Below are 52378 nucleotides of genomic sequence, written 5' to 3' on the forward strand. Positions count from 1 at the left end.
TGATCAGCGGGGCGAGATCCTTTCCCATCGACGCGCCGTAGACGACCCTACCGTCGACGACGGTGTACAAACAGTAGCCGCCCTCGCTGGCGTTCGTTTGCGGATACCGACAGGCCGCGATTCCCTCGTCGCTCGTGAATCCTCGCTGGTTCATCACGCGGGTAAACCGCTGTGCGGCGGAGTCGGTGAGCGTCACCGTGACGAACGACTGGTTGTTTTGTTGCTGTGCGGAGCTAATTCCGGCCATCGATTTCTGCGTGAGCACCGTCGTGTTCCCGTAGGAACCGTTCCCGGTCGGGTAGTGGGCGACGACGGTCACCTGACCGCGCTCGGTGACCAGTCGATTCATCTCGGACTGGTTCGCGTTCGGCATCTCGACTTGGATGAAGTGCTCGCCAGTCGCCGTCTCGACCTCTTGGACGCGCCCGCCGGCGAGTCCGGCCTTCGAAATCTTGTCGCTGAGGGTGCGAACGATCTCGGTGCGGGTCTGGGCCGTGACGCCGTCGCGGACGGTGCCGTACTCGATACCCGCGGCGTCGAGCGCCGATTTCAGTTCGCCCGTCGTCACATTGTCGGCGAACACCTCGACGGTCGTTCCCGACTGGCTCTGGCGAACCATCACGTCCTGCTGGTCGGCCCCGGAGATGTTTCCGGCGATGCGCTGCTGAATATCGGCGGTACCGGTGCCGTTCGTGACGTTCACGTTCTCCGCGGTGACGCCGTTGACCGGGGCGCGGATGCGCGTCCCGCCCGCCAGTTCGAGACCGTACTTCAGGTTGGTCGGCCCGTCGTTCGACACGAGCGTGGCGTTACCGCCGTCGCCGCCGCCCCCGACCGCGCCCTGCGGCGCGAACAGCGCGAAGGTGCTTCCGAGCAGGAGGAGGACGAGTAGAACGACGCGCCACTGTTCTCGGATGCTCATCGCGCCACCCCCTCGTACTTGTACCAGCGAAGGAGGCTCAGATTGAGCATATACGTGTTCATCAGGTCGGTCGCCAGTCCCATCACGAGCACCACGCCGATGGACGTGAGCAGGTCGATGCCGAAGACGAACGCCACGAGCGCCATCACCGACATCGCCGAGAGCGACGTGAGCGTCATCGTCACGCCGGTTCGCATCGCACGGTACGTGCTTTCGTAGAAGCCGCCCGACCGCCGCAGGACGTGGTTGTTGAGCAGGATGTCGGAGTCCACGCTGTAACCGATGAGCATCAGGAGCGCGGCCACCGTCCCAAGCGAGAGCGGGATGCCGAGGATGTTCATCAGCGCGAGCGGAATCACGATGTCGCTGAACGCGGAGAGGACGACGGCGATGGAGGGAACGAACGTCCGGAACATGAGGAAGACGAGGATGCTCATGCCCACGAACGCAGCGACGAGACCGTACAGTGCGAGTCGCTGGGATTCACCCCCGAAACTCGCCGAGGTGCTCTGCACCGAGAGCACCTCGTAGCCCGCCTGCTGTGCCTGCGATTGGAGCGCCTGCGTGTTCGTCTCCTGGAACGTTACGATGTAGACGTTGTCGGCCGACCGGGCGGGAGTGACAGAAACGTCGTCTGCGCCGAACGTTGCGTCGATCTGGTCCTGGGACGCGGTCGTCTGGATTCGCATCTCGGTTCCGCCCGTGAACTCGATGCCAGGGGTAACCGGTGTGCCCGTGGTGATCCACCAACCGGCGATGACGAGGAGGGCCAGCACGAGGACGGCGAGCGGAACCGCCGCGAGTTGCCTATTCGAGTACCGGGTGTAATCGACCTCCGGTACTTGGAACTCTACCATGGTCGACTGGTGCGGGACGACCCTGAATAAGCCTTCTTAATCACTGTGGCCGGACCTGTCACGCGAAAGGCGCGAGAACGCATTTACGCCTCGGGTCCCTACGCTATCACATGGCCACCAAAGAAGCCGTATCCGAGGGCGAATCGGCGGCCACCGTCGTCGTTTCGTTCCCCGAAGACCTGAGCAGCTGGGGACGCTTTCAAGTGAAGACGCGTCACTTCCAAGCGTACCTCAGGAAGACGAAGGGCCGCGTCCGCGAGGGCGACGTCTGGGAGGAGTTCCTCGACGTCGGTTGCTGCGGAAACACGTTGGACGTTCCCCTCTGCGTCGAACGCGTCGAGGGCGGCGACCGGATGGGGCCGGACACCGAAATCGTCTACGAAGTGCGCGAGGCCTGCGGTATCGAAGGCGGGTGGAAGGTTCAGAGCGCGGACGGACCGAACGAAGTCTAAAACTGCTCGTCCAGAAACGTCTCGACGCGCTCCCGCGTCGGTGCGGTGCGCGCCCCCGAGTCCATCGACGTCAGCGCGCCGCAGGCGTTGGCGAACTCCAAGGCGCGTTCGTAGTCCCTCGTGTCGAGAAAGGTAGCGATGAATCCCGCAGCAAAGGCGTCGCCCGCGCCCGTCGTGTCCACCGACTCGACGCCGAATCCGGGGTGGGTGTACGCGCCCTTCGTCGTATCGACGCGCGCACCGCTGCTCCCGTGTTTGATGACCACGACCCGCCCGTGCAGCTCCGACGACGGGTGTTCCAAGTCGCTGTCCAACAGCTTCGCGGCCTCGCGGTTGTTCAGGAAGACGATGTCGGAGTAGGCGAGCGCCTGCGAGAAATTCCGTTCCGCGAGGCGGCGACCGGGATCGAAACTGACCGTCAACCCTGCCTCGGTCGCGACGCGCGCGAGTTCCGCCGCGGTGTCCGGGCGCTGGCTGGTGAGATGGAGGTGATTCGCATGCCGGACGTACTCGGCGTCCACCTCGTCCGGTGCGACCGCCTCGTTCGCGCCTTCGTTTCCGAGCACCATCACTTCGCCCCGCTCGTCTACGATGAGATACTTCGTCGTCGTCTCGACGCCCTCGACTTCGAGGACGTGCGTGCAGTCCACCCCGGCGGCGTCCAGTTCTCGCCGGACGAGCACCCCCTGTTCGTCCGCGCCGACGCTTCCGACGAGTCCCGTCTGCACGTCCATGCGAGCGAGGGCGACGGCGGCATTCGCGGCGCTCCCGCCGCCGGAGCGTCGCTGGTACGTGATACGCGCCTCCCCGTCGGGGTCGGGCAGGGCGTCCACCCGAAGCGTCACGTCCCAGTTGATGTGTCCCGCGGTTACGACTCGAACCATCTCACTCTCCTGTAGCGGTGCGCGGACGGCATACCGTTCCGATAAGCGACCGGCGGTAAAAAGTCCTGACGACTCAGCCCGTGATGGCGAACAACAAGAGGTTGTGCGCGCCCGGACCGAGTCCGACGGCGGCGACGACGCCGAGCAACAGGTACCCCTCCGTCGGCTCCTCGGCGACGTAATCCGCGAACAGCAGGACGACAAACTCTGCGATGGCGAGTTTCACGAGTACGAACAGCCAGCCGACACCGATGACGTCCGCCGTGGGAAGCACCTCCGCGAATTCGAGGATGGCCCGCGAGATGGGCGTTCGCTCGGTCGCGTTGAGCATGTCGATTCCGATCGCGGTCGAGACGGAGTCAAGCGCGTGGCCGAATAGGGTGAGCACGCCCACCGCGCCCGTGATGACCGCCACGTCGGGGTAGAACCACTGCGTCGCTATCCACAGCGCGCCGGTGAGGAGGACGGCGACGACGAGTCCCACGAACGGCCAGAACAGGCGGAGACCGGCGTGCGTGAAACCGTACCAGAGCGCGGCGGCAACGACGAGCACCACGCCCGCGGTGCCCGCGCTGGCGAGCGCCCGGGGAGCCGGTGCTCGAAGGAGGTGGATGGCGACCAGCCAGACGACGCCGGCGACGACGAACGTCGTGAGATAGACGGAGGGAGTTCCGAACAGCGGGGCGACGCTTTCGGAAATCGCCCGAACTTGATAGAGCGCGTGGAGTCCGGCGCCAACGACCATCCACGGTGCGAACGCGACCACGGTTCGCTCCGAGACGGTCGGCTCGGCACGCCGGAGTAGCCAACCGACGAGACCCACCGCCAGCAAAAGCGGGAGAAGATAGGCCAACGGCGGGAGCGCGAACCCTTCCGGCAGTACCATACACCGACACGCGAACGGAGGTGTCGAAAGGTTTGCGGTCTGCGCTATGCGCGTACCGCCGGAGTTCGCGCTACTCCCGTCCGTGTACCATCCAAACCAACGGTTCCGGCTCCCCGTCCGGGTGGTCGACCGCTTCGTCCGCCACGTCGAACCCGCAGGACTCGTAGAAGGGAACCAACCCTTCGCGAGCCAACAGCGACGGCGAGACCTCCTGCAAGCGAGGATGCTCGCGGACAGCGGTCAGTAGTTCCCGACCCACCCCCGTCCCGCGACGGTCGGCCGCGACGATGACGTCGTACACCATCGCGTAATAGACGTAGTCGGTGAGAATTCGAGCGGTCGCGACCGGCTCACTCTCGTCCTGTTCGCGCCCCGCTCGGAGAAGGACGACCTCGTCCGTGCTTCGAAGCGCGCGGCGAACGTCGAACTCCTCGCGGTCGTCCCACCACTCGTACTCCCGATACAGTTCGAGCAACTCCTCGGCTGTCGCGCCGTAGTCGACGGTGGCCATACATCAACCTTCGGACAGAACGAGGAAGTACCTTCGGTCGGTCGGCTGTGCGCGACCCGGGAGAAACGCGGTGACGGGAGTTCGACCAGGCGATTCGAATCGCTTGGTTGGAACGCTCACGGTTCGGGTTCATCCCACGGCTCGCCGCCATGCTGGTCGCCGAACAGTTCGCGCATCAGGGTGACGATGCTCTCGGGCGGGAACTGGCCGCGCTCGGTGACGATGGCGTCGACGTATCGAGGCGGCGTCACGTCGAACGCCGGATTCTCGACGGTTACGTCGCCGATGCTCTCCTCCTCGTCCAAGGTGAGCACCTCGCGCTCATCGCGCATCTCTATCTCGACGGTGTGGCCGGTCATCGTGTCGGGGTGGAGTTTCAGGGTCTGAGCCGCGACCACGATGGGAACGCCGCGCTCGCGGGCGTTCACGGCCAATCCGGAGGTGCCGACCTTGTTGATGACCGACCCGTCGGCGGCGATTGAGTCCGCGCCGACGAGGACGTGGTCGGTCTCGTCGAGGTAGCGGCGGGCGGCGTTGTCCACGATGAGTGTGACGGGAACCCCCCAATCGCGGAGTTGACGAGCGGTGATGTGGCCCTGCTTTCGCGGGCGGGTCTCCTTCACGATGGCGTGAACCTCCTTGCCCTGTTCGAGGGCCTGCTCGACGCAGGATAACGCGTCCGTCGAGTGGCAGTGGGTCATGATGGTGTCGCCGTCGCGGAGCCGATTCGCGCCGATACGCCCGAGGTTGCCCTGCGCTTGGTCGAGTTCGCGGCGGAACTCCGCGGCGCTCTCCACGACGCTCTCGCGGAGTTCCTCGACGGTGTCGCCTCGCATCCCTCGGAGAACGTACCGCAGGGCGTTCGGGAGGCTGACCGCGGTCGGCCGCGTCTCGTGGAGTCGCCGGGCCGCGGTGCGAATCTCGACCCGGAAGGCCCCCGGCGAACCGGCGGTGCTCGACTCAGCCTGCTCGCCGAGCGCCGCCGCTGCGGTGTCCGCGATGGCCGCCGCGCCGCGGATCTCCATCTCGGCGATGTCGTCCGCGGCGTCGGTGACGGCGGGGTGGAGGTCGGGATGTTTCATGCTTCGGAATACGCGTCGTGTGGGTAAAAATCGTGTGTGGCCGTCGCGGGGTCGACGAGACGTCGGAAACGTTCGATCCGGCGCGGACGCTCGGTAAGGCGATGCGCGTCAATCGGCTTCGAAGCCGGGGAAATCCTACGTTCGTCGCGGTTACACGGTTGCCATGGATTTCGACGCCCAGATGGCGTACGCGGAGACGGTGATGCGCACCGCCAAACTCGTCGCGTTTCTCCTCGTCGGACTGGCGCTCGTTCTGCTGGTCGTGCCGCGTCGATAGCGGGGATTTTTACCCGGCGGCGACATCCGCCCCGCTATGAACGAATCGGAACTCGCCGGAAAGATCGACCACACGGTGCTGGGGCCGGAGACGACGCCGGAGGACGTGGAACGAGTGATGGACGAAGCCGCCGACTACGGCATGAACGCCTGCATCCCGCCGTGCTACGTTACGGAGGCGAGCGAGCACGCTTCCGACGCGACCCTCGCAACCGTGGTCGGGTTCCCGCACGGCCAGCACGCGACGAACGCGAAACACGACGAAGCGGTCGGCGCGTGGGACGAGGGCGCGGACGAACTGGATATGGTCATCAACGTCGGGCGGCTCAAAGCGGGCGAACACGACGCCGTGCGCGACGATATCGAGCTGGTGGTCGCCGCCGTTCCCATCCCCGTGAAGGTCATCATCGAGACCGCGCTGCTCACAGACGAGGAGAAACGCGACGCCTGCCGACTGGCGAAGGAGGCCGACGCGGCGTTCGTCAAGACGTCGACCGGGTTCGCCGACGGAGGCGCGACGGTCGAGGACGTGGAACTGATGGCCGAATACCTCCCCGTCAAGGCGAGCGGCGGTATTGGTGACTACGAGAAAGCGAAAGCGATGCTCGACGCCGGGGCCGAGCGAATCGGCGCGAGCAGCGGCGTAAAAATCGTGGAAGATTTCCGCGGGTAGGCGTCTTCGCGGTCGTCCGTTCGATTAGTCGTCGTCGCTCGGTTGCGGACTCGGCGTGCCTTGCTGGGCGCTCGTCATCCAGTTGTCGATGTGTTCGGCGACGTAGTCCCTGCCACCCCAGCCGAACGCGACGCCGACGCCGATGGCGATGGCCGCGGCGAATCCCCACGCGAGCGCTCGCGCGAAGACGTACAGGATGCCCACGTCGATGCCCATCGTGTCGAGACCGATGACGATGGCGGTGAAGTACAGGAACATCCGGGTTCCCGTGGCGAACCACTGGGTGTACGCGGTGTGGGTCGCCGCGCGGGTTCGCATGATCGCGTCGCCGATGAAGTCGGCAACGACGAACCCGAGGACGATAACCAGCAGTCCGGCAATCAGCGCCGGAAGGTACGAGACGGCGGTCGCAACCCACTGCGATAGCGTTGCGATTGCGAGCACGTTCGCCGCCGCGAGAATCGCCAGCGCGTAGACGAACCACGCGGCGAGTTTTCCGAACGCGCCCGATACCGCGCCCTCCGTTCCGCCCATCATCCGCCCGAGCGGGGTGTCGAGCACCATCCTGTCGAGTTGGATTCTATTCGCGATTCGGCGGACGACGGCCGCGACGGCGCGGCCGATGACCCAACCGATGAGCAGGATAATGATCGCACCCACCAGTCGCGGCAGGAGTGCGATGAACCCCGAGATTGGGTCTTGAACCCACTGCGGGAGGTTGCCTCCGATCTGTTGAAGTGGTACTTGCATGTGTGTCATTGTCTTATCTCCGTGTTTTCTCCGGGCCTGATCGAACTACCCGGGTCTTTCGAGGAATTGGACTACAGGTAGTTTGTTGTTGACCGCCTGAATCGAACCGCCACGGCGGTAACGAGAGATAAATACACACCAAAATAGTTCGGAGGTTTCTGGCCGCGTTCGGATTTAACGCTGCCGATGAACGGCGAAAAATTCGGTTTTCGCCGCCTACACTCCGCGTATTCCACGAACCGACACGAGTCGTTAAATCGAACGACCGAACTTAGGATGGCGGGTCTCAGGCCGCTTCGAGCGCGTATAACGTCGGCGATTCGGCGGTCGGTTCCGTGACCGCAAACAGCGTCCCGTTCGCGACGGCGAGCCCCCATCGAACGCGCGTCCCGAGGTCGTGTTTCCAGCGAACCGCGCCGAAGCGCCTGCCAGCGAAACCGGTTCCGCCGCCGGTTTCGCTGGCGTACACCACCCTGGCCACGTCACCGACGTAGAGCGTGTCTCCGGCGACGACTGGCGATTTGAGGCTGTTGTCCGCGATACCGAGCATCCACCGCGTCGTTCCCGAACCAGCGTCGATGGCGAACACGTCGGCGGTGTGGGTTCCGAAGACGCTGCCGTCCGCGACCGCGAGGTGGTGTTCGACCAAGCCCCCGCGTTCCGCTCGCCATCTAGTTCCGCCAGCCCCGACGTTCGTATCGAGGGAGAACACTTGACCCTTGAAACAGGGACGTAGAGGGATTCCTCGACGATGGTCGGCGCGGCACGGAGGATGCTCGGCAGTTTCCGTCGCCATTTCGGTCGTCCGGAGGACTTCAAGAGGGTGAACACCTCGCCCCAGTAGGTGACGACGTACATCGAGAAACTCTACGGGTCGATTGCCGGCGGAGCCGAGATTTCCCCTCGCACCGCGTCCGCCACCGCTCTTCGTTCCGGCGCAGGTCGAAACAGTGAATCCACCCCTCGTTCGTCCCCGCGAAAAGGTAATCGCCGTAATCGTCGAATCACGACGCGACGTGGGATTGACCTTTCGTCCGGAATCGTCGACGCTCCGTTCTCGTTTTCGCGGCGAGTTCGAGGACGGAGTCATCCGGGCCCACCGCGTAGATGTTTCCGTTTCTGACGGTCGGAGTCGCCCAGACGTTGCCGCTTTCTGGTGGCTCGTACTCCCACTGCTCTTTCCCGGTGTTCGCGTCCAAACAGACGAGGCGGTCGCTCGGTGAGAAAGATGCGGTTTCCGGCGACGACGGGCGTACCGAGCGTCATCCCGATTTCAGCATTCTACTTCACCGTCGCGTCGGAGCGCGGACCGCGCGCCTCCGGGTTGTACCCCGTGTTCGCGCCGTCGTGACCGAGGGTCGGCCAGTCGATTCGGTCACCCGCCGCGTCTGCGGCTTCGTCGTCGGAGGCGGACGTGGAGTTACAGCCAGCAGTGGCGGCGATTGCTGCGGTGCCGAGGGCGGCGAGGAATCTCCGCCGCGGGGCGTGAGAGAGCATCGTTCAGTGTTTCCTTGTTGGAAGGATATGTTTTCCGCACCGGCGGCGCAACCGTCGCCCTTTTTGCCGCGGAGCCGAAACTCTCGGCCGAATGGCCCGGTACCACATCGAGACGTACGGGTGTACCTCGAACCGCGGCGAGAGCCGTCAGATCGAATCCGCGCTCCGCGACGCGGGCCACTACCGCGTCGAGGCACCAGGGCAGGCGGACGTCGCCATCATGAACTCCTGCACCGTCGTCGAGAAGACGGAGCGCAACATGGTTCGCCGGGCCAAAGAACTCGAATCGGAGACGGCGGATCTCATCATCACGGGCTGCATGGCGCTCGCACAGGGCGAGGAGTTCCAGACGGAGGGCATCGACGCCCAGATTCTCCACTGGGACGACGTGCCCACGGCGGTCACGAACGGCGAGTGTCCCACGCCGGGGCCGGGCGTCGAACCCGTCTTGGACGGCGTGGTCGGCATCCTCCCCATCGCTCGCGGCTGTATGTCCGACTGCTCGTACTGTATCACGAAGCACGCGACGGGCAAGATAGAGTCGCCGTCGGTCGAGGAGAACGTTGAGAAGGCTCGTGCGCTCGTCCACGCCGGCGCGAAGGAACTTCGGATCACCGGACAGGACACGGGTGTCTACGGCTGGGACACGGGCGAGCGAAAGTTACACGTCCTGCTCGACCGCATCTGCAATGAGATAGAGGGCGAGTTCCGGGTTCGCGTCGGGATGGCGAACCCGAAGGGCGTTCACGGCATCTGCGAGGAACTCGCGGGGGTGTTCGCCGAAAACGACGAACTCTACAACTTCATCCACGCGCCGGTGCAGTCCGGGTCGAACGACGTGCTCGGCGACATGCGCAGACAGCATCAGGTGGCGGAGTTCGTGGAGGTCGTTGAGACGTTCGACGAACACCTCGACCACTGGACGCTCTCGACGGACTTCATCGTCGGCTTCCCGACCGAAACCGAGGACGACCACGAACAGAGCATGGCGCTCCTGCGCGAGGTACGCCCCGAGAAGATCAACGTCACCCGGTTCTCGAAGCGCCCCAACACGGACGCCGCGAAGATGAAGGGACTGAACGGCGCAATAAAGAAGGAACGCTCGAAGGCGATGTCCGAGTTGAAGATGGATATCGTCGGCGAGGCCTACGAGGAGTTAGTCGGAACCCGAAAGCGGGTGATGGCGGTAGAAGAGGGAACCGGCGACTCCGTGAAGTGCCGGGACGGGGCGTACCGGCAGATCATCGTCCGGAACGCCTCCGACCACGACATCGAACCCGGCGACTTCCTCGACGTGGAGGTAACGAACCACCAGACTGTGTACGCCTTCGGCGAACCAGTGTAGCGTCAGCAGAAAGCATTTATCCTCTCGTAGACCAGTTCCGCGCGAAGCCCTCCAGCAACCGACGCGCGTTCCTCGGCACCGTCAGCGCCGCTCTCGTCGGCGTCGCGAGCTGTCTCGACGACGCCTCGACCGGAGCGACCGACGAACCAACTTCTTCGACGCCCACCGAAACGACGTCGAAGACGACCGCGAGAACCACGGAGACCGCCTCGTTCACGCTTCCCAAGTCCTCCGTGAAGGAGGTGGGGTACCTACGCGTCGCCGTCGCTGACCCGACCGTCAGGAAAGCTGTCGCCTACCGGTCGGTTATGGGTTCGGGGGCGTACTCATGTCCGACGACCGCCAATTCGTCGTCGCAGCCGTCCAGAGTCGAACCGGGAAAGCCGCCGACGCGGAAGGCGAGCCGCGGTACGACGCCTTCGAACTCGTCGCCGACGGCGAGGTGTTCCCCGCCGTCGAAGTCGAAGACCGAACGGTGGGAGCCTACACCACGTCGCTCGCCGGGTGCGGTCAGATTCGGTACGACGCTCCCTCCGTGGGGGCTCACACGGTCGGCTGGATAACCTTCGAACCGACGTCGCCGCTCGCTGTGAGTGGAACCGCGATTCGGTGTCAGCACGACGCCGAAACCGCCGAGTGGTCGCTCTCCGACGAGCAAATCTCAAAGCTCGCTCGCCCGGCAGCCGAGTTCGAACTCCGGTCGTTCGAGGCGACGGTGGGAGAAGCGAGCGTCGATGTCTCCTTCGTCGCCGAAAACGTCTCCGAGGTGGAGGGTCGATTCCTCGCCGCAGTCTACTGGCCGACCGCGGGTATCGCGGACGACGACGAGTCGACCATCGTCGACCGCTCCGTCGCCGCGGGCGACCGTATCGAGTGGACGAAGACGTTCGATACGGAGTACGCCGCCGGAGCGGACGGCACGGTGACCGCCAGCGTCGAAGGCGTCATCTCCGGGGAGACGAAAGTCGACCTTGGCGCGTAGTCCGAGAGAGCTGCAGATCGAAAAAGCGAGTTACTTTGGAGGGCCGATTCGGGGCACCGATTCAGCGCGCTGGTTCGAACGTCGTTTCGGAGAGTCTATCGGGGATTATTCGACGATAATCGTTCCTTTCATTCCCATCGTCTCGTGGGGGACGCAGTAGTATTCGTACTCGCCGGGCACCTCGAAGGTGTACCTGTACTCGTAGCCCGCGTCGTAGGTTGCTCCGTCACCACCGGGCGAACTGGGACGGTTCGCCCTTTTCGGTTGACTTTCGACGGCGACGTTGTGGGTATTGGACATCCAGACGAACGTGACCTCGGTTCCTGCCGAAACTTCGAGCAGGTCGGGTGCGAACTCGAGACTGCCACCCGGCCCGACTTCTATCGGTAGGTCGTCCTTCGTCGCGGGTGGTGTTCCGTCGGTCGTCGTTTCGGTCGCCGTCCCGCTCGTCACCGCCGGCGAGACGGTCACCGTCCCGACCATCCCGGCGGCTTAGTGCGGTTGGCAGAAGTACTCGTACTCGCCGACTGTCTCGAAGGTGTGGGTATAGCGGTATCCCCTGTCGTAAACTTTGGACACGGGGGCCGGCGTCCCCTTCCAGTTCGCATCGTCGGGGTGGTCTTCGACCGCGACGTTGTGCGTGTCCGACTTCCACTCCCACCCGACGGTCTGGTCGGGGTGAACCGTGACGTTCTCGGGAGCGAACGTCAGGTTGCCTCCGTGGCCGACTGCTATCGTCACGTCCGCTTTCATCTCGTCGGCCGCCGTCTGCTCGCCTTTCGAGCCGACTTGGCCGCCCGCGAGACAGCGGCGAGGGACGCACCTACGAGCGTCGCGCCGGTCGCTTTCAGCATCGTCCGCCTATCGTGTTCGGGAGTCATGGGAACCCATATACGTGCCTACAACAGTCCGATGAAAAATACCGGTGCTCGATTCTCACCGCGTGAAAACGGCGCTCTCAGTTCTCGTCTCCGTCTCCGAGCGACGTATCGGCCAGTTTATCCGCCTCGTCGTCGGGCTTCCACTCCCCCAGTTCCTTCGGGTCGACGTGGACGAACACCTCGTCCACCTCGGGGATGTCGCGGATGGAGTCCATGATTCGGGTTTCGATGCCGTGGGCCTCGATTAGCGTTCGGTCGCCTTCGACCTCGACGTGTAAGCTCACGTCGATCTCCGGGCCGACGTAGTGGGCGATGACGTCGTGGACGCCCTCCACGTCAGGGTGGTCGAGCGCCCGCCGGACGATGTCGGCCCGGAGGTCTTCCGGTGGCGCGCGTCCGACGAGGTAGTCCACGTTGTCCTCGACGATCTCCCAGCCAGTGTAGAGGATGCCGAGCGAGACGACGCCCGCCGCGATGGGGTCGAGCGCCGGAAGGCCGAACCGAGCGCCGAGCACGCCGATCAGCGCCGCCCCCGCGGTGAGGATGTCGTTGCGGTTGTCCAGCGCCGTCGCCACCACCGCGGGCGAGCGAGCCTCCTCGCCGACCCGAAGGCAGTATCGGTAGAGCGCGTACTTGGCAACCCCCGTGCCGACGAGCACGGCGGCGGCGAGCCAGCCCGTCGTCACCGAGATATCGCCGGAGAGGAGGGAGGTCGTCGCGCGCCAGAGCACTAGCACACCCGCCGCGAATACGCCGAGCGCGACGAACAGCGACACGAACGGCTCAATGCGCTCGTGCCCGTGCGGGTGTTCGAAGTCCGGCGGTTGTGTCGTCAGGTAGAGACCGCCGAGGACGACGATGCTGTACACCGAGTCCGCGAGGCTGTTGACGGCCTCGGAGCCGACCGCGAGGCTACCGGTCTGGAGCCAGACGGCACCCTTGGCGAACGCCAGCAGGACGTTCGCCGCGAGGACGACGATGCCCGCGGAGCGGACGGCGCGAGACCGGTTCATCGACGAGAACGTTCGCACTCCAAAGAAAAGGGCGTATCGCTCCGGTCTCGGCTCAGCAACACTCAGGGTAGCAAGCGCCGCCCGCGCAGCAGGTGCTCGTACAGCAGCGAACGACGGGGACGGTGTCGGCGTCGGTAAAGTGGTCGGTTGGTCGGTCGACGTCGGTCGGTCGGTCGGCAGTACAAGGGTCGGACGTGCGTTCGAGCGCACAGCAGTCGTCGGACATCACACTCAGTCGTAGGCTCTCGCCGTGGATAAACGAGTCAGTTTCTCGACCCGAAGGTGGTGTCGACGCGGAAACTACCCGGGTACGTTTACCACCGTGGGACGCCAACCGGACGACGATGAGCGACGACTGGCAACGGACGTGGCACGCCGTCCGGAGCGCCTTCGGGTCGAAGTGGGCGTTCCACGTCGTGCGGGCGCTCTCGGAGCGGGAGCAGGGGTTCAACGACCTCCGGCGGTCGCTCGGCGGCGTCAGCGCGAAGACGCTCTCCGAACGACTTCGGGAGCTTCGGTGTCTGGGCTTCGTGGAGAAGGAGGTTCGCGCCACGTCGCCGCCGACGACGATGTATCGGCTCACCGACCACGGGGAGTCGCTGGCGACCGTTATGTACGACGTGGAGTCGCTGGTCGAAGTGGTCGAGTGCCCCGACGGGGACTGCCCCGTTCCCGCGGACACTGCGCCGGATTGCGCCCGCCCGCCCTCGGCTGAAACCGTGTCGGAATCGACCTGCGACTGTTAGTAGCGCACCGCGCCGTCGTCGGGGACGGTCGCGCCGTCCTGCTCGGCGAACGCTACGTACAGTCGCTCGTAGGTGTCGTCCAGCCCTTCGACGATGACCTTCGTGTCGGCTATGACGGGCATGAAGTTCGTGTCCCCCTCCCAGCGCGGGACGACGTGCGTGTGGAGGTGGGCGATGGAGCCGCCGCTTCCCTCGCCGATGTTCAGCCCGGCGTTGAACCCGTCCGGCGAGAGGGCGCTTTCGAGCGCGTCAAAGGTTCGTTGTTTGAGCCGGGCGTGGCCCAACAGCATCTTGTCGTTCAACTCGCGGAAATCGTCCGTGTGTTGGTCGGGGATGACCATGACGTGGCCGGGGTTGTAGGGGTAGTTGTTCAGCATGACGACGCTGTGGTCGTTGCGGGCGACGACGAGGTGTTCGCGGTCAGCACCGCGATGGGGGAGTTCGCAGAAGACGCACTCCACGTCGCCGTCCTTCTCCTCGCGTTCGACCCACTCGATGCGCCACGGCGCGAAGACCTGTTGCATGGGACAGTGTGAGTCGGGGGGACGCTTTACGTTTTCAGTCTTCGACGGGGTGAGATTCGCCCCGGTTCGATTCGTCCTCGTTTCGTCGACGCGGTGAGATGCGATGGAATCTCTCGAAAGGGCCGGGTTCGAACGAGCTTCGACACTGCGGAGTGATGTCTCAGAAAGCCCTCGGGCGCTACACTCGCGCCCTACGCTGCGCGCGAGGCGAGCGGTCGGGGGTTTTCGAGGATACCGTCACTGTGTCAGAACGTCCGGTGTCAGAATTTTAACGTCGAGAACGACTGAGGTTTCCGAAAAGACAACCGACCCGATTGGAAAACAGTCTCGAACTCGGCAGCGGCGGTTACAGCGATTTTAACGACTTCATAATCGTGATCAATCCGAACCTCAACGACGATAGCGACCGACACCGCCGCCCCGTTCCGACAGTCGCACAACAGTATCTTTTCAAACGCTGGCTTCGGACTGGGGGTAACGAATGTACATCATCATCGTCGGTGCGGGCGATATCGGCTCGCAACTCATCGGCATTGCGACGCAGAACAACAACGACGTGGTGGTCATCGAGAAGGACGCGGAGCGCGCCGAACGCGCCTCGATGGAGTTCGACTGTCTCGTCTTACACGACGATGCGACGATCATCGATACGCTGGAGGAGGCGGGCGCGAACCGGGCCGACGCGCTCATCAGCACGACCGACCAGGACGCGACGAACATCATGGTCTGTCTCCTCGGGCAAGAACTCGAAGTCCCGTCGCTGGTGTCGGTCGTCCACAACCCCGAGCACATGAACGTCTTCCGGCAGATCGGCGTGAACGTCATCGAGAATCCCCAGCGACTCATCGCAGAGTACCTCTACCGCGCCGTCAAGCGACCCTCCATCAAGGATTACATGAAGGTCGGCGACCAAGCGGAGGTGTTCGAAATCACGGTCGATTCCTACGCCCCGGTCGCCGGACTCACGCTGGCCGAGGCGGCGGACGAAGGGCTGTTCGACGACGGCATACTCGTGGTCGCGCTCGAACGCGACCACGAGGTCATCACCCCGCGCGGGAACACGAAGATAGCGGGCGGCGACCTCGTCACCGTCTTCTCCGAGACGGGCGCGACGCCGGAGGTGACGGATATCTTCGGTCACTACGAGGATCACGACTGATATGGTACGACGCAAGACGGTCGCGGGAGTTCCGGCGGACTTAGCCATCATCTTACGAGATATCGGCGCGCTCGTGTTGATGCAGGCCGCGCTGATGGGGTTCACCGTCCTCCTCGCGCTCACCTTCGGCGAGTTCTACGCGGCGCTCGCGTTTCTGCTCGCGGGAGTCGTCACGGCGACGGTCGGCAGCGTCACCCGCAAAACCTTCGAGAACGCGCCGAACCCGGTGATGAAACACGGGATGGTCATCGCCGCCGGGGGCTGGTTCGCCACCGCCATCTTCGGTGCGATACCGTTCTTCCTCGCCGCGCATCTGACCCCCGTTTCGGTGATGAACTCGTACGTTCCCGCGGGTGCGAGCTACAAGCCGATTCGCGTCGGCGGTGCGACGACGATGTCGAGTCTGGCGTACTTCCAGAACCCCCTGCACGCGCTGTTCGAGAGCATGTCCGGATGGACGGGAAGCGGACTGACGATGGCGGTACACGAACCGTCGCTACCCCGCGCCGTCCAGTGGTGGCGGTCGCTCATCCAGTGGGTCGGCGGAGTCGGCGTCATCGTCCTCACGACGGCCATCCTCGCACGCCCCGGAAGCGGGAGCTACGCGCTCTATCAAGCCGAGACGCGCGAGGAGCGAATCCACCCGAGCATCATCCACACGGTTCAGACGGTGTGGCGAATCTTCCTCCTCTACACCGTGCTCGCGATCGTCGCGCTGTTCGCCGCGATTCTGTGGAGCGAACCGCGGCTGAGCCTGTTCGAATCGTTCTGGCAGGCGCTCAATCACGCCATGACGGGGCTCTCAACGGGCGGATTCAGCGTCACGGACAACTCCATCGCGTCGTACGACTCCCCGCTCATCGAGGGCGTCCTCCTGCCCATCATGACCCTCGGCGCTATCGCGTTCCCCATCCACTACGTGATGCTCCGCGACCGCAACCCCGACGCGCTATTCTCCGACCTCCAGACGCGCTGGCTGTTCATCCTCTTGGCCGCGGGTGCGGTCGTCCTGTCGGTGCAGAACGTCGTCACGCTTCCCGAGGCGAACGGGGCGTTCACCGAGACGGGGTGGTTCGGCCTCCAGAACGTCCGGATTCCGCTGGCGTGGGCCGGATTCGAGAGCCTCGGCCCGTCGCCGCTCGCCGCCGACGCGACGCGGGACTCCGTCTTCCAGTTCGTCAGCGCGCTCACCTGCACGGGGTTCCAGTCGTCCGATATCGGCGCATGGAGTGCCGGCGGTAAGCTCATCGTCAGCGGGGCGATGGTGCTCGGCGGCGCGGCGGGGAGCACCGTCGGTGGTATCAAGATCATCCGCGGATACATGATCAGCAAGGGCATCCAGTGGGAGTTCTCCCGCGTCTTCCTCCCGTCGTCGGCGGTCGTCAACACCAAGATCGGGACTCGCGTACTCGACCGACATCAGATGTTCGAGGAGTTCAGCGAGGCGGCCATCGTGAGCATGCTCTGGATCATCCTGCTCATCACCGGAAGCGTCGTCCTCGTGAACGTCGCCCCCGGTTTCGGCTACGCCGACGCGCTGTTCGAGGTCGCCAGCGCGCAGGGCAACGTCGGCCTCTCGACCGGCATCACGGGGCCGACGATGTCGCCGGTCGCCGAGGGAATGCTCGTCCTGAACATGTGGGTCGGCCGTCTCGAAATCTTTCCCGTCCTCGTGTTTCTCCGCTCGGCGCTGTTCGGTCTCGAACCCTGACCACCTATATAACGTATTCGGCTGTTGTAGAGCGTTGCGCCATCATTAACGGTTCTCAGGCCACGATAAACGAAATGGGACACTCTCGTCGCCTCAAAGGGGTGAATCGCAAGACAGAGACCGAATAAACGGTTCGAACGCCCTCCAACAGAGAGGGGTTTTTATGCTATTGTCAGGGGAAGAAGGAACCGAGCAGGAAGTCACCATGGCAACAAAAAATCAGGGGTTCCAGGCAGTAGTCGAACTGTGTGATAACTGCGGTCGTGAGACCTCGCACGAGGTTTCGGTTCAGATTCGAACCGAGAGCAAAAAGAAGGAGAACGCCGAATTCTCGCGCGAACCGTACCGCGTCACGAAGTGCCAGACGTGCGGCGAGACGAACAGCCAGCGGATGAACAACGCCTGAGTATCCGGTATCTACGTTCGACTATTATTCGTTTTCCGTCTGCCGTTGTGGCGACACGTCGTTCCACCGCCGCCGGCCGAGAGCTGTCACCGGGAACTAGTTGACAGTTCAGAGTAATTACCGCGTGAATACTTCGCATCCGTCTTCCGTGACGATGACGGAGTGCTCTTTCTGGCTGACGAGGAAGCCGTCTTCCTCCTTCAGCACCGGATAGCCGTGGATCACGTTCTGCATCTTGAGGCGGCGAACCGCCATCTCGGGGCGGGAGACGTCCAACCATCGGGTGGCGAAGGGGAGGGTTCGGAACTCCTCGGTGATCTGGTCGAGCGCCTGTCGAGCACTGCGGTCACGAACCGACGTTTCGCGTTCGAGGGCGAAGATCTCCTCCTCGGCACCCTCGCCGACTTTGCCGCTTCCGTCGGTGGCGAACGGTTCGATAGCGACCACGTCACCGACTTGCAACTCGATACCTTGCGAAACAGCGCGGTTGGGGATGTTCGGTTCCGTGTGCTGTTCGTAGTGTTCGAGGCCGTGGCCGGAGAGGTTAACGACGGGATTGTAGCCGTACCCCTCGATGACGGACTCGATTTCGGCACCGATATCGCCGGTCTCGACGCCGGGGCCGACCACTTCGAGGGCGGCGTCGAGGGCCTCTGCGCTGGCTTCGGCGAGGTCGTCGTGACCCGAGAGGTCGACCGTGATGGCGGTGTCCGCGAGCCAGCCGTCGATCTGTACGCCAATGTCGAGGTTGACCATCTCCTCGCCGAACGTGCTATCGTCGTCGATGCTCGGCGTCGCGTGCGCCGCCTCCTCGTCGATGCTGATGTTCACCGGGAACGCCGGTTTTCCGCCGAGTTCGCGAATTCGATCTTCCGCGTATTCTGCGATTTCGAGGTGGCTCACGCCGACATCGACTCGGTCTGCGGTCTCTTCACGCACCTGTGCGAGTATCTCGCCGGCCTCCCGATGCTTCTCGTACTTCTCCGCCGAGAGGTCGACCTCCTGTTCGCTCATGGCACGTACTTTGCCCGAACGCCAGAAAGAGTTTGCGTTACATCGAACCCGTAGGCGGAGATTGACGCCGACGGCGAATCCGTGGTAACGCGAATGTAATTCGAGAAACACGTCATCGAACTCCCGAACGGTCGTCCCGGTTTATTGTCGTCAACGGGATATTGGATGTCTGCACATGCAGAGAGAAATCGGGGCCGTGCTCGCAACGACACTACTGGTGCTCGCCAGCCTCTCGCTGGGAGCACTGGGAAGTGCGGGGACAACGACAGACGAAGGGGTACACCTACAGAACGTCACGGTCGAACGACTCGAACTGGGGAACGTCACGGTCGAGAACGCGACCATCGAGACCATGGAGGTCGATCTGGTGCGGATAGAGGACCGAGACCGAACCTTCCGTAACGCGAGACTTCAGAACGTCTCGTTGGAACGGCTGTCGTTCGAAGGCGTCAGCGCGGAGAACATCGAGAGCGAAGAGCTGAGTAACGCGACGAATGGCGGGGAGAACGTTCCGTCGAACGTCTCCGTCAGCGACGTGACCATCGAACAGTTCTCGGTCGAGACGCTCGTCGTCGAGAATCTCACGATGGCCGAAGACGGAACGACCACGACGACGGAAGGAACCGCGGAGACGACCACCGCCGAAGAGACGACCCAAGCAGCGAACGAATCGGCGCAGTCGTTGGGGAGCGTCACCATCCGAACCGCCGACGTTCAGACGATGACCATCGAATCGCTGACGGTCGAGAGCATCTCGGTCGGTGGCGCAGAGACGACCGCCGAAGAAACCACGACCGCGGCGGAAAAGACCACGGCCAACGAGACGACGGCTAACGAAACGACCGCAGCGTCCATGGCGCTCCAAGACGAGATCGTCGTCGACAACATCTCAGTCGAGAACGTGACCGTCGATAGCGCGACGGTCGCCGTCGCCAACGCCGAAAACGCGGTCGCCGCGGAGTCGCAAGCAACGACCGCCGCCCAAGCGACGACCACCGCCGAAGGAACGACCGCGGGCCAAGAGACGACGGTCGAAGCGACCGAAACGACGACCGCGGCGTAGAACGCTCACAGCCGACCGTTTTTTCGGTACGCCGGACGGTCGCTACTCGCTCAGCGCGGTCTGCATCGCGTCGCTGTTGAACGCGCTTCCCGCGTTTCCGTCGCGGTCGAGAACGATGACGCCCGCGCTCGAACCGGTGAGTTCGGCGAATTCCGCCATTGCGCGATCGGCGGCCGCCTGCGCGTCGAGTCCGGATTCGAGGTGGCGGACCGCCCGCCGGGTGAGCGTCGCCTTGGCGATGTCCTCGCCGGCTCCGGTGGCGCTGGCCGCACCGGCTGGGGCGGCGTAGAAGCCGCTGCCGATTTGGGGTACGTCGCCGACTCGGCCCGCGAGCGCGAGCCATCGCCCGCCGGTCGAGGTGGCCGCCGCGAACCGTTCTCCATCGTACGCGACCGCGCCGACCGTGTCGGATCCGCCGAACTTCTCGCGGAGCCACGCGACGTGTACGCGCGGCGCCCCATTGGGGACGTCGAGGTCGTTCCATCGCTCGCGGCTGCGTTCCGTCCAGAGGTCGACGCCCGTCTCGACGCCGAAATCGGCTCCCAGTTCGACCGCGTGTTCGCCGCTGACGAGGACGTGCGGCGTCTCCTCCATCACGACTCGCGCCACACTGACCGCGTGTTCGACGCCGGGCATCGAGCAGGCCGCGCCCGCGTCCCGGTCGCTGGTCATCATTCCCGCGTCGGTTCGAATCTCACCGTCGCTCTGAACCGCACCGCCGACGCCCGCGTTGAATCGCGGCGACGATTCGAGGACGTGAACCGCCGCCTCGACCGCGTCGACGACGGTTTCTCGCTCCTCGCCCGCCGCAGCAGCCTCGTCCAACACCGCCTGTCGCGGTTCGGGTTCGTCCGGTGCGCTTCCCGCCCCGCCGTGTACGATGACCTTCATGTGCGGTGTTCTCGCGGCAGGTGTCTTAAGTTCCGACGAACCGGCATTCGACCGAAAGCGAAAATAGCTCGACAAAACGAATCGGGTATCGAACCATGACGATGTACGTGCGCGACGAGACGGCCGAGTGCCGAACCGTCGACGGTTGGGACGACGGTGTCGGCTGGATGGTCCATCCCGACGAGGAGGGCAAGCGGACGAGTCACGCGATTCGCGGCGAGAACGGCGGCATCTGGCTCGTCGACCCCTTGAATGCGCCGGGCGTAGACGACCTGCTCGCGGAACTCGGCGAGGTCGTCGGCGTGGCCGTGCTCTCGAACTGGCACGCCCGAGACGCGGGAGCCTTCGCCCGTCGTCACGGCGTCGCCGTCCACCTTCCGGAGTGGATGACCCGAATCGAAGAGCGCGTGGACGCCACAGTCGAACGGTATTCGGCGGAGATCGGCGACTCCGGCCTTCGAGTGCGAAGATGCCACCCGCTACCCGGTTGGCACGAAGCGATAGCATACCGCGAATCCGACGGGACGCTCTACGTGCCAGACGTTCTCGGAACCGCCCCCCTGTTCACCGTCGGCGATTAGCGAATCGGCGTTTATCTCCTCAGACGCCCGTTTCCGCCCCGGAACGCGTTCGTCGACTTCGACCCCGAACGAATCCTCGTCGGTCACGGTGAGGGCGTCTTCGAGGGAGCGGCGGCGGCACTCTCCGACGCCCTCGCGGGAGCGCGACGGCGATTTCCGCGCGGACTTCTCGAAAGCGGTGGCGCGCAACTACGCGCACTCGTGGGGGCGGTGACGAACTGACGAAGCGGGACGTATCGACCGTCGAAACGGAAAAGTATCGCCGAGAATGCGGTTCGAGTGGGTCGGACAGCTGCTAGTACCTCCTTCGAACCCGCGAACCGATTCAATTCTTAAAGGAAGTATAATGCTCATACGGGGGACAAACGGCAGGTATTATATCCAAGTCGAAACAGAGTTCGAACGTTCATGAGCTACGAGTTCGAGAAGGTAGACGTACCTGAGGACGGGGAACAAATCACGTACGACGAGGAGACGGGGAAGCTGAACGTGCCCGAAAATCCCATCGTTCCGATCGTCCACGGAGACGGCATCGGGACGGACGTCGGACCGGCGGCCCAGAAGGTGCTCGACGCCGCGGCGAAGGCGACGGGACGCGAGATAGATTGGATGCGCGTCTACGCGGGCGCCAGCGCACGCGAAAAGTACGACGAAAACCTGCCGGACGACACCGTCGAAGCCATCAAGAAGTTCAAGATCGCCATCAAGGGACCGCTCACGACGCCGGTCGGGGCCGGGTTCCGCAGTTTGAACGTCGCACTCCGCCAGAAACTCGACCTGTACGCGAACGTCCGCCCGACGTACCATCTCGATAACGTTCCGTCGCCGGTCAAACGTCCAGAAGCGATGGACATGGTCTTCTTCCGCGAAAACACGGAGGACGTGTACGCCGGTATCGAGTGGGAAGCCGGTACCGACGAGGTACAGCGGGTCAAGGAGTTCGTCGAAGAAGAGATGGGGGCCACGGGCGTCATCCACGACGGTCCCGTCGGTATCGGCGTCAAACCCATCTCGGAGTTCGGGTCGAAGCGCCTCGTCCGCGAAGCCATCGACTACGCCCTCGAAAACGACCGCGACTCGGTCACGCTGGTTCACAAGGGCAACATCATGAAGTTCACCGAGGGCGCGTTCCGCGACTGGGGCTACGAACTCGCCGAGGAGGAGTACGGCGACGTCACCATCACGGAAGACGAACTCTGGGACGAGTACGACGGCGAACAGCCCGAAGACAAACTTGTCGTCAAAGACCGCATCGCGGACAACATGCTCCAACAGATCCTCACCCGCACCGACGAGTACGAAGTCATCGCCACGATGAACCTGAACGGCGACTACATGTCCGACGCCGCGGGTGCCCAGATCGGCGGCCTTGGCATCGCACCGGGTGCGAACTTCGGCGACCACCGCTGTCTCGCCGAACCCGTCCACGGCTCCGCTCCGAAGTATGCGGGACAGGACAAAGTCAACCCGACCGCGATGATCCTCTCCGGTCGCCTCATGCTCGAGTACATGGGCTGGAAGGACGCGGGCAAACTCGTCCGCGACGCCGTCGAGGAGACGATCTCCTCCGGCCAAGTCACCTACGACCTCGAACGCCAGATTGAAGGCGGGGAGAAACTCGCCACCAGCGAGTACGCCGACGCCATCGTCGAGAACATCGAAAAACTCTCGTAAATCTCGAACGCGATTTTTTTCGTTTCTATTCCTGGCAGTCACTTCCACGGCACGTCCAATCGCGGCGGGCTGAACACGTCGATACCGAGAACCGGCGTGTCACCTCTGTTCTCCGCCGCGTGCGGTTCGTCGCCCGGAATCGCGTATGAGTCCTGTTCTTTAACCACTACCTCCTCGCCATCGACGACGAACGTCAGCGCGCCGCTGTAGACGAATCCCGTCTGCTCGTGTTCGTGGCTGTGTTTCGGCACCGTCGCGCCGGATTCGATGCGGAAATGCTGGATACTCATGCGATCTCCGGCGGCGAGCTGTGCGAGATAGACTCCGTCGGTGGCTTCCACGGCGTCGCGGTCTGAGAGGGGAATCGACTCCATGACATCAATTCGCACGCAAGGGACGTAAATCTCGGGGCGAGAGTTTAAGTACGAGAACGGAACCAACTCTGGCGAGATGTCGGTCGAACTGCTCGTGGGTATCGCGGCCGCGGTTCTCCTCGTCGCGCGTCCGTTGACTACTACGGTACGCGAGCAGCCACCGAACTGGCGGTGCCCCCCCGACTCGCTTGCGACGACCGAATCCGACCGCCGCGTCCAAGCCGCCGCCCGAACGCAGGGTTGAACAGGGCGGCGACCGGAGGTGCGAGCATGTACAGCGTCGTCGGCTGTAGCGCGTGTAACAACCTGTGGATAGTCGAGGGGCGGCCCGAGACGACGCAGTGTTCGCGCTGCGGGAAGCGCCGTAAATTCCGGAAGTTGAAGAAGTTCGTCGAAACCGACGACGAAGACTACGCGCGCGAGGTTCGCGCCTCGATGATCGCCAATCGACAGGGCCACGGCGACGCCTTCGCCGAACTCGATTCGTTCGCTGAGATGGACTCGCAGATCGAGGACGCCGGGATGGACGACGAGGAGTATCTCGACCGCTCCGGCATCGACACCGACGATGTCGCCACCGCCGGAGAGCCCTCCCGCCGTAGCGCGAGCAAAGGTAAAAAGCAGGTCGTGCTCGACGCACTGTCGAATCTCGACGAGCCCGACGAAAGAGAAATCGTCACGTACGCGCGAGAGCGAGGCGTCTCCGCCGAATACGTCCGACGAGCGCTCGAAAAGCTCTCCCGGCGCGGCGAAATCAGCGAGAGCCAAGGTCGCTATCGTCGTCTCTAAAGAAGGAAGGAGGGAACTCCCAATTCAGGGAAGCGCACCGTTCAGTCCCCTCCACACGGCAACCATCAACGTGAGGAAGGTGAGCAGTAGCTTCAGGAACTGAAGGACGTGATACGCCCGGGAGTCAGTGATCGGTGCGTCCCCGTCGGTGGTGGATGCGGCCATCGGAGGTCACTATCGGGTGGCACGGTGCGAGTGATTCGATTCGCTCGCACGTGCCAACAGACAGTTACACGCCAACCATAATAAATTCTAGAATTATTTCTCCGTAATATACCTTCGCAAGGGACGATTACCGCCCGAGTTCTTCGTGTGCGCTGGAGAGGTGCCGCGACGCGAGCGCCGCGAGTAGGGAAAGTTCACCCGCCAGCGCGCCGACCGCGATGATCTCCGCGAGCGCGTCGGCGTTGCTTCCGGCGGGGTCGCCGCCGCCACGAAGGCCCAGTACGTCGAGGGCTTCTGACTGCGTGGGAAGTTTGGTGCCGCCGCCGACGGTTCCGACTTCCAGACTGGCGAGACTGACGCTCGCGTACAGTTCGTTCTCACGGGCTTCGACGGTCGTGATGGCGTTGCTACCCTCGACCACCTGCGCGGCGTCCTGTCCGGTGGCGAGGAACGCGGCGGCGACGACGTTCGCGGCATGTGCGTTGAATCCGAGGCTTCCGGCCTTCGCGCTCCCGACGAGATTCTTGCGTATGTTCGCCTCCTCGATGGCTTTCGGCGTCGTGTGGAGGCGTTCTTCGACCGTCTCGCGGGAGATTCGAATGTCCGCCGTGACGCTCCTACCGCGGCCTTCGACGGCGTTGATGGCGGCGGGTTTCTTGTCGGTACAGAGGTTGCCCGAGAGCGCGACGAGGCTCGCCGGCGTCTCCTCCTCGACCAGCGACGCGGCTTCGCGGGTTGCGATGGTCGCCATGTTCATCCCCATCGCATCTTTGGTGTCGTAGACGAATCGCAGGAAGACGGAGGCCCCGACGACGTAGGGCGTCACGTCGAGGAGTTCGCCGTGGCTGGTCGTCGATTCCGCGGCGTCGGCGAGTCGGTCGCGGTTGTCGGCCACCCAGTTCACGACCTCCTCGGCCTCGGCGACGCCCTGCACGCGGAAGACGGGTGCGCGAGTCATCCCGGTCTTCGTGACCCGCGCGTCCGCCCCTCCGGCGCTGGTGATGACCGAACAGCCGCGGTTGACGCTCGCCACCAACGCACCCTCGGTCGTGGCGAGCGGGAGGTAGTAGTCGCCCTCCGCCGACCCGCCGCTGACATTGACCGGTCCCGCGACGCCCATCGGAATCTGGGCCCCGCCGACCATGTTCTCGACGTTGTTCTCGGCTCGCTCGGCGTCGAAGGCGTAATCGCCGACCGCGTCGAGCGTCGCGTCGGTTTCCGATTCGAGGAGTATCCGGCGGGCCGCAGTCGCGGTGTCGTGGTCTGCGTGGTCTTCGAGTTCGTGCAAGCGCACGTCGCCCGCCCGAATCTGTTCCGCGAATTCGTCTGCGTCGGTCATGGTTCGGGAGTTGCAGTCCCACCCCCTAACAGTTGCTCATTCGACCGAGCCATCGGCGAGAGCCATCAACGATTTGCCTCCCGTGCGAGAATGTCCACCATGGAAACGAGGGGAGCGACGGCGACCGACATCCCGGAGATTCGTCGGGTCGCCCGTGAAGCGTTGGACGAAGCGTACGATTTCTTCCCTAAGAAGGAGCGCGAAGCGACCGTGCGAGTACGGTTCGGCGACGAACGACTCGAATCGGCGATGGCGGACGACGACGTGATACTCGTCGCCGCCATCGCGGACGGCGAACTCGTTGGGTACGCGCACGTCGACGCGGTCAATCGGGCCGATGCCGTCGGCGAGGCGGTCTTGCGGGGAATCTACGTCGCGCCGAACCGGTGGCGGGAAGGTATCGGAACCGCACTTCTCGACGCCGTCGAGGACTCGATTCGGGAGCGCGGATTCACACAGCTATCGGTCGCGGTTCTCGCCGAAAACGAGCGAGGAAAACGATTCTTGGAGTCGAATAATTTCGAACGGATCGAAGAACGGGTCGAAGATCTGTTTACGGGCGGAACCGCGCCTCAACTCGTCTACTACCACGATTTCGCGTAGAGTCCGTTTCACCGACTCGTGACGTTCTCCCGGCGGACTACTTCATCGTCGTGGACGACCCTCAGCGCGAACGATCCGTGAGGGCCGCTGTTCGGGATGTGGATGGTTGCGGTGTAGTTCGCCAGCGCGGCGCAGCCACATTCCGGCTTGTCGGTCGCTCGCTGGCTGTTTATCCGGAGCGTATAGTTCCCCCACCCGGTTTCCACCAGATTCGGCTCGCTGAGCGAGTACGAGGCGTCCGGAACGCTCACGTTACCGGAGACGACGAGGAACCGTCGTTCGTCTTCCGTGCGTTTCGTCGATTCGACGCGGTTCTCCGGCGATTCGACGCAACCGCCGCCGGAACTCACCGCGCCCACCAGTTTCGGCTCTTCCGGTTTCTTCTCGGTGACTACCTTCGTCTCCGTTCCCCGCCCGAGGAATCCGGAGTGGGAGCAACCGGCGAGGAGGACGACGGGGGGCTTGGAGGGCATCGGTACCGTACTCGCGGTGAACGGTCAAAGCCTTTCTGCCGAACCCCGAACAGTTATCGCCGTCGGAACACACCACGGAACCATGACAGCGCCAGCGGATCTGATTCTCACCAACGCGGAGGTACACAGCCTCGCAGACCCCGACGAAACGGCGGAGGCGGTGGCCGTCCGCGACGGGAAAGTCGTTCGCGTAGATTCGGCCTACGAAGTCGACTTTCTGGAGGGCGTCGAAACCGAGGTCGTCGACCTCGACGGGCGCGTCCTCCTGCCGGGGTTCGTCGACGCGCACACCCACATGGCGACGGTCGGGAGCTACCTCGTCAACGCCGACCTCTCGGACGCCGACTCGCCAGCCGACTGCGTGGAACTGCTCGCTGAGTTGGACGACCGCGAGTGGATACTCGGCTACGGGTTCGACGAGAGCACGTGGGACGAATCGCGCTATCTGACCCGCGACGACCTCGATTCCGTAAGCGAGACGCGACCGGTCGTCGCCTTCCGAGAGGACATGCACATCGCCGCCGTCAACGGCGAAGTCATCGCGCGACTCGGCGAGGAGATGCCGAACGAGGACGTGAAAACGGAGAACGGCGAACCGACCGGCGTCATCGTCGAGGAGGCCGTCGACGCGGTCTACGAGGCCATCGAACCCGACGCCGAGACGATGCGCAACCTCCTGCTCGCGGCGCAGCGAGACGCGCACGAGAAGGGCGTCACTGGGGTTCACGACATGGTGCGTCGGTCGTGCGCGCCGGATGTGTACCGGAAACTCGACCTCGACGGCGACCTCACCCTGCGAGTGCGAATCAACTACTGGAGCGACCACGTCGAGGCGGTTGAAGAGGTCGGACTCCGGACGAACCACGGAAGCGAGTTCGTCCGGACGGGCGCGATAAAGACGTTCACCGACGGGAGTTTCGGCGGGCGAACCGCGAAGCTCTCCGAACCCTACGCCGACGGCGACGGAACCGGACAGTGGGTCGTCTCGCCCGAAGAACTTGACGAACTCGTCGCCCGCGTCGACGACGCCAGATTGCAGGTTACGGCGCACGCTATCGGTGACGACGCCATCGACGCCGCCCTCGACGCGTTCGAGGCGACTGACGACCCCCGTGCGATGCGCCACCGCGTCGAACACGTCGAACTCGTCACCGACGAGCAGGTCGAACGCTTCGCCGAGTCCGGCGTCGTCGCCTCCGTCCAGCCGAACTTCTTGAAGTGGGCGCAAGAAGGTGGCCTCTACGACTCCCGACTCGGTTCGGAACGTAGGAAGCAAACGAACCGTTTCCGAACTCTACTCGATTCGGGAGCCGCACTCGCGTTCGGGAGCGACTGCATGCCCCTCGACCCGTTGCTCGGGGTTCACCACGCCGTCAACGCGCCCGTCGAAGCGCAGCGACTCTCCGTGACCGAGGCGCTCCGCGCGTACACGCTCGGGGCGGCATACGCCGGATTCGACGAGAACCGGCTCGGAACCGTCGAGGAAGGCAAGAAGGCGGACTTCGTGGTGCTCGACCGCTCGCCGTGGGAAGAGCCGGACGAGATCGAGGGTATCGACGTTGCGATGACGGTCGTTGACGGCGAAATCGCGTTCGACGGACGGAACGACTAAGCCGGGTCGCGTTCGAACTGCGGTCGTGTTTCCGCCCTCCACACCGCCGAGTTCGGCGTCGTCGGCGCGCCGGTCGTCGCGTACTACTACGTCGACCTCGAAACCTCCGCCGACCGACTCGTGGCGATGCACGCGACGATGGTCGCCGCCCTGCTCTTCTTCCCGTCGTTTCTCATCTACTACGTCCTCCTCGCGTTTCCGCTCGTCCCTCCTCCTCTACACGTTCGAGGGGCGGGGCAGAACGACGTTTCTGACGGGGGCGGCGGTCGCAAACCTCCCGATGACGCTCGTCAGCGTCCGGCGGTTCGTCGCCGTCGCGTCGCTCCCGTCGGACGCGATGAACCTCGCGAAACCGGTACTGACAGTCGGTACGCCGCCGCTGTACGGCTGTCTGCTCATGCTCGTCGGGTGCGTCTGGCACGCTCGGCGGTAACATATCGAATATATTCGTTCGTCGGGCGTGAATGGGAATGTTCTGTTCGTCCATCCTGTTTTCGAGAATATAGAAAATCAAGTAAGCAGTATTGAAGAGAAAATGTTTTCAATACTGCGTGTTGTCGACTAGAGTAACCTCAGGTAGACACTCATGCCAACAATGGAAACGACAAATCTCGATGCAGAACTCAGTCTCTTCAAATACGATAACTTGGAACAGCTTCCGCCGGAATATCGGGAACTGACCGAAAAAGAGCGCACGGAGCGAACCGAACGCGCACTCGACGAACTGGGTGACGATGTCATCGTCCTCGGGCACAACTACCAGCGACGCGAGATCGTCGAACACGCGGATTTCGTCGGCGACTCGTACCAGTTGAGTGTCGAAGCCGCAGAAGCCGACGCCAAATACGTGGTCTTCGGTGGCGTCACCTTCATGGCGGAGTCGGCGGACATCATCACCGACGACAACCAGACCGTTATCCTCCCCTCGATGGAGGCCTCGTGCCCGATGGCAGGAATGGCGGAAGCGTTGCAGGTGGACTCGGCGTGGGCCGACATCCGATCGGCGGCACCGGATGCCAATATCATCCCGATAACGTACATGAACTCTTACGCCGACCTGAAGGCGTTCTGCGCTGAGCAGGGCGGTGCGGTGTGTACGTCCTCGAACGCCCACCGCGTCTTCGAGTGGGCGCTGGAGCAGGGCGACAAGATACTGTTCCTCCCCGACAAGCATCTCGGCGAGAACTCGGCGTACCGCCTCGGACTGGAAGACAGCATCACCAAGTGGGATCCGTGGGATCCTGCCAAACAAAATCCTGACGCTGTTGCCGACGCGGATATCGTCCTCTGGGAGGGATACTGTCAGGTTCACGATCGATTCCGGGTCGAACACATCGAACGAGTTCGCGGCGAGCATCCCGACGCGCGGGTTGTCGTCCACCCCGAATGCCGGAGGGAAGTGGTCGAAGCGGCAGACGTTGTCGGAAGTACGGCGACGATCTGCGAGACGATTGCCGAAGCCGAACCGGACGAGACGTGGGGTATCGGAACCGAGATTCATCTCGCTCGTCACCTCCAGCGGTGGCATCCGGACGTGAACGTCGTCCCGCTCTGTGGCGACGCCTGCATGGACTGCAACGCGATGCGCCAGATCGACCCGAACTACCTGACGTGGGTTCTCGAAGAGCTGGTCGAAGGCCGCGAGCGAAACGTCATCGAGGTCGCACCGGAGGAGAAGGAACTCGCCATGCTGGCACTCGACAGGATGCTCGAACTATGACGGGGGAAACCGACGGAACTGACGAAGCGAACGCGACAGGCGAATCCGGCGCGACGGACGTTGCAGACGTGCTGGTCGTCGGCAGCGGAATCGCAGGCTGTAGCGCCGCGCTCGCCGCCGCCCGAGCTGGTGCAGAGGTACTCGTCGTGACGAAAGCGACGCGCCCGGCAAACGCCGCGACCTACCTGGCGCAGGGTGGCATCGCGGTCACTCGCGACGACCCCGAATTGCTCCGCGACGACGTGCTGGCCGCGAGTAGCGACACCGCCGACCTGGACGCCATCAACGTGCTGGTCGAAAACGCTGGCGACGCGGTTCAGGACGTGCTTATCGACACCCTCAGCGTGTCGTTCGACACGGACGGCGACGAGTTCGATTACGGCAGGGAGGCCGCCCACTCCGAAGCGCGCATCCTCCACGTGGACGCAAGCACCGGTCAGTACGTCCTCGGGCCGTTCCTCTCGCATCTCGATTCCCATCCCAGAGTGACCATCTGCGAAGATACCGCCGCGCTCACGCTCGTCACGCACGAAGGGCGCGTTCACGGCGCGATATTCGAACGCGACGGCAATACATGGCCTGCCTTCGCTGGAGCGACGATACTGGCAACCGGCGGAATCGGGGCGCTGTACGGCCAAACGACGAATCCGGAGACGGCGACCGGAGACGGCATCGCCATGGCCGCCCTTGCGGGAGCCGACGTTGCAGACATGACCTACGTCCAGTTCCATCCTACGGCCTACGCCGGGGCGGATTCCTTCCTCGTCAGCGAAGCCGTCAGGGGAGAGGGAGCAGTGCTCTGCGACGCCGACGGCGAGCGCTTCATGCCCGAGTACCACGCTGACGCGGAGTTAGCGCCGCGCGACGTGGTCGCCCGCGCAGTCCAGCGCGAACGCGAGCGCACGGGGGAAGTCACGCTCGACACGACGCCGCTGGACTTCGCCGGGAAGTTCCCCGACCTCGCGGAGAAGTGCGACGAACGCGGCGTCTCTCATGAGTCGATTCCGGTCGCACCGAGCGAGCACTTCCTCTGTGGCGGTATCGCGGTGGACGACCGCGGGAAGACGACCCTCGACCACCTATTCGCGGTCGGCGAGTGTGCCCGAACCGGCGTCCACGGCGCGAATCGTTTGGCTTCGACGAGTCTCCTCGAAGGGTTGGTCTGGGGACTTCGCGCCGGAGACGCCGCAGTCGGATTCGACCCCGAACCGGTCGAAACCCCCAACCTGCGGAACAGCGACCCGTCGCTACCGCCGCAGTTCGTGCGCGACAAGTTCGTCCGCCTCCGCCGAGTGATGGACGAACACATTGGACTACACCGAGATCGGGACGACCTTCGGCGGGCAGCGGGCGTGCTCCGACGATTGAAAGGCGAGGTGGACGCCTACGTCAGAACTCGAACCTCCCGCGACCTCTACGAACTCCGGAACGCGAGCGTCGTCTCCCTGCTCGTCGCCCGAGATGCGATGGAGGCGGAACCGGTCGGTTGTCACCACGTGGAGGAGGTCAATGCTGACTGACCGCGACGTGGAGGGATGGCTCCGCGAGGACGCGGGTCACCACGACGTGACTAATCACGTTCCGGGCGAGACGACGGGACGACTCGTCGCCAGGGAGTCGGGTGTCGCCGCCGGATTGGATGCCTCCGTCGCGGTGTTCGACTACCTCGGCTGTGACGCCAACGCACTGGTGGAGACGGGAGATTCCGTCGAAGCGGACGACACCGTCCTCGAAGTGCACGGCCCGGCGCCTGACGTGCTCCGCGGCGAGCGCGTGGCAGTGAACATTGCAGGGCACGCCGCAGGCATCGCCACGAAGACGGCGAAGGCGGTCGCCGCGGCCCGAACCGTCGGTGACGAGGTGGCCATCGCGGGAACTCGTAAGACGACGCCTGGCCTGCGCGGAATCGAGAAGCGAGCGGTCGCGGCGGGCGGCGGCGACACCCACCGACTCACCCTTTCGGGGATGGTAATGGTGAAAGACAACCACGTCGCCGAAATGGGGCTAATCGGCGCGATGAAACATTTCCGCGAGTTGGCGTCGTTCGCCACGAAGATCGAGGTCGAAGTCGAACGGCCCGAAGACGGGCGTCGGGTCGCGGAAGCCGGGGCTGATATCGTCCTGTTCGACAACCTCTCACCTGCAGAGGTGGAATGTGGCGTCGAGATGCTCCCCGATGGCGTGCTCGCGGAGGCCAGCGGTGGCATCGCAATCGATGACGTGGCCGACTACGCCGGAACCGGCGTGGACGTTATCTCGATGGGGTCGCTCACGCATTCGGCACGAAGTCTGGACTTCTCGTTTCGGACTGGCTGAACCGGGGCAGATTTTACCCCGGAGTGAAACGTACCCATATGGACTCGTTCGAAGAGACGGCGGTGCGGGCGTGTCGAGTCGCGGGCGAGTACCTTGTCGCGGAGTTCGAGCGCGAATCGCACGACGCGGAACACGGGGCGAACGACGTGAAAGCGACGGCGGATCACGGGGCGGAGCGTCGCATCCTCGACGTGCTCACCGCCGCCTACCCCGACCACGCCGTCTTCGCCGAGGAGTCCGGCGAACGGTCGGGTGGAAGTTCCTATCGCTGGGTCGTCGACCCGCTGGACGGGACGAACAACTTCTGTTCGGGCATCCCGTACTTCGGAAGCGCGGTGGCGCTCCTCCGCGAGGGCGACCCCGTGCTGTCGGTCGTCCGCGACCCGCTTCACGACCACACCTACGTCGCCCGCGACGGGCGGGCCACGTTCGACGGCGACCCGGTTCGCGCCGAGAGCAGTGTGTCGAGCGACCACGCGACGGTGTCGTTCGTCCTCGGTCTCGACGCAGTACGGGATGACGATCTACGGACGCAGGCCGCGGGACTCGACGCAACGCTCGCGGGGCGCTGCAAGCGCGTGTGGAAGAGTTGGGCACCCACCCTCGACTGGGGACTGCTCGCGCGGGGAAAGCTCGAAGCGGTCGTCTGTTTTCGCCCGGACGAGGTGGAACAGCACGCCGGATGGCTGCTCGCGGAAGCGAGCGGCACTCGGCTGGCGAACGAAGGCGACCTGTTCCTCGCGGCGGCGAGCGACGAGGTGTTCGCGGAACTGCGAGAGGCGCTGTTCTGATTTACGTCCGGGTGGAAAGAGGGTTGTCACGGTTGAGACCGATGCCATCGTGGCTTCGTCAAGTGCGACGCAATTGCCCGAATAATCGTTACAATTATTGAGTGCCGTGTCATAGCTTGCCATATGGCGGTCGAACAGAGCCGTTCCCCCTTCGATAAGCTACGCAAACACTACGAGAGAACGGAGCGACGGTGTCCGAAGTGCGGTTTCGTGGACGAGGAAGGCGAGTGGCGCGTCACTGCGCGCGGCGGCGAGGTTCACTACCAGCACATCTGCCCGCGCTGCGACGCCATCGATACGCGAGTGCTCCGCTACTAGCGAAGCAACGACTCGCCGGTCATCGCCTCCGGTCGCTCCACCCCGATGACCGACAGGAGCGTCGGCGCGAGGTCGCAGAGCGACCCGCCCTCTCGGACTTCGCTGCCGCCGTCGCTACCGTCTGGCGAGAGATAGACGAGCGGAACGAGGTTGTAGGTGTGGGCCGTATGCGGGTTCTCCGGCGTCCCCATGTCGTCGGCGTTGCCGTGATCCGCCGTGATGAAGACGTGTGCGCCGTGGGCTTGGAGCGTCTCCACGAGGCGTCCGAGTTGCTCGTCCACCGCCTCGACCGCGGCGACCGCGGCGTCGAAGTCTCCCGTGTGGCCGACCATGTCCGGGTTCGCGTAGTTCAACACGAGCACGTCCGGGTCGTCCGAATCGACGACCGAAATGGCCGTGTCGGTCACTTCCTCGGCGCTCATCTCGGGTTTCCGGTCGTAGGTCGGCACGTCCGGACTCTCGACGATGCGCCGTATCTCGCCGTCGAACTCGACTTCGCGCCCGCCGTTCAGGAAGTAGGTGACGTGGGCGTACTTCTCCGATTCGGCGATGCGGAGTTGGGTCAGTCCGTTCGCCGCGAGCACCTCGCCCAGCGTATCCTCGGGCTGGTGCGGCTGGAAGGCGACCGGCAGGTCGAACTCCTTGTCGTACTGGGTGAACATCACGAACCGCACTTCGGGCGGATGCGTCTCGAACTCCCAGACCGGCTCGATGTCGGCTACCATCCGCGTGAGCTGTCGGGCGCGGTCGGAGCGGAAGTTGAAGAAGACGACCGAATCGCCCGATTCGAGCGCGGGCCCGCCGGAGACGAGCGTCGGTTCCACGAACTCGTCCGTGTCGCCGCGCTCGTACGACTCGCGGATGGCGTCGACCGCGGTTATCGCCTCGTGTGCGGCCGCGCGGTTGACGATGGCGTCGTAGGCGCGCTTCGTCCGCTCCCAGTTTTGGTCGCGATCCATCGCGTAGTAGCGCCCGGAGACGGAGGCGACCTCGCCCGTTCTCCGTTGGTCGATGACGCCCTGCAACTCGCCGAGGAACTCCTCCCCGCTCTTCGGCGACGTGTCGCGTCCGTCCGTGAAGGCGTGGGTGACGGCCTCGACGTCCCGATCTGCCGCGAGTTCGATGAGCGCGTAGAGATGCTCCTGGTCGGAGTGGACGCCGCCTTCGCTGACGAGACCCATGAAGTGGACGCGCCCGTCGTTCTCGCGGGCGTACTCGAATGCCCCGTCGATGGCCTCGTTCTCGCCGAGTTCCCCCGCCGTGATGGCGTCGCTGATGCGGGTGTACTCCTGTTTCACGACCCGTCCCGCGCCGATGTTGAGGTGGCCCACCTCGCTGTTACCCATCTGACCCTCCGGAAGGCCGACCCGACGGCCCGTCACGTTGAGCGTCCCGTACGCCCCCTCGCGCGCGAAGCGGTCGAAGTTCGGCGTGTCGGCGGCCTCGATGGCGTTTCGACCGCCGTCCTCGCTTCCCAGCCCCCATCCGTCGAGCACGATGAGTCCCGCTCTCATGGGCGAACCGTCGTCGGCGCGCGGTAACTATTCTTCGACCGAACGCGGTCGTCGGGAGGGGGAGGATTCAGTCGTCGGCTGGTGGGGCGTCGGAAAAGAGATCCTCCGGGATTGCTCCGATCTGCATGAGCATGTTCAACAGATTGACTTCCGACCAGGTCTCGGCGAGTTTGCCGTCCTCGAAGCGGTTGATGTCAATTCCCGTGACGGTCACCTCCTCGTTCGTCGGCTCTATCCCCGCCACCTCCCCGACGTGGGGTCCTCGCTGCGTCCAGCGCGCGATGACGAAGTCGTCCGTCGAGATGAGTTGATCCATCTCGATTGGACCGTCTACGGTGCCGGCACCCATCTCGGCCATTTCTCGGTAACCCTCGGGACCGCGAACCGGTTCCGGCATGGACGGGTCGTGGAGGACGTAGTCGTCGGCGACGAGTTCGTCGATGACGTCGAAGTTGTGATCCTCCCAGACCTCTTCGGTGATACGCCGGTGAAGTTTCTCGTTGTCTTGTGTTGTCGTCATGGTCGTACCTCGTCTCGATAGACGCTCTCCGATAGCTTAGTTATGAGAGCGTGGTACGGTGGTATGACGGTGTGAAACGGTGTATTCCGGTCTTTCCGAACCGTTCTGATGGTTCGTCTTCGTTTCGGACGAGCCATCGCCCAACCGGATATCGAATCGACGGCCCGGGCTCGTTATCTGGATTTGAACGTGTTCCACCGAGAACGTCGCCTTACGAAGCTCCCCGGTGCCCGCTCGTCCGTCGAAACCGCGCTGCTGGATACAATCTCTATGACGGACGACCAGCCAATCCTTCCCTCTGCGGAACTCGTCACGCTCTCGCTCTCATGGTTCCTTCTCCTGATGGTGTACGTCGGCTGTACGCGGCGTTACTGCCCATCGAGGGCACGACGAACGCGCAACTCGGACCGAGTAGTTCGGTGCGCATCCGGACGGTTCCGAAAGGCGACCTTTTTTCGGGGTTGGGCGGGATGGAGCGTGCGTGACTCTCGACCCTGTCCACTTCGACGGCATCGCCAAACTGGCCGATAGAATAGATTACGAGGGGGAAGAGCGCAACCATCAGGAACTCGCCCGGAGCGTGTGGGAGAACTATCTCGACCCGCTCTATCACGACGGGGAAGAGCTCCTTCAGCCGCTTGGGGGGTTGACGCGGCGATGCGCGAATATCGAGGAACTCGCCCTCGAAGCGGAGCAGTTCCCGACCATGCACGGACTCGACTCAGGGAGCATCAATCCGAAGGTGTTCAAAAACGGGCTGGTGGTCGATGTCGCCCACGCGGCGATGAGTTGCACGCCCTCTAATCTCGACCTCCATGACTCCCGGACGGTCGTCAAGGCGATTCACACGAACGACGTTTCGCACGATTTCGGCAGCGAGTGGGAGTCGTACAGCGAGGGGAGCAAACGTCGCATCGTCCACGCGCCGCGCAGGGACGAACACGAACAGGAGATCGTCCACGCGCTCGCGCTGTACCGCGCCGAGAGTCGACACGCGCTCGACCACACGGACGAGGTCGACGATTTCCTGCTGTTGGACGGTCCAGTGTATCCGAAAGGCATCATCCGCTGGCGCGACCGCGGCGCGGTGCTTCCCGACCTCTTCGAGGAGTCCGACGAGATACGAACCATCCTCGAAAACTACGTCCGACTGGTCGAGGAGTTCGCCGAGCGCGACGTGCCGCTCGCAGGCTTCGTCAAGAACATCTCCGCGAAGTCGATAATCCGAACGCTACGCGAGAAAGGAGTGAATACGCCGTGGGCGCACGATGCCGCGTTCTTCTCGCAGGTTCTCGAACGCGGCGAGTACGTGGACGGAGAGTACGAGCGACGAACCGACGATTTGACGCTGACGAGCTGGTTCGTCTCTCGGGCGGGGTCGGATGCCTTCTTCGGAAGCGAGGAGGCGGATCGGTACGTCGAACGGAAGTTCGCTCCGGAGCAGTACGAGGTGACGTTCTGCGTCGTCTACGACCCCCGCCGCGATCTGCTCTACAAGATCGAAGCACCGCGCATCTTCACGAGCGATGAGGACCGCCGGCGACGAATCGAACGACAGATTCTGCGGGAGGTCGCCGTCGCTCGGGGGCCGCCGCTGGTCATCTCGAAGGCGGATTCGCTCGCCCGGATCGGTCGAAACAGTACACAGTCGCTGATAAAAAGTTTCGAAGAATCGTTCGATAGCGAACTGGACGGGAACTACAACGACGTCCGGTGGGGCCTCCACTACTGAGGGTCGTTCTTCTCCACCGTCACTTCCACGTCTTTGGCGTCGATACCGATTCGCGCGAACTGCGTTCGGACGTGGTCCTCCGCGGCGTCGAGCGCCTGCTCCCGGGTGTCGAACCCGCGCGGCATCGGCGTCTCGAACGCGACGTTGACCTCCTTTCCCGCGATGATCTGGGCGCTGCCGCCGCTCTCGACCTGATAGAACTCGTCGCAGACCCACACGTAGGGGGCGTCCTCGTTCGGCGCGCCTTTGAACGTGGGGGCGTGCTCCCCCCGCTCGTACACCGTTCCCGTCAGGGTCGTCCCACCTGCCTCGCCGCGAACGAGTAACATGGAAAAAAAGTACGACGCGGAGCGGTAAAAGGGAAGTGGAGGTCTCTCGTGAGGATTGTCGGCGTCTAGACGTTATCTTTCCGTCAAGTTCGAACTTGCATCTCGTCTCGAAATCGTGCGAAAAGTGTTTCACGCACGACTGAGATGGCAGGCGCATGAGTGATTTAAGTAATTTCGAAGACTTCGGAAATGATTCTGGCGACGAAGAGGGAACAAATGCGCCGGAGACCGAAGAAAAAGACGGGAGGGGCGAGGACGACTTCGAGCGCGTCGAACTCGACCCGGTCGGTGACGACCGCGGTATCGGCAGTCTCGCGGTGTCGGAAGGGTTAGCGATAGGCGAAGATAGCGACGACACCTGCCTCCGGGCGTACGTGACCGCGCCGAATCGCGGCGACGTTCGAATCGGGAAGTACCTCCTCGTGCCCTATCCGGACGGCGAGAAGCTGTTCTGTCGCATTACGGCGCTGGAGTACTCGCAGGAGTTCCACAGCGACGATGCCACGGAGATTCACGCTCGGCGGGCGATGCGAAGCGAATCGATAGACGAGACGGACTACAAGTTCATGGCGTCGCTGGAGCCCATCGCGGTGCTGTTCGAGGACGGGGGAGAGCTGAAGCGGCGGATGACCGACCGCGTTCCGAAACCCGAGGCCGTCGTCCGGCGGGCCAGCGACAAGCGCGAAATCAAGACCGGGCTGAAGATACCCGAGGAGGGCGTGTTCCTCGGCCATCTCTCGGTCGGCGGCGAGAAGGTACGAACCGCGGCGGAGCCGCCTACCATCGACTATCGAGTGAAAGACGATTACGAGTCGGGCGACCCGCTCGTCTTCCGGCACACGCTCGTCGCAGGCGGCACGGGGTCGGGGAAGACCCACGGCGCGAAGAACATCCTCCGCCAGTATCTGTCCGAGGCGCGCACCTACCCGATGGACGACGGGCGCGACGCTCGGATGGCCGTCGTCCAGTTCGACCCGCAGGACGAGTACGCCCAGATGCACGACGACAACCCCGACGCAACGTCAGACGACGAGCGCGCGTGGGAACGCGGGGGTATCTCGCACGGCGGGCACGACGAGACGGTCGCGTTCGTCCCGAAAGTCGACGGAGGGTCGTACTCCGCGAGCCACCACGATGCGGAGCAGATCGAGTTCACGATTCCGTTCTCGATGGTCAAGGACAACCCGTGGCTCGTCGCGGGCGCGAAACTCAACGACAACCAGTACGGTGCGCTCCGTCTCCTGCTCAAGCGTTTCTTCCGCAACCGCGGCGACGGCGGGACGTACGAGGAGTTCCTGACGTACCTCGATGATCCGGCGTTGCGCGAGGAACTGGACGAAAACGGACGGGTTCACGAAGCCACGTTCGACGCGGTGAAGCGGCGGGCCCTGTCGGTTCCCGGGAGCGTCTTCGACCAAGCCGCGGACTCGATAACCGACCTCGTCCCGCAGTTCGTCCGCGCCGGTCGGCTGTCGGTCGTGCCGACGTACCACCTGCCGACGAGTCGCGCGAAGGAGATGGTGGTGCTCGCGGTCGCCAGTCTGCTCGTCGACGAAAAGCTCTCGAACGCGCCGCGGTTCGACCGCATCAAGGAGACGCCGCTCGTCGTCGGGATGGACGAGGCGCACAACTTCCTCTCGGACGCGGAGAGCGTGCAGGCCGAGAAGGTCATCGGGAAGTTCACGGAGGCGGCGAAGCAGGGGCGCAAAGAGCGTCTCGGACTGTTCCTCATCACGCAAGACCCCCAAGACATCGCCGACTCCGTGTTCAAGCAGATAAACACGACCGTCGTGTTGAACCTCGGCGACGAGGACGCCATCAAGAGTGTGAACATCCCGCCGAATCTGGAGAAGAAGGTTCCGTACATGGAGAAAGGCCAGATGGTCGTCTACTCGCCCGACAACTCGGAGCCCGTGGAGCTCATCGGACTCTCGAAGTGCGTCACCCGGCACGGACGGGACTGAGCCAGGAGAGTGAGAATTCGCGTGATTCGGCACGCGCTCGAAACAAACCGTCTTCAACGAGTTCTGATACGGACAAAACACTTTATCCGAGGCGCTCGTCCGTTCGCGCATGAGCAAACGTATTCTCGTGCCGGTGGACGGGTCGGAGCAGTCCGAGAAGGCGCTGGAACACGTACTGACGGAGTTCCCCGATGAAGACGTCACCGTCATCAATGTTATCGACCCCATCGACGTCGGCTACACCTCGACGGTCGGGATGCCGGGGTACTCGGAGGAGTGGTACGAGGAGTCCACGGAGAACGCCGAGACGCTGTTCGAGGAGGCACAGGAGACCGCGGATGAGTACGGCGTGACCCTCTCGACGACGACGGAACTCGGACGACCGTCCCAGGCCATCGTGGAGTACGCCGAGGAGAACGATTTCGACCAGATAGTCATGGGCAGTCACGGCCGGTCGGGCGTCTCGCGCATCCTGCTCGGGAGCGTCGCGGAGACGGTCGTTCGGCGCTCGCCGATGCCGGTGACGGTCGTGCGGTGAGCGCGATTCGAGAGGATTTCGGACAGCGAACGTCGACCGCGAGCGAAGCGAGCGATTCGACGTGAGCAGTAGGCCGTCGACACGACCCTTCAAAATCGGCAAACGATGCAACCGCCGAAATGAGAAACGACACAACCGCCAGAAACGGACGATTACACAACCGGCAGACTGCGAGCAGTTCACCGCGAACGAGAAGCGAAAGCGACGAGCGAGCGGGCCGACGACCGAATGGAGCATGGACGACTCGCAGCGCGAGTCGTCCGGCGAAGTGAAGGAGGAGTGCTTTTGATCGAGCTTTTACAGGGAGCCGATCAGCATCCGGGCCGCCGCGGCCCGGATGCTGACCCGTGACCGTCGTAAAAGGTCGTTAGAAGAGTTTCGCCTGCTGGTAGACGCTGATTCCCTCGTTCGTGATGTCGTAGGGCTTTATCTCGCGGGAGTGGTTCGCGTCCCGGATCTTCTGGATCTCGATGGCGAGTCTCGTCTCCCGGAAGTCGTCCGCACCGCGGACGTACTGGAGAACGAACACGGCGTCGGTGAGGTACTCGATGATGCCGTGCCGGGAGGCGTAGGGATTGTCGTCGCTCGCCTCGCTCGTGAGCATGATCGTCACACCCGCCTCATTCAGACTGCGGGTGAAGTCGTAAATCTCATTTCTGCGCGTCGCGCGGTCTTCGTAAATCATCTCCAGCAGCGACACGGAGTCGAGGACGAGGCGCGTCGCGTCGAAGTCGCGGACGAGTTCCGGAGGCTCGCTCTGGATGCTCGACAGCGAGTTCGCCATCTCGATGGGGTCGACGACGGCGAGGCGACCGTCGTCGACGTCCTCGTCGTACGGCCAGCCTTTCTCCGTCGGGCTGTCGAGGATGCGCTCCCGGCTCTCTTCCAGCGTGATGTAGACGGCGTTCTCGCGCGGCGAGAACGCGTGGTCGAGAAACTGGAGTCCGAACGTCGTCTTTCCCGTTCCGGCGTTGCCGATGGCGACCATCAGCGTCCGTTCGGGAATCCCGCCCTGGATCATGCTGTCCAACCTCTCGATGCCGACGTCGATTCGCGGGATGGCGGATTCGAAATCCTCGTCGTCGAGTCCGCCAGCGTCGAACCCGCCAGCAGCACCAATTCCACCGCCGAAGTCCGGTTCGTCGTCGAATCCCGTCCCCGGCGCGTCCTCGTCCGACTCCGTCGCGTCGTCCGTCTCGGAGTCCACCATCGCGTCGGTGTCGGAGTTCGTCGTCCCGTCCTCCGGCGGTTCTGGCGCTTTCCGGAGGTCATCTTCGATCGGTTCCGGCGATTCTGACGACTCCGGCGAATCGTCCCCGTCGTCCTCGCTCTCATCCCAGTTCTCGTCGTCTTGGCGGAGTGCGGCTTCGAACCAGTCGTCGTCCTCGGTCACGGCGTCACCACCTTCGGTTCTCTCAGCTCCCGGACGTGGCTCGCGCTCATCGCGTCGGCCGACCGGGAGACAGTTCTCATCGTCCTGTCACTGGAACCCGGTGCAAATTAATGTTGGTGTCGGCGGCTTTTTGCATGCCCGGAGAGAACGGAGTGGTGATGAACGTCGGCATCGTCGCCCAGAGAGGCAACGAGCGGGCCGCGACACTCGCAGGGCGACTGCGGGAGACGCTCCGAGACGAGGAAGCGACGGTTCGCATCGACGCCGCGACCGCCGAGCGACTGGACACCGACGGAGTGGACGTGTCGCGGATGGCCGAAAACGACCTCGTCGTGAGCATCGGCGGCGACGGCACCTTCCTCTTCGCTGCGAGCGGCGCGAAGGGCACGCCGATACTAGGCGTGAATCTCGGCGAAGTCGGATTTCTCAACGCCGTCACGCCGGAGGACGCGGTCGGCGAAGTTCGCACGGTCGTAGAGACGTACCGCGAGTCGGGCGAGATTCCGTCGCAGGAGGTTCCCCGACTTCGCGCGACGGGAGAGGGCGAGTGGTCGGTGCATCCCGCGCTGAACGAGATCGTCGTGCAGGGCGCACAGCGCGGACACGGACAGGGACTCGACTACGAGGTTCGCGTCCACGGCGTGCGGTACAGCGAGGGGCACGCGGACGGCGTGTTGGTTTCGACGCCGACCGGGAGCACGGCCTACAACTTGGGCGAGGGCGGTCCGTTGGTGCATCCCAGCGTGAACGGACTGGTACTCACGGAGATGTGCGGAACCGACCCCATGCCGCCGCTCGTGTTTGAACTTGGCTACGAGGTCGAGATTCGGGTGACGAACGCCCCGTTCGCGGTGGTGGGAAGCGACGGAACGCAGGCCAGAATCGACCCGCCCGAAACGGTGACCATCTCGCTCGCGTCGGAACCGGCCCGGATCGCCGGACCGTCGCCGAACTTCTTCGAGGCGCTCTCGAAGCTGGACTGAGTGCCGGAAGCGCAAGCCTCTAATCCTGTCTCTCACAACAGAGGGACAATGAAAGAGCAACTTCCCGACGTGCAGGCGACGGAACCCGACGTGACGGTTGGGCTGAATCGGGTCGGCGTGACGGGGGTCGAGAAGCTGGTCGAAATCGCCCGACCCGACAAGCGACCCTACGTCCTGACCGCCGAGTTCGACGTGTTGGTCGACCTGCCGAGTTGGCGCAAAGGTGCGGACATGAGCCGGAACATGGAGGTCGTCGACGAGGTGCTGGAAGACGCCGTCAGCGAGCCGACCTACCGCGTCGAAGATGTGTGCGGCGACGCCGCGGAGCGCCTGCTGGAGAAGCACGACTACACGACGAAAGCCGAGGTCAGCATGGAAGCGGAGTTCATGGTGCGCGACACGACGCCGGAGAGCGAGCGCCCGACGCAGGCCATGGTGGACATCGTCGCCAGCGCTACGGCCACGGACGAGGAGACGAAAGAGGAGATCGGCGCGCGCGTCACTGGCATGACGGTCTGTCCCTGCTCGCAGGGCATGATGAGCGGACGCGCGAGGGAGAAACTCCTCAACCTCGGCGTCGGCGAGCGGGAAGTCCGGGAGTTTCTGCGCGACGTGCCGCAGGCCGGACACTCCCAGCGCGGGCACGCAACCCTGACGGTCGAGAGCGAGGGCGCGCCGGAGGTCGACCTCCACGAACTCATCGAAGTCGCGCGGGGTTCGATGAGTGCGCGCATCTACAACCTCGCCAAGCGTCCCGACGAAGACCGCATGACCTACAACTCCCACGCCAACGCGAAGTTCGTCGAGGACTGCGTGCGCGACATGGCCCACGGCGTGGTCGAGGCGTTCCCCGACCTGCCGGACGACGCGGTGGTGACGATGAAACAGAGCAACGACGAATCCATCCACCAGCACAACGCCCACGCCGAGCGAGTCGCGGAGGTCGGGACGCTCCGCGAGGAAGTCGCGGAATCGAAGGGCGAAGCGGACGGCGAGTAGGCGTAATTCGCCCCCTCGAATCGTCAGAATTATAACGTAACGCGAACACGACGGCGATACGAGCGACCGGGATACGCTTCTGTTCGCTATTCTCGTCGTGGTTTTCGGCGGTTTCATCTACACCGGCAACGGCACCGGCTTGAATCCAAACACCGGGTTTTGGTTCATGAACTTCGGATTGGTCGGCCTCTTCGAAAGTTTGGCCGACGTCTGGCGGAGTGATAGCGTCGGTCGATGGGAGTCAAGAGGACCGCTACTCGAACAGTAGCAGCGAACTCGACTCCGTCGAAATCTATCGTACGAGGATGACATAGCCATATGCAAGCGTCGCAAACTCGCCTTCGTCCACGTATTCGAAACCCATCAGCGAGAAATACCTTCCAAATTGCGCGGTCGTAACACGTATTCCGCAGGGTGACGAACCTGTCGCGCATGATAGGCATCGTCGGGGGAGGAATCGCCGGACTGGCAGCCGCCCACCGCCTCCAACAGCACGACTACGACGTGCAGGTGTTCGAAGCGAGCGACGACCTCGGCGGACTCGCCGCGACCTACGAGACAAACGGCGACCGCATCGAGAAGTTCTACCACCACCTCTCGGCGTCCGAGCAGACGATCATCGACCTCATCGAGGAACTCGGTCTCGGCGACGATCTGGAGTGGCCCATCGGGAAGAATGCCTACTATGTCGACGGCGTCGTCCACCCACTCGACAAGCCGTGGGAAATCTTGGCGTACCCGCACATGAGCGTCTACGACAAGTTCCGCCTGACCCTGTTGACGCAGGAGATCGACATTCGCGGCGGAATTCCGAAGTTCGACAGCTACGAACGTCTCGAGGATTTCGAGGACGTCCCCATCAAACAGTTCCTGCTCGACCACACCTCGCGCGGCGTCTACGAGAACTTCTTCGAACCGCTGCTCGACGCGAAGTTCGGGAGCAGAAAGGAGGATGTGAGCGCCGCGTGGCTCCTCGGGCGTATCAAGTTCCGCGGCGAGCGCGACCTGCTCCGCGGCGAACCGCTCGGCTACCTCCGCGGCGGGTTCGGTCGGCTCATCGACGCGCTCGTCGAGGAAGTCGGCGAGGAGAACATCACGACCGGCGTACGCGTGACCGACCTCGACACCGAAGACGGCGAAGTGCGATCGCTCACGACGGAAGCGATGCGGAGCACTGAGGTCACGACCACCGCCGCTGACGGCGGGACGACCGAGACGCACGACGTGAACGGGGTCGTCGTCGCCGCGATGCCGAATGTCCTCGAAGACCTGACCGGCTACGAGTGTGAGGTCGACTTTCAGGGTGCGGTATGCGCGCTCGTGACGATGGAGGAGTCGATCACTGACACCTACTGGCTCAACATCGGCCACGACGCCCCCTTCGGGGCGCTCATCGAGCACACGAACTACATCCCGCCGGAGCGATACGGCGGCGACCACCTTCTCTACGTCGCCAGCTACATCCAAGATTACGCGGAAGAGCTCTGGCAGATGAACGACGACGAGATAGAGGAACTGTGGCTCGACCACATCGAGGAGATGTTTCCGCAGTGGAACCGCGACTCGGTGAAAGAGTTCCGCCTCGCGCGCAACCCCCGCGCCGCGCCCGTCTACGAGCGCGGCTACCTCGACATGGTCGTCCCCTTCGACCTCGGCGACGACATCGCCGACGGCATCTACTACGCCGGGATGGCGAGCAAGGCGCAGTATCCGGAGCGCAGTCTGAACGGCGGCATCGTCGCGGGTTACGAGTGCGCGGACAGAATCGCCGGGAAGAAGGAAGTCGTGAGTCCGAGATAATCGGCAACCGTCGCCACTCGGTCGGCGGGCGTTACTGCGCGCCGCCGAAGCGCGATTTCGTGCACGGACTTTTGACGTTTCGTCGCTAACATGACATCGATGGTGGGGGGTCGAACGGTTGCTCCTTCTGATCGTCGGAGCGGCGGCGAGTTTCTTCATGGCGTGGACCGTCCGGATGGGGGCACCGTACGCTCCCAGCGTCGGTGCGCGAACGATGATCACGCGCGCGGCCTTCGTCACCGGCGTGTTCGGCATCGCGGGGGCGATGTTACAGGGTGCGAACGTCACGGAAGCGATGGCCGCTGGCGAGGATCGAACCAGCACGGCGAAAATCATCTACACCGTCCTCGAATGGGTGGTCCCGCTGCTCCTCTCGTTCGTTCTGGCCTTCGGGCTGCTGACGGCCGTCGAGTTGCTGTAACTCCTCCCACCGCACCACTATCGCGATGTTGCCTCGTCGCTGCCGAATTACGCTAACACCCTCTCCTCCGGGAATCGTCAAAAATGTAGAAACGACTGGCCGGCGTTCTCTGTGCCATGGAGGAGAGCGTCGCGGGATTCAAAGAGCGCGGGGACTGGGTCACCATCGTCGAGCACGGCGAACGCATCACGAAGGCCCTCGAGGACGAAGGTGTCGACGGTTCGAACTTCGACGAGTGGAACGAGTGGCGGCCGAAGGTGCACGAAAGACTCGGCGAGGACGTAAAGGAGAAGACCGCAGAGCAGGCGAGCCCGTCGGAAGGAGAGGGTGAAAGGGCGGGAAAATCGCCGAGCGAGGACGTGAACGCGGCGGGAGACGAACTGAAAGACTCGGCTTCCGAACTCGCGGAGGGAGACCTGGAGGATGCGATCGAAGAGGGACAGGAATCCCTCGAACGCGCGACGCGTGCGGTGGACACGGCGGGGCGTAAAGCCCTGCGTACGGTCGAGGAAACGGTGTACAAACACGTCATGACGAAGGTTTCACCGGTGTACTTCGACAACGAACTCGTCAGCGCGAACGTCGAGCGCACGCGCAACCGCGACGAGAGGTACGCCTTCGAGGTGAACGTCAACGACGACGACCTCAAAGACCGCGTCCGCGACCGCCTCGTCGAGTACGAGGGGAAAAAGCGGTGGCGCGGAGAGACCGAAAAGCGAACCGATTCGGTCGAGGCGGCGGAGGGAACCGAGTCGCTCGAGTGATTCGGTCGCCCGACGGTCTAAATCCCTCGGTCGATGGAACTCGCCACCGACACTTCACTGACGAGTTCTCGCGTTGTTCTAAGGGAGGTACGGTACGGTCGAATACACGACATCTCTATGCGCGACTGTCACGAACAACTACGGTAGTATGTACCGACGGATCCTCATTCCGATCGACGGGAGCGAAGCGGCGGAGAACGCGATACCGCACGCCCTCGACCTGGCGGAGACGTACGACGCCGCCCTCTACACGGTCTCCGTCGTCGATACGAGCGAACGAGAGGACGAAGACAAGCGCGAGGCGATGTTCGAAGAGTACGAGCGACAGTCGCGGGAGATGGTAGAGGACGTCATCCGCCGTGCGGAAGAGCGGGACGTACGAACGACCGCCGGTTCGATCGCCGAGGGGAAACCGCACCGCGCGATCCTCCGGTACGCGGTCGACCAAGACATCGACCTCATCGTGATGGGGACGTACGGCCAACGCGGAATACTACGCCCGCTTCGCCGCAGCGTCACGGAGAAAGTCGTCAGGCGGGCCACCGTTCCGGTGGTGACCGTTCGCCTCGAAGAGCGCGAAGAGGAGTGAGTCTGGTGTGCGGACGGTGGTTCGACTCGTCGGCGAAGCTACTTCTCCTTGAATCGCCGACTACGCCTCGCCTTCGTCCACGCCGGGCGCATCGTCGACGCTCACGTCCTCGGGTTCGTCCCGCCCGCCGACGCGAATCTCGCCGTCGTCGCCCTGCACGTACACGTCGTCGGCGAAGCCGCCCTCGGCGTAGGGGTGTTCCGGGTCGTCCAGTTTCTCGGGGGTGGACGGCGCTTCCGGGACGCCGTCGGCGGGCGCGAACTCGCCGAGCGGGTCGGCGATGGTGACGCCGTGGCGAGAGAAGAACGTCTCGTACCGGTCGTAGTGGTCGTCGAGTTCGTCGCCCGGGAACTCCATCATCTCCGTCCAGCCGTGGTTGAAGAAGTCGAAGTTGGCCTGGATGTGCGTGATCTCTCGGGCTTCGGCCTCGGGTGCGCCCTCTTGCAGGGCCGCGAGATAGCTGTCCATCGTCGCGCCGAAGAACGCGTCTAAGTGCTCGCGGCGCTCCTCGCGGTGGTCGGGGTCGGCCTTCTTGAGGAAGATAGCGGTGTGCATATCCACCAACTTCCCTTTCACTACGTCTCTGACGACAGGGAGTTCGAGCGCCTTCTTCGAGGCGAAGTGGCGAGCGTTCTGACGGATTTTCATGGACGGAGTTTGGAACGCGAGCGCCTTCAACGTCCCGACTCTCCCGACGCGACGTCCATCGTCCGTCGACACCGATTTCGAGATAGCAATCCACTTTAACCCCGACGAAGAAGTTCCACTACATGAGCGAGTCGTACGTGATTATCGGTGACGGTATCGCGGGTAGTTCCGCCGCGGAGACCATCCGCGAAGCGAAACCCGACGCCGACGTAACCGTCATCACCGACGAGGGTGAAGCCCTCTACAACCGGATTCTCATCAAAGAGTTCGCCAAAGGGAAACTCCCCGAAGCGCCGATTTCGATACACGAGGAAGACTGGTACGCGGAGCGCGATATCGACCTCGAACTGAACACGTTCGTCACGGACATCGACCCCGACGCGCACGAAGTTCACACCCACGACAGCGGGACGTTCGAGTACGATAAACTGCTCGTCGCAACCGGCGGCACGCCGACCCAACTTCCCGTGGACAACAGCGACGCGGACGGCATCCACCACTTCTGGACGTTCCAAGACGCCCGTCGCATCGCCGAACACGCGGAGCAGGCGGAGACCGGCGTCGTCGTCGGTGCCGGACTCCTCGGTATCGACCTCGCCGCCATCTGCGGCGAACAGGACGTCGACGCCCACTACATCATGCGGGGCAACCGCTGGTGGCGCTACGGGCTGAGTTTGGAGGGCGCGGAGATCATCCACAACGCACTCGAAGAGAAGGGCGTCACCCCCATCCTCGAAAGCGGCGTTAACGGATTCGTGACCGACGACGAGGGTAGCGTCGTCGCCACGCTGGACGCAGACGACAACGAGTACGACAGCGAATTCGTCGGCATCGCCATCGGTCTCAACTTCAACACCGAGTATCTCCAAGGGACGGGCGTCAAGACGGACAACGGCGTCGTCGTCGACCAGTACATGCAGACCGATGTGGACGACATCTACGCCGCCGGCGACATCACGCGCTTCTACGACGTGATCCTCGGCGAGTACACGCAGAACGGGTCGTGGGGGAGTGCGAAACAGCAGGGCGTCATCGCGGCGAAGAACATGGTCGACGACGACCAAGCCGAGGAGTTCCGGTGGGTTACCTCCTACTCCATCACCCACTTCGACTTCCCATTCCTCAGCTTCGGCTTCCCGACGCTCGGCGACGACGACTGCGAGCGCAAGTACAGCGATACCGAGTGGCGGCGACTGGCGTTCAAGGACGGCAAACTCATCGGCGGCGTGCTTATCGGCGACATTGCTCCGCAGGGCAAATACAAAGACCTCATCCGGAAGGAAGTCGATGTCGCAGACCAGAAGGATATCCTGCTCGAAAAGGAGTTCGACCCCGACAAACTGGCGCTCCCGCAGGAACAGTAGCGTCGAAACGCGGACTTCGGATCGGTTTTCGGAGATGGGAGTCGTCGTTGATGCAGACGGGTGTTTATATCAGATTTGGCAGTAGAGTACGAGTAGTGACGAGAGCGACGAGAACGACGAGAGGTATCATCTCTGCGTGGATAGGATTCTTTTCCGCTTCTGCCATCATTTGGTACGTTGATTCCTTCCCGAATCCGGTCTATCGATTATTACCATCCCCGTGATGGTTCTCACATCGTATCTTCTCCTCACTGCGGTGGAGACCGTACTGCTCGAAAACGAGTATGAACTGCCGAAACTGAGGAAAGCCATCTCCGTGATGGGGGGCGCGTTCGCCGTGTACGCGATAGCGAGTTTCGTCGTCGGTCGTCTCGTCGGTTTCGCCCTCTCCGCGAACGCCGTTAGCCCGCAGGCGGCGATCTACTCGTTCTGGATGGCGGTTCCGATACTGAGTATCGCCATCTACGATGGATTCTTTCGGGCGGAACCGCTCCTTTCGAGGCGGTAACCACCGAAGCCTCGTATTCCTCTCGATTCCGGTCGGTAGAAATATTTGTAACGACGGCAAGTTTTAAGCGATACCACGTCATTTGCTATCATAGATCATTACGGTCTGTGGTAGCGTGAACCCGAAGATAACGGTCGAACTGACTGAGACGATTCCGGACGACGCGAGCGTCCGGCATTACGACGAACTCGAACACGGCGCAAAGCAACGCTTTCCGAACGTCGTCGAACACGGCGAACAAAATATTGACGTAAAGACGGCCCTCCAGTTCCGCGACGGCGAGTTCGTAAAGTACACCGACTACTATCGGGTTCTCCTCGCGTAGCCGACCTCCTTGCCTTCCGACGATTTCCGCCGGAAGCTTTAAGGTGAACTACGACAATTGGTAACATATATCAATGGCTTCGAACACAACAAGTAGCGTGGGGTCTCCCCCGACCAGAGAGACGAGCGCCCTCGTCGTCCGCCGTACCGACACCGTCTCGCCCGAGACGCGAGTGCGTCACTTCGACGAACTCTCCGACGAACTCCAGCAAGCGGTCGCGGAGTACGACGGAGGGAAAACCGTCGTTCCGATGACTCCCCGATTGGCCAACGAGGTCACGACGGACACGACCGTCGTGTTCACCGACTACTACCGCGTCACGGTCGTCTGACCGCGACGGGAGCGGAACACCGAAGCCGTTTTCTCCGGCAGGACTGGATGTAGGGACATGAACGGAAGCGGAGAGATGACGCTGGCGTTCGAGCTGTCGGCGCTCAAGACGCTGTCGAGTCCCGGGACAGTATTCGAGGACGCCCGACGCTGGACACAGTACGTCGGCGTCATCTCCGACCAGCCGACCTACGTGGTGACGAACTTCACCCGAAAGAACCGCATTCGACAGGACTTCTTCTCCGGGCCGAAAGGGAAAGCCGAGAGTTTGGACAGCGTGAAAGCCCAGTTCGACACCGACCGCCACGTCTTCGTCGGTACGACCGACGAAGACCGCGAACTCGCCGAAGCGCACGACTGGGAGTTCCTGCACGTCGAGGACGCGGCGGAGGCGGCAGAGTGGGCGCTCGCCTCGGAGGACGCGGACGACGAGCGAACGGTCGAAGAGGACGTGCGCGACGACTGGCCCTGAGCACGTCGCGCTATTCGGAACGATCCCGTCGTAAGCGACGGCGTCCGCGCTCCGTTATCTCGTAGCAACACCAGTTCGAATTCCGGACGAGTCCTCGCTCCGCGAGGAGATGACATCGGTTCACCGTCACGCAACCGGACAGCGAGAGCCGTCGTTCGATGTCGAGGCGAACTTGCATCCCCTCGGCGTCGAGCAGGCGGAGGATTCGTTCGTCTATCGGGCGCAGTCGGTCGGGAACCCCGCTGGCCTGTGCCATACTCGTCCGTATCCTCACGGCCCACCAAGTAGCTCACTAAGAACGATACGTACCGAGGGCACGCCCTCGGGAGAGCTATGTACGCTACCTCTCCGATTCGAATACGTGTTCGATGGAACGAGCGCGGACCGCAATCACGCCGTTTAAACTCGTAAAGGACGAAACGACAACCATGGCAGAACCGCGCGTACCGGGAGGGAGGGGTGCGACGCTCGACCTACCCTGTGGCGAGTCGGTGAAAACGCGCACCTTCGACATGGGGATGCGCGAGTACGACTGTGACTGCGGCGACTCCCACGCGGTCGTGATGGACGTTCACCCGCCCTCTCGATTCGTCCCGGAGTTCCTCGTGGACGTGCTCCGCGAAACCATCGACACGACGGACGACCACGGCGAGTTCGGAACGATGCACCTCATGGGCGTCGTGTTGGAGGAATTCCCGGAGGACGTGGTGAGCGAAGACGTCGCCGAAGACCCCGACTTGGGGTACGCGATGGTGTGGGTCACTGATTTCGACTCGCGGCGACTCCACGAGGTGGTCGTCGAACTCATCGTCGAACTGATGGAACACGCCGTCAGCCACGCCGCCGACGACGACGCAATGAGCCAGTTCGAGGCGGACATGCTGAACTTCGACGTGTCGACGTTCGTCGAGCAGTACCGGCGGGAGCGCGATTTCACCGGGCCGCACGACCGCCCGGCGTGACGGTTCCGCGGGACGGCACGGCGTCTGACGCTCGTCTGACTGAGTTTTAAGTGTTAATATATTTTCTATCACATATGTACGTTAGGGGGAGAGAGTTCGACCGCATCCGTGCGGTCGTCGCGGAGGCCGAAACGGACGAACCCCTCACGGCACGCGAGATACTCAGGTTGCTGGACGAGCACGGAGAGGGCTTCGAGAGCGCGCACGAAGTTGCGACCGTGCTCGGTCGGCAGGCCCAGCACGGCGACGTGACCGTGGTTCGTTCCTCGCCGTACCGATACACGCTCGGCGAAGGTGCGTGAGCCTTCACTCGATTTTTGAACACACCAAATTTCAAGAGTCCCGAACACGCCCTTCGAGTCGATGCTGGACGAGTTGCTCGGGCGCGCGGAGTTGAAAGACCGGATCGAAACGCTCGAAGAAGAGAAGCGCCACCTCGAACGACGGGTCGAAGCGGAACAGGAGCGCCGCGCGGAGGCCGCCACCGCAAGACAGGCGGCCGAAGAGCGGGTCAACCGACTCGAAGACCGCATCACGGAGCTCGAAGACCGGGTCGAGCGACTGCAAGGCGACGACGCGACCCTCGACTTCCGCGGCGTCGAGACGCTCCGCGGGGAGCGCCTCGACCGCGTCTGCGACCGACTGACGAACTTCGAGACAGAGCCGGAAGGTGCGATGACCGCGATGGTGGACGGCGACCTCCCCGACGAGGTACGAACCGCGTTCGGTGACCACGCGCCGCTCGTCGTGCGCGCCGCCCCGTGTCTAGTCGCCACCGACGACGCAGGGCTCGTCAGCGCCGCCCTCGTCCTGCCGAATCCGCCGAAACCGTTCGTCAGGTGGGACGATGGCTTCGATTTCGCTCCCGAGTGGTTCCGTCCCGAGGGGCGGTTCGCGCTCGCGCTCGTTCGCTCCGACCTGTTCGCCATCGGCGAGTACGAGG

The 52378-nt window shown here is 63.5% G+C and carries 70 protein-coding genes (2 of these 70 only partly in view); 42 read left to right on the forward strand and 28 right to left on the reverse strand.

Annotation, left to right across the window (positions count from 1 at the left end; all coding sequences use genetic code 11):
* Together LIW51_RS12800 and secF are read right to left on the reverse strand one after the other, a co-directional pair.
* Nucleotides 1-922, reverse strand: partial view of a preprotein translocase subunit SecD gene (locus LIW51_RS12800; protein ID WP_227374502.1) — the 5' portion only. 641 nt of this gene lie to the left of the window's left edge; the window shows 922 of its 1563 coding nt (coding positions 1-922); it begins with the start codon at nt 920-922; its stop codon lies beyond the left edge, outside the window.
* Nucleotides 919-1779 carry a protein translocase subunit SecF gene (gene secF / locus LIW51_RS12805; protein WP_227374503.1) on the reverse strand — a complete coding sequence of 287 codons (861 nt, stop codon included), beginning with the start codon at nt 1777-1779 and terminating at the stop codon, nt 919-921. The genes LIW51_RS12800 and secF overlap by 4 nt, the downstream gene beginning before the upstream one ends.
* 110 nt (nt 1780-1889) lie before the next feature.
* Here secF and LIW51_RS12810 point away from each other — a divergent pair, with 110 nt between their 5' ends.
* Nucleotides 1890-2231, forward strand: coding sequence for a DUF7968 family protein (locus LIW51_RS12810; RefSeq protein ID WP_227374504.1), 342 nt, complete (start codon nt 1890-1892; stop codon nt 2229-2231).
* Here LIW51_RS12810 and LIW51_RS12815 read toward each other — a convergent pair.
* From LIW51_RS12815 to LIW51_RS12830, 4 genes are all read right to left on the reverse strand, one after another.
* Complete coding sequence (locus LIW51_RS12815) at nt 2228-3115, reverse strand: ATP-dependent ribose-1-phosphate kinase (protein WP_227374505.1); 888 nt, start codon at nt 3113-3115, stop codon at nt 2228-2230. The two genes, LIW51_RS12810 and LIW51_RS12815, sit on opposite strands and share 4 nt — an antisense overlap.
* 73 nt (nt 3116-3188) lie before the next feature.
* Complete coding sequence (locus tag LIW51_RS12820) at nt 3189-4001, reverse strand: DUF63 family protein (protein WP_227374506.1); 813 nt, start codon at nt 3999-4001, stop codon at nt 3189-3191.
* A gap of 70 nt (nt 4002-4071) precedes the next feature.
* Entirely contained in the window at nt 4072-4512 is a 441-nt protein-coding gene (locus LIW51_RS12825; protein WP_227374507.1) for a GNAT family N-acetyltransferase, read from the reverse strand.
* 116 nt (nt 4513-4628) lie between these two features.
* Nucleotides 4629-5594 carry a ribose 1,5-bisphosphate isomerase gene (locus LIW51_RS12830; protein ID WP_227374508.1) on the reverse strand — a complete coding sequence of 322 codons (966 nt, stop codon included), beginning with the start codon at nt 5592-5594 and terminating at the stop codon, nt 4629-4631.
* Between the two features lie 313 nt (nt 5595-5907).
* Here LIW51_RS12830 and deoC point away from each other — a divergent pair, with 313 nt between their 5' ends.
* Nucleotides 5908-6543, forward strand: coding sequence for a deoxyribose-phosphate aldolase (gene deoC, locus LIW51_RS12835; RefSeq protein ID WP_227374509.1), 636 nt, complete (start codon nt 5908-5910; stop codon nt 6541-6543).
* Between the two features lie 24 nt (nt 6544-6567).
* Here the strand turns inward: deoC and LIW51_RS12840 are convergent, their stop codons facing one another.
* The 4 genes from LIW51_RS12840 to LIW51_RS12855 form a co-directional block, all read right to left on the reverse strand.
* Nucleotides 6568-7302, reverse strand: coding sequence for a mechanosensitive ion channel family protein (locus LIW51_RS12840; protein ID WP_227374510.1), 735 nt, complete (start codon nt 7300-7302; stop codon nt 6568-6570).
* Between the two features lie 277 nt (nt 7303-7579).
* Entirely contained in the window at nt 7580-8089 is a 510-nt protein-coding gene (locus tag LIW51_RS12845) for an outer membrane protein assembly factor BamB family protein (RefSeq protein ID WP_227374511.1), read from the reverse strand.
* 208 nt (nt 8090-8297) lie between these two features.
* The gene (locus LIW51_RS12850; RefSeq protein ID WP_227374512.1) at nt 8298-8492 is read right to left on the reverse strand and encodes a PQQ-binding-like beta-propeller repeat protein; all 195 of its coding nucleotides are present in this window, start codon (nt 8490-8492) and stop codon (nt 8298-8300) included.
* Between the two features lie 82 nt (nt 8493-8574).
* Entirely contained in the window at nt 8575-8790 is a 216-nt protein-coding gene (locus LIW51_RS12855; protein WP_227374513.1) for a hypothetical protein, read from the reverse strand.
* A gap of 91 nt (nt 8791-8881) precedes the next feature.
* Here LIW51_RS12855 and LIW51_RS12860 point away from each other — a divergent pair, with 91 nt between their 5' ends.
* A complete protein-coding gene (locus tag LIW51_RS12860) occupies nt 8882-10135 on the forward strand; it encodes a tRNA (N(6)-L-threonylcarbamoyladenosine(37)-C(2))-methylthiotransferase (RefSeq protein ID WP_227374514.1) in 1254 nt (417 codons plus the stop codon).
* Between the two features lie 16 nt (nt 10136-10151).
* Here the strand turns inward: LIW51_RS12860 and LIW51_RS12865 are convergent, their stop codons facing one another.
* Nucleotides 10152-10352 carry a hypothetical protein gene (locus LIW51_RS12865; protein WP_227374515.1) on the reverse strand — a complete coding sequence of 67 codons (201 nt, stop codon included), beginning with the start codon at nt 10350-10352 and terminating at the stop codon, nt 10152-10154.
* A 111-nt stretch (nt 10353-10463) separates the two neighbouring features.
* Between LIW51_RS12865 and LIW51_RS12870 the strand changes: the two genes are divergently transcribed.
* Nucleotides 10464-11117, forward strand: coding sequence for a hypothetical protein (locus tag LIW51_RS12870; protein WP_227374516.1), 654 nt, complete (start codon nt 10464-10466; stop codon nt 11115-11117).
* A gap of 105 nt (nt 11118-11222) precedes the next feature.
* Here the strand turns inward: LIW51_RS12870 and LIW51_RS12875 are convergent, their stop codons facing one another.
* From LIW51_RS12875 to LIW51_RS12885, 4 genes are all read right to left on the reverse strand, one after another.
* Entirely contained in the window at nt 11223-11600 is a 378-nt protein-coding gene (locus LIW51_RS12875) for a plastocyanin/azurin family copper-binding protein (RefSeq protein ID WP_227374517.1), read from the reverse strand.
* Nucleotides 11601-11609: 9 nt separating this feature from the next.
* Complete coding sequence (locus LIW51_RS12880; protein ID WP_227374518.1) at nt 11610-11870, reverse strand: plastocyanin/azurin family copper-binding protein; 261 nt, start codon at nt 11868-11870, stop codon at nt 11610-11612.
* A complete protein-coding gene (locus LIW51_RS38550; RefSeq protein WP_255766673.1) occupies nt 11867-11998 on the reverse strand; it encodes a hypothetical protein in 132 nt (43 codons plus the stop codon). The genes LIW51_RS12880 and LIW51_RS38550 overlap by 4 nt, the downstream gene beginning before the upstream one ends.
* Nucleotides 11999-12075: 77 nt before the next feature.
* Complete coding sequence (locus tag LIW51_RS12885; protein ID WP_227374519.1) at nt 12076-13011, reverse strand: cation diffusion facilitator family transporter; 936 nt, start codon at nt 13009-13011, stop codon at nt 12076-12078.
* On the opposite strand from LIW51_RS12885, the gene LIW51_RS12890 reads away from it, so the two are divergent.
* Together LIW51_RS12890 and LIW51_RS12895 are read left to right on the forward strand one after the other, a co-directional pair.
* Nucleotides 12977-13252 carry a hypothetical protein gene (locus tag LIW51_RS12890; RefSeq protein ID WP_227374520.1) on the forward strand — a complete coding sequence of 92 codons (276 nt, stop codon included), beginning with the start codon at nt 12977-12979 and terminating at the stop codon, nt 13250-13252. The genes LIW51_RS12885 and LIW51_RS12890 overlap by 35 nt on opposite strands.
* Before the next feature lie 103 nt (nt 13253-13355).
* Nucleotides 13356-13757, forward strand: coding sequence for a winged helix-turn-helix transcriptional regulator (locus tag LIW51_RS12895; protein ID WP_227374521.1), 402 nt, complete (start codon nt 13356-13358; stop codon nt 13755-13757).
* Here the strand turns inward: LIW51_RS12895 and LIW51_RS12900 are convergent.
* The gene (locus tag LIW51_RS12900) at nt 13754-14281 is read right to left on the reverse strand and encodes an HIT family protein (protein WP_227374522.1); all 528 of its coding nucleotides are present in this window, start codon (nt 14279-14281) and stop codon (nt 13754-13756) included. The genes LIW51_RS12895 and LIW51_RS12900 overlap by 4 nt on opposite strands.
* A 481-nt stretch (nt 14282-14762) precedes the next feature.
* Between LIW51_RS12900 and LIW51_RS12905 the strand changes: the two genes are divergently transcribed.
* The 3 genes from LIW51_RS12905 (at nt 14763) to LIW51_RS12915 (ending at nt 17557) form a co-directional block, all read left to right on the forward strand.
* Nucleotides 14763-15440: a potassium channel family protein gene (locus tag LIW51_RS12905; protein ID WP_227374523.1), complete on the forward strand. Its 678-nt coding sequence runs from the start codon at nt 14763-14765 to the stop codon at nt 15438-15440.
* A 1-nt stretch (nt 15441) separates the two neighbouring features.
* Complete coding sequence (locus LIW51_RS12910; RefSeq protein ID WP_227374524.1) at nt 15442-17151, forward strand: TrkH family potassium uptake protein; 1710 nt, start codon at nt 15442-15444, stop codon at nt 17149-17151.
* Between the two features lie 205 nt (nt 17152-17356).
* Complete coding sequence (locus LIW51_RS12915) at nt 17357-17557, forward strand: DUF7835 family putative zinc beta-ribbon protein (RefSeq protein WP_227353609.1); 201 nt, start codon at nt 17357-17359, stop codon at nt 17555-17557.
* 117 nt (nt 17558-17674) lie between these two features.
* Here the strand turns inward: LIW51_RS12915 and map are convergent, their stop codons facing one another.
* Nucleotides 17675-18571, reverse strand: a complete 897-nt coding sequence (gene map / locus LIW51_RS12920) for a type II methionyl aminopeptidase (RefSeq protein WP_227374525.1) — start codon at nt 18569-18571, stop codon at nt 17675-17677.
* Between the two features lie 175 nt (nt 18572-18746).
* Between map and LIW51_RS12925 the strand changes: the two genes are divergently transcribed.
* A complete protein-coding gene (locus LIW51_RS12925; RefSeq protein WP_227374526.1) occupies nt 18747-19634 on the forward strand; it encodes a hypothetical protein in 888 nt (295 codons plus the stop codon).
* A gap of 42 nt (nt 19635-19676) precedes the next feature.
* Here the strand turns inward: LIW51_RS12925 and LIW51_RS12930 are convergent, their stop codons facing one another.
* Nucleotides 19677-20525, reverse strand: a complete 849-nt coding sequence (locus LIW51_RS12930; RefSeq protein ID WP_227374527.1) for an isoaspartyl peptidase/L-asparaginase — start codon at nt 20523-20525, stop codon at nt 19677-19679.
* A 95-nt stretch (nt 20526-20620) separates the two neighbouring features.
* Between LIW51_RS12930 and LIW51_RS12935 the strand changes: the two genes are divergently transcribed.
* From LIW51_RS12935 to icd, 3 genes are all read left to right on the forward strand, one after another.
* Nucleotides 20621-21106: a hypothetical protein gene (locus LIW51_RS12935; protein WP_227374528.1), complete on the forward strand. Its 486-nt coding sequence runs from the start codon at nt 20621-20623 to the stop codon at nt 21104-21106.
* Nucleotides 21107-21194: 88 nt separating this feature from the next.
* The gene (locus tag LIW51_RS39920) at nt 21195-21320 is read left to right on the forward strand and encodes a hypothetical protein (protein WP_255766674.1); all 126 of its coding nucleotides are present in this window, start codon (nt 21195-21197) and stop codon (nt 21318-21320) included.
* Between the two features lie 194 nt (nt 21321-21514).
* Complete coding sequence (gene icd, locus LIW51_RS12940) at nt 21515-22780, forward strand: isocitrate dehydrogenase (NADP(+)) (protein WP_227374529.1); 1266 nt, start codon at nt 21515-21517, stop codon at nt 22778-22780.
* 38 nt (nt 22781-22818) lie between these two features.
* Here icd and LIW51_RS12945 read toward each other — a convergent pair whose 3' ends face one another.
* Nucleotides 22819-23154: a cupin domain-containing protein gene (locus LIW51_RS12945; RefSeq protein ID WP_227374530.1), complete on the reverse strand. Its 336-nt coding sequence runs from the start codon at nt 23152-23154 to the stop codon at nt 22819-22821.
* Between the two features lie 76 nt (nt 23155-23230).
* Here LIW51_RS12945 and LIW51_RS12950 point away from each other — a divergent pair, with 76 nt between their 5' ends.
* On the forward strand, nt 23231-23398 hold the full coding sequence (locus LIW51_RS12950; RefSeq protein WP_227374531.1) for a hypothetical protein: 168 nt from the start codon (nt 23231-23233) through the stop codon (nt 23396-23398).
* 26 nt (nt 23399-23424) lie between these two features.
* Complete coding sequence (locus tag LIW51_RS12955) at nt 23425-23943, forward strand: DUF5817 domain-containing protein (protein ID WP_227374532.1); 519 nt, start codon at nt 23425-23427, stop codon at nt 23941-23943.
* Nucleotides 23944-23967: 24 nt separating this feature from the next.
* On the opposite strand, the gene LIW51_RS12960 is transcribed toward LIW51_RS12955, so the two are convergent.
* Entirely contained in the window at nt 23968-24108 is a 141-nt protein-coding gene (locus tag LIW51_RS12960) for a hypothetical protein (protein WP_227374533.1), read from the reverse strand.
* Between the two features lie 127 nt (nt 24109-24235).
* A complete protein-coding gene (gene hmgA / locus LIW51_RS12965; RefSeq protein ID WP_227374534.1) occupies nt 24236-25447 on the reverse strand; it encodes a hydroxymethylglutaryl-CoA reductase (NADPH) in 1212 nt (403 codons plus the stop codon).
* A gap of 99 nt (nt 25448-25546) precedes the next feature.
* Between hmgA and LIW51_RS12970 the strand changes: the two genes are divergently transcribed.
* Nucleotides 25547-26050, forward strand: a complete 504-nt coding sequence (locus LIW51_RS12970) for a GNAT family N-acetyltransferase (RefSeq protein ID WP_227374535.1) — start codon at nt 25547-25549, stop codon at nt 26048-26050.
* 8 nt (nt 26051-26058) lie between these two features.
* Here LIW51_RS12970 and LIW51_RS12975 read toward each other — a convergent pair whose 3' ends face one another.
* A complete protein-coding gene (locus tag LIW51_RS12975) occupies nt 26059-26523 on the reverse strand; it encodes a hypothetical protein (protein WP_227374536.1) in 465 nt (154 codons plus the stop codon).
* A gap of 82 nt (nt 26524-26605) precedes the next feature.
* Between LIW51_RS12975 and LIW51_RS12980 the strand changes: the two genes are divergently transcribed.
* The 7 genes from LIW51_RS12980 (at nt 26606) to LIW51_RS13010 (ending at nt 33280) form a co-directional block, all read left to right on the forward strand.
* A complete protein-coding gene (locus tag LIW51_RS12980) occupies nt 26606-28135 on the forward strand; it encodes an amidohydrolase (protein ID WP_227374537.1) in 1530 nt (509 codons plus the stop codon).
* Between the two features lie 280 nt (nt 28136-28415).
* The gene (locus tag LIW51_RS12985) at nt 28416-28568 is read left to right on the forward strand and encodes a hypothetical protein (RefSeq protein WP_227374538.1); all 153 of its coding nucleotides are present in this window, start codon (nt 28416-28418) and stop codon (nt 28566-28568) included.
* Between the two features lie 153 nt (nt 28569-28721).
* Nucleotides 28722-29855 (forward strand): quinolinate synthase NadA, encoded by a 1134-nt coding sequence (gene nadA, locus LIW51_RS12990; RefSeq protein WP_368411739.1) that lies wholly within the window; start codon nt 28722-28724, stop codon nt 29853-29855.
* Nucleotides 29852-31375, forward strand: a complete 1524-nt coding sequence (locus LIW51_RS12995) for an L-aspartate oxidase (RefSeq protein WP_227374539.1) — start codon at nt 29852-29854, stop codon at nt 31373-31375. Before nadA ends, LIW51_RS12995 begins: the two co-directional genes overlap by 4 nt.
* Nucleotides 31365-32171: a carboxylating nicotinate-nucleotide diphosphorylase gene (nadC, locus tag LIW51_RS13000; protein ID WP_227374540.1), complete on the forward strand. Its 807-nt coding sequence runs from the start codon at nt 31365-31367 to the stop codon at nt 32169-32171. The genes LIW51_RS12995 and nadC overlap by 11 nt, the downstream gene beginning before the upstream one ends.
* 38 nt (nt 32172-32209) lie before the next feature.
* Complete coding sequence (locus LIW51_RS13005; protein ID WP_227374541.1) at nt 32210-32962, forward strand: inositol monophosphatase family protein; 753 nt, start codon at nt 32210-32212, stop codon at nt 32960-32962.
* 123 nt (nt 32963-33085) lie between these two features.
* Nucleotides 33086-33280: an HVO_0649 family zinc finger protein gene (locus tag LIW51_RS13010; RefSeq protein WP_227374542.1), complete on the forward strand. Its 195-nt coding sequence runs from the start codon at nt 33086-33088 to the stop codon at nt 33278-33280.
* Here LIW51_RS13010 and gpmI read toward each other — a convergent pair.
* On the reverse strand, nt 33277-34794 hold the full coding sequence (gpmI, locus tag LIW51_RS13015; protein WP_227374543.1) for a 2,3-bisphosphoglycerate-independent phosphoglycerate mutase: 1518 nt from the start codon (nt 34792-34794) through the stop codon (nt 33277-33279). The two genes, LIW51_RS13010 and gpmI, sit on opposite strands and share 4 nt — an antisense overlap.
* A 67-nt stretch (nt 34795-34861) precedes the next feature.
* Complete coding sequence (locus LIW51_RS13020) at nt 34862-35314, reverse strand: ester cyclase (RefSeq protein WP_227374544.1); 453 nt, start codon at nt 35312-35314, stop codon at nt 34862-34864.
* Nucleotides 35315-35640: 326 nt separating this feature from the next.
* Between LIW51_RS13020 and LIW51_RS13025 the strand changes: the two genes are divergently transcribed.
* Complete coding sequence (locus tag LIW51_RS13025; protein ID WP_227374545.1) at nt 35641-35799, forward strand: hypothetical protein; 159 nt, start codon at nt 35641-35643, stop codon at nt 35797-35799.
* Entirely contained in the window at nt 35796-37046 is a 1251-nt protein-coding gene (locus tag LIW51_RS13030) for a DNA double-strand break repair nuclease NurA (RefSeq protein ID WP_227374546.1), read from the forward strand. The genes LIW51_RS13025 and LIW51_RS13030 overlap by 4 nt, the downstream gene beginning before the upstream one ends.
* Here the strand turns inward: LIW51_RS13030 and LIW51_RS13035 are convergent.
* Nucleotides 37040-37375, reverse strand: a complete 336-nt coding sequence (locus LIW51_RS13035; protein WP_227374547.1) for a DUF7113 family protein — start codon at nt 37373-37375, stop codon at nt 37040-37042. The two genes, LIW51_RS13030 and LIW51_RS13035, sit on opposite strands and share 7 nt — an antisense overlap.
* 155 nt (nt 37376-37530) lie before the next feature.
* On the opposite strand from LIW51_RS13035, the gene LIW51_RS13040 reads away from it, so the two are divergent.
* The 3 genes from LIW51_RS13040 to LIW51_RS13050 all read left to right on the forward strand — a co-directional run bounded on the left by LIW51_RS13040 (nt 37531) and on the right by LIW51_RS13050 (nt 40166).
* Nucleotides 37531-39339: an ATP-binding protein gene (locus tag LIW51_RS13040; RefSeq protein WP_227374548.1), complete on the forward strand. Its 1809-nt coding sequence runs from the start codon at nt 37531-37533 to the stop codon at nt 39337-39339.
* Between the two features lie 109 nt (nt 39340-39448).
* The gene (locus LIW51_RS13045; RefSeq protein WP_227374549.1) at nt 39449-39877 is read left to right on the forward strand and encodes a universal stress protein; all 429 of its coding nucleotides are present in this window, start codon (nt 39449-39451) and stop codon (nt 39875-39877) included.
* A gap of 61 nt (nt 39878-39938) precedes the next feature.
* Nucleotides 39939-40166, forward strand: coding sequence for a hypothetical protein (locus LIW51_RS13050; RefSeq protein ID WP_227374550.1), 228 nt, complete (start codon nt 39939-39941; stop codon nt 40164-40166).
* 78 nt (nt 40167-40244) lie between these two features.
* On the opposite strand, the gene LIW51_RS13055 is transcribed toward LIW51_RS13050, so the two are convergent.
* Complete coding sequence (locus LIW51_RS13055) at nt 40245-41270, reverse strand: KaiC domain-containing protein (RefSeq protein WP_227374551.1); 1026 nt, start codon at nt 41268-41270, stop codon at nt 40245-40247.
* A 158-nt stretch (nt 41271-41428) separates the two neighbouring features.
* On the opposite strand from LIW51_RS13055, the gene LIW51_RS13060 reads away from it, so the two are divergent.
* From LIW51_RS13060 to LIW51_RS13085, 6 genes are all read left to right on the forward strand, one after another.
* Nucleotides 41429-42253, forward strand: coding sequence for an NAD(+)/NADH kinase (locus tag LIW51_RS13060; protein ID WP_227376807.1), 825 nt, complete (start codon nt 41429-41431; stop codon nt 42251-42253).
* 48 nt (nt 42254-42301) lie between these two features.
* Nucleotides 42302-43252 carry a GTP cyclohydrolase MptA gene (mptA, locus tag LIW51_RS13065; protein ID WP_227374552.1) on the forward strand — a complete coding sequence of 317 codons (951 nt, stop codon included), beginning with the start codon at nt 42302-42304 and terminating at the stop codon, nt 43250-43252.
* A gap of 432 nt (nt 43253-43684) precedes the next feature.
* Nucleotides 43685-45052, forward strand: coding sequence for an NAD(P)/FAD-dependent oxidoreductase (locus tag LIW51_RS13070; protein WP_227374553.1), 1368 nt, complete (start codon nt 43685-43687; stop codon nt 45050-45052).
* 157 nt (nt 45053-45209) lie between these two features.
* Entirely contained in the window at nt 45210-45473 is a 264-nt protein-coding gene (locus tag LIW51_RS13075; protein WP_227374554.1) for an inorganic phosphate transporter, read from the forward strand.
* A 116-nt stretch (nt 45474-45589) separates the two neighbouring features.
* Nucleotides 45590-46237 (forward strand): DUF5828 family protein, encoded by a 648-nt coding sequence (locus LIW51_RS13080; protein WP_227374555.1) that lies wholly within the window; start codon nt 45590-45592, stop codon nt 46235-46237.
* Between the two features lie 148 nt (nt 46238-46385).
* Nucleotides 46386-46826, forward strand: a complete 441-nt coding sequence (locus tag LIW51_RS13085; RefSeq protein WP_227374556.1) for a universal stress protein — start codon at nt 46386-46388, stop codon at nt 46824-46826.
* A 60-nt stretch (nt 46827-46886) separates the two neighbouring features.
* On the opposite strand, the gene LIW51_RS13090 is transcribed toward LIW51_RS13085, so the two are convergent.
* Nucleotides 46887-47474 carry a DUF6149 family protein gene (locus LIW51_RS13090; protein ID WP_227374557.1) on the reverse strand — a complete coding sequence of 196 codons (588 nt, stop codon included), beginning with the start codon at nt 47472-47474 and terminating at the stop codon, nt 46887-46889.
* Between the two features lie 122 nt (nt 47475-47596).
* Here LIW51_RS13090 and LIW51_RS13095 point away from each other — a divergent pair, with 122 nt between their 5' ends.
* The 5 genes from LIW51_RS13095 to LIW51_RS13115 all read left to right on the forward strand — a co-directional run bounded on the left by LIW51_RS13095 (nt 47597) and on the right by LIW51_RS13115 (nt 50473).
* Nucleotides 47597-48838, forward strand: a complete 1242-nt coding sequence (locus LIW51_RS13095) for an NAD(P)/FAD-dependent oxidoreductase (protein WP_227374558.1) — start codon at nt 47597-47599, stop codon at nt 48836-48838.
* A gap of 223 nt (nt 48839-49061) precedes the next feature.
* Nucleotides 49062-49346: a hypothetical protein gene (locus LIW51_RS13100; protein ID WP_227374559.1), complete on the forward strand. Its 285-nt coding sequence runs from the start codon at nt 49062-49064 to the stop codon at nt 49344-49346.
* Nucleotides 49347-49461: 115 nt separating this feature from the next.
* A complete protein-coding gene (locus tag LIW51_RS13105) occupies nt 49462-49671 on the forward strand; it encodes a DUF7979 domain-containing protein (RefSeq protein ID WP_227374560.1) in 210 nt (69 codons plus the stop codon).
* A gap of 73 nt (nt 49672-49744) precedes the next feature.
* Nucleotides 49745-50002, forward strand: coding sequence for a DUF7979 domain-containing protein (locus LIW51_RS13110; RefSeq protein ID WP_227374561.1), 258 nt, complete (start codon nt 49745-49747; stop codon nt 50000-50002).
* Nucleotides 50003-50059: 57 nt separating this feature from the next.
* Nucleotides 50060-50473 (forward strand): DUF7124 domain-containing protein, encoded by a 414-nt coding sequence (locus tag LIW51_RS13115; RefSeq protein ID WP_227374562.1) that lies wholly within the window; start codon nt 50060-50062, stop codon nt 50471-50473.
* A 10-nt stretch (nt 50474-50483) separates the two neighbouring features.
* On the opposite strand, the gene LIW51_RS13120 is transcribed toward LIW51_RS13115, so the two are convergent.
* Nucleotides 50484-50729, reverse strand: coding sequence for a hypothetical protein (locus tag LIW51_RS13120; protein ID WP_227374563.1), 246 nt, complete (start codon nt 50727-50729; stop codon nt 50484-50486).
* Between the two features lie 172 nt (nt 50730-50901).
* Between LIW51_RS13120 and LIW51_RS13125 the strand changes: the two genes are divergently transcribed.
* The 3 genes from LIW51_RS13125 to LIW51_RS13135 all read left to right on the forward strand — a co-directional run.
* Nucleotides 50902-51435, forward strand: coding sequence for a DUF5815 family protein (locus LIW51_RS13125; RefSeq protein WP_227374564.1), 534 nt, complete (start codon nt 50902-50904; stop codon nt 51433-51435).
* A gap of 74 nt (nt 51436-51509) precedes the next feature.
* Nucleotides 51510-51737, forward strand: coding sequence for a hypothetical protein (locus LIW51_RS13130; RefSeq protein ID WP_227374565.1), 228 nt, complete (start codon nt 51510-51512; stop codon nt 51735-51737).
* 61 nt (nt 51738-51798) lie between these two features.
* Nucleotides 51799-52378 carry the 5' portion of a Vms1/Ankzf1 family peptidyl-tRNA hydrolase gene (locus LIW51_RS13135; RefSeq protein ID WP_227374566.1) on the forward strand. Its footprint extends 308 nt past the window's final position, so only the first 580 of its 888 coding nucleotides appear in the window; its start codon is at nt 51799-51801; its stop codon lies off the right edge, out of view.

The organism is Haladaptatus halobius (assembly GCF_020618475.1).
Classification (GTDB): domain Archaea; phylum Halobacteriota; class Halobacteria; order Halobacteriales; family Haladaptataceae; genus Haladaptatus; species Haladaptatus halobius.

Coding starts and splice junctions, on each gene's coding strand:
- secF (WP_227374503.1), bottom strand. CDS start 1,779: ATGGTAGAGTTCCAAGTACCGGAGGTCGATTACACCCGGTACTCGAAT.
- LIW51_RS12810 (WP_227374504.1), top strand. CDS start 1,890: ATGGCCACCAAAGAAGCCGTATCCGAGGGCGAATCGGCGGCCACCGTC.
- LIW51_RS12815 (WP_227374505.1), bottom strand. CDS start 3,115: ATGGTTCGAGTCGTAACCGCGGGACACATCAACTGGGACGTGACGCTT.
- LIW51_RS12820 (WP_227374506.1), bottom strand. CDS start 4,001: ATGGTACTGCCGGAAGGGTTCGCGCTCCCGCCGTTGGCCTATCTTCTC.
- LIW51_RS12825 (WP_227374507.1), bottom strand. CDS start 4,512: ATGGCCACCGTCGACTACGGCGCGACAGCCGAGGAGTTGCTCGAACTG.
- LIW51_RS12830 (WP_227374508.1), bottom strand. CDS start 5,594: ATGAAACATCCCGACCTCCACCCCGCCGTCACCGACGCCGCGGACGAC.
- deoC (WP_227374509.1), top strand. CDS start 5,908: ATGAACGAATCGGAACTCGCCGGAAAGATCGACCACACGGTGCTGGGG.
- LIW51_RS12840 (WP_227374510.1), bottom strand. CDS start 7,302: ATGACACACATGCAAGTACCACTTCAACAGATCGGAGGCAACCTCCCG.
- LIW51_RS12845 (WP_227374511.1), bottom strand. CDS start 8,089: ATGGCGACGGAAACTGCCGAGCATCCTCCGTGCCGCGCCGACCATCGT.
- LIW51_RS12855 (WP_227374513.1), bottom strand. CDS start 8,790: ATGCTCTCTCACGCCCCGCGGCGGAGATTCCTCGCCGCCCTCGGCACC.
- LIW51_RS12860 (WP_227374514.1), top strand. CDS start 8,882: ATGGCCCGGTACCACATCGAGACGTACGGGTGTACCTCGAACCGCGGC.
- LIW51_RS12870 (WP_227374516.1), top strand. CDS start 10,464: ATGTCCGACGACCGCCAATTCGTCGTCGCAGCCGTCCAGAGTCGAACC.
- LIW51_RS12875 (WP_227374517.1), bottom strand. CDS start 11,600: ATGGTCGGGACGGTGACCGTCTCGCCGGCGGTGACGAGCGGGACGGCG.
- LIW51_RS12880 (WP_227374518.1), bottom strand. CDS start 11,870: ATGAAAGCGGACGTGACGATAGCAGTCGGCCACGGAGGCAACCTGACG.
- LIW51_RS38550 (WP_255766673.1), bottom strand. CDS start 11,998: ATGACTCCCGAACACGATAGGCGGACGATGCTGAAAGCGACCGGCGCG.
- LIW51_RS12890 (WP_227374520.1), top strand. CDS start 12,977: ATGCCCGCGGAGCGGACGGCGCGAGACCGGTTCATCGACGAGAACGTT.
- LIW51_RS12885 (WP_227374519.1), bottom strand. CDS start 13,011: ATGAACCGGTCTCGCGCCGTCCGCTCCGCGGGCATCGTCGTCCTCGCG.
- LIW51_RS12895 (WP_227374521.1), top strand. CDS start 13,356: ATGAGCGACGACTGGCAACGGACGTGGCACGCCGTCCGGAGCGCCTTC.
- LIW51_RS12900 (WP_227374522.1), bottom strand. CDS start 14,281: ATGCAACAGGTCTTCGCGCCGTGGCGCATCGAGTGGGTCGAACGCGAG.
- LIW51_RS12905 (WP_227374523.1), top strand. CDS start 14,763: ATGTACATCATCATCGTCGGTGCGGGCGATATCGGCTCGCAACTCATC.
- LIW51_RS12910 (WP_227374524.1), top strand. CDS start 15,442: ATGGTACGACGCAAGACGGTCGCGGGAGTTCCGGCGGACTTAGCCATC.
- LIW51_RS12915 (WP_227353609.1), top strand. CDS start 17,357: ATGGCAACAAAAAATCAGGGGTTCCAGGCAGTAGTCGAACTGTGTGAT.
- map (WP_227374525.1), bottom strand. CDS start 18,571: ATGAGCGAACAGGAGGTCGACCTCTCGGCGGAGAAGTACGAGAAGCAT.
- LIW51_RS12925 (WP_227374526.1), top strand. CDS start 18,747: ATGCAGAGAGAAATCGGGGCCGTGCTCGCAACGACACTACTGGTGCTC.
- LIW51_RS12930 (WP_227374527.1), bottom strand. CDS start 20,525: ATGAAGGTCATCGTACACGGCGGGGCGGGAAGCGCACCGGACGAACCC.
- LIW51_RS12935 (WP_227374528.1), top strand. CDS start 20,621: ATGACGATGTACGTGCGCGACGAGACGGCCGAGTGCCGAACCGTCGAC.
- icd (WP_227374529.1), top strand. CDS start 21,515: ATGAGCTACGAGTTCGAGAAGGTAGACGTACCTGAGGACGGGGAACAA.
- LIW51_RS12945 (WP_227374530.1), bottom strand. CDS start 23,154: ATGGAGTCGATTCCCCTCTCAGACCGCGACGCCGTGGAAGCCACCGAC.
- LIW51_RS12950 (WP_227374531.1), top strand. CDS start 23,231: ATGTCGGTCGAACTGCTCGTGGGTATCGCGGCCGCGGTTCTCCTCGTC.
- LIW51_RS12955 (WP_227374532.1), top strand. CDS start 23,425: ATGTACAGCGTCGTCGGCTGTAGCGCGTGTAACAACCTGTGGATAGTC.
- LIW51_RS12960 (WP_227374533.1), bottom strand. CDS start 24,108: ATGGCCGCATCCACCACCGACGGGGACGCACCGATCACTGACTCCCGG.
- hmgA (WP_227374534.1), bottom strand. CDS start 25,447: ATGACCGACGCAGACGAATTCGCGGAACAGATTCGGGCGGGCGACGTG.
- LIW51_RS12970 (WP_227374535.1), top strand. CDS start 25,547: ATGGAAACGAGGGGAGCGACGGCGACCGACATCCCGGAGATTCGTCGG.
- LIW51_RS12975 (WP_227374536.1), bottom strand. CDS start 26,523: ATGCCCTCCAAGCCCCCCGTCGTCCTCCTCGCCGGTTGCTCCCACTCC.
- LIW51_RS12980 (WP_227374537.1), top strand. CDS start 26,606: ATGACAGCGCCAGCGGATCTGATTCTCACCAACGCGGAGGTACACAGC.
- LIW51_RS12985 (WP_227374538.1), top strand. CDS start 28,416: ATGACGCTCGTCAGCGTCCGGCGGTTCGTCGCCGTCGCGTCGCTCCCG.
- nadA (WP_368411739.1), top strand. CDS start 28,722: ATGCCAACAATGGAAACGACAAATCTCGATGCAGAACTCAGTCTCTTC.
- LIW51_RS12995 (WP_227374539.1), top strand. CDS start 29,852: ATGACGGGGGAAACCGACGGAACTGACGAAGCGAACGCGACAGGCGAA.
- nadC (WP_227374540.1), top strand. CDS start 31,365: ATGCTGACTGACCGCGACGTGGAGGGATGGCTCCGCGAGGACGCGGGT.
- LIW51_RS13005 (WP_227374541.1), top strand. CDS start 32,210: ATGGACTCGTTCGAAGAGACGGCGGTGCGGGCGTGTCGAGTCGCGGGC.
- LIW51_RS13010 (WP_227374542.1), top strand. CDS start 33,086: ATGGCGGTCGAACAGAGCCGTTCCCCCTTCGATAAGCTACGCAAACAC.
- gpmI (WP_227374543.1), bottom strand. CDS start 34,794: ATGAGAGCGGGACTCATCGTGCTCGACGGATGGGGGCTGGGAAGCGAG.
- LIW51_RS13020 (WP_227374544.1), bottom strand. CDS start 35,314: ATGACGACAACACAAGACAACGAGAAACTTCACCGGCGTATCACCGAA.
- LIW51_RS13025 (WP_227374545.1), top strand. CDS start 35,641: ATGGTTCCTTCTCCTGATGGTGTACGTCGGCTGTACGCGGCGTTACTG.
- LIW51_RS13035 (WP_227374547.1), bottom strand. CDS start 37,375: ATGTTACTCGTTCGCGGCGAGGCAGGTGGGACGACCCTGACGGGAACG.
- LIW51_RS13040 (WP_227374548.1), top strand. CDS start 37,531: ATGAGTGATTTAAGTAATTTCGAAGACTTCGGAAATGATTCTGGCGAC.
- LIW51_RS13045 (WP_227374549.1), top strand. CDS start 39,449: ATGAGCAAACGTATTCTCGTGCCGGTGGACGGGTCGGAGCAGTCCGAG.
- LIW51_RS13060 (WP_227376807.1), top strand. CDS start 41,429: ATGAACGTCGGCATCGTCGCCCAGAGAGGCAACGAGCGGGCCGCGACA.
- mptA (WP_227374552.1), top strand. CDS start 42,302: ATGAAAGAGCAACTTCCCGACGTGCAGGCGACGGAACCCGACGTGACG.
- LIW51_RS13070 (WP_227374553.1), top strand. CDS start 43,685: ATGATAGGCATCGTCGGGGGAGGAATCGCCGGACTGGCAGCCGCCCAC.
- LIW51_RS13075 (WP_227374554.1), top strand. CDS start 45,210: ATGGCGTGGACCGTCCGGATGGGGGCACCGTACGCTCCCAGCGTCGGT.
- LIW51_RS13080 (WP_227374555.1), top strand. CDS start 45,590: ATGGAGGAGAGCGTCGCGGGATTCAAAGAGCGCGGGGACTGGGTCACC.
- LIW51_RS13085 (WP_227374556.1), top strand. CDS start 46,386: ATGTACCGACGGATCCTCATTCCGATCGACGGGAGCGAAGCGGCGGAG.
- LIW51_RS13090 (WP_227374557.1), bottom strand. CDS start 47,474: ATGAAAATCCGTCAGAACGCTCGCCACTTCGCCTCGAAGAAGGCGCTC.
- LIW51_RS13095 (WP_227374558.1), top strand. CDS start 47,597: ATGAGCGAGTCGTACGTGATTATCGGTGACGGTATCGCGGGTAGTTCC.
- LIW51_RS13100 (WP_227374559.1), top strand. CDS start 49,062: ATGGTTCTCACATCGTATCTTCTCCTCACTGCGGTGGAGACCGTACTG.
- LIW51_RS13110 (WP_227374561.1), top strand. CDS start 49,745: ATGGCTTCGAACACAACAAGTAGCGTGGGGTCTCCCCCGACCAGAGAG.
- LIW51_RS13115 (WP_227374562.1), top strand. CDS start 50,060: ATGAACGGAAGCGGAGAGATGACGCTGGCGTTCGAGCTGTCGGCGCTC.
- LIW51_RS13120 (WP_227374563.1), bottom strand. CDS start 50,729: ATGGCACAGGCCAGCGGGGTTCCCGACCGACTGCGCCCGATAGACGAA.
- LIW51_RS13125 (WP_227374564.1), top strand. CDS start 50,902: ATGGCAGAACCGCGCGTACCGGGAGGGAGGGGTGCGACGCTCGACCTA.
- LIW51_RS13130 (WP_227374565.1), top strand. CDS start 51,510: ATGTACGTTAGGGGGAGAGAGTTCGACCGCATCCGTGCGGTCGTCGCG.